Genomic DNA, 41,785 nt, shown 5'->3' with positions numbered 1-41,785 from the left:
GGCCGCGGGTGCGCCAGCGCTGGCGCGAACAGGGCGGCGCCGGCAGCGGCATCTGGTTCGATTTGGGGCCGCATCTGCTCGATCAGGCGCTGCAACTCTTCGGCAAACCCGAGCGGCTGTTCGTCGATCTGGGTGAGCTGCGGCCGGGGGCGCAGGCGGTGGACTATTTTCACGCGCTGCTGAGCTATGGCGATCGCCGCGTGGTGCTGCACGCCAGCATGCTGGCGGCGGCGGAGAGCCCGCGCTACGTCGTGCACGGCACCCGCGGCAGCTATGTCAAATACGGCCTCGATCCGCAGGAGGACCGGCTGAAGGCCGGCGAGCGTTTGCCGCAGGCCGATTGGGGCTATGACATGCGCGACGGCGTGGTGACGCTGTCACGTGACGATCTGCTGGCGGAGCAACCGCTGCTCAACATTCCCGGCAATTATCCGGCTTATTACGCGGCGGTGCGCGACGCGATCACCGGCATAGGCGAAAACCCGGTGCCGGCCGCCGACGCCATCGCGGTGATGGCATTGATTGAACTGGGGCTGGAATCGGCCCGGCTGCAGCAGGCGCTGCCGGTGGTTTGATACCGCCCATTTCTCTGTGCCCGGCGAAGCGTCGGGCCTTTTTACGACTTTACGTGCAAGGAAATTCGTTTCATGTCCTGGTTGCAGCGTTTGCGCATTGATAAATTTTTGCTGGTTCTGATTTTGGTGGTGATCGTCGCCTCGCTGTTCCCCTGCGAAGGCATCTGGAAAACCTTCTTTGAACACCTGACCACCGCCGCCATCGCGCTGCTGTTCTTTATGCACGGCGCCAAGCTGTCGCGCGAGGCGATCGTCGCCGGCATGAGCCACTGGAAGCTGCATCTGCTGGTGTTCCTCAGCACCTTTGCGCTGTTCCCGCTGCTCGGGCTGGCGATGAATCTGCTGGTGCCGGGCATCATGACGCCGACGGTCTATCTCGGCTTCCTCTATCTGTGCGCGCTGCCGGCCACGGTGCAGTCGGCCATCGCCTTTACCTCGGCGGCGGGCGGCAACGTGGCGGCGGCGATCTGCAGCGCCTCGGCGTCCAGCATTCTTGGCGTGTTCCTGTCGCCGCTGCTGGTGGGAGCGTTGATGCATACCCAGGGCGGCAATACCGACGTGCTGCACGCCATTGGCTCAATCATTCTGCAACTGATGGTGCCGTTCGTGATCGGCCATCTGGCGCGGCCGCTGATCGGCAAGTGGATCGACCGCCATCGCAAACTGATTAACCTGACCGACCGTTCGTCGATCCTGCTGGTGGTGTATACCGCGTTCAGTGCGGCGGTGGTGGAAGGGATTTGGCACCGTATCGACGGCTGGTCGCTGCTGACCATCCTGGTGATGTCGCTGGTGCTGCTGACGGTAGTGCTGGTGATCAACACCTACGCGGCGCGCTGGCTGGGCTTCAACACCGCCGATGAAATCACCATTGTGTTCTGCGGCTCGAAAAAGAGCCTGGCGAACGGCATCCCGATGGCCAACGTGCTGTTCCCGGCCGCGGCGGTGGGCGCCATGGTGCTGCCGCTGATGATTTTCCACCAGGTGCAACTGATGGTGTGCGCGGTGCTGGCGCAGCGCTATGCGCGTAAAACCGCCAAACAGCGGGCCGAGGCGGAGGCGCTGGCGGCCAAATAGGCCGCAGGCCGCTAACGGTGGCTCAGCGCGTCGAGCAGAAAGTCGGCGCGCTCATCGGGTGAGGCGCGCGGCAGCTCTTGCAGCCGATAGCCATAACGGCGATAGATGGCCACCATCGCCCGATAGGTTTGCTCGGCTTCGGCGAAAGACTGTTTTCTCTCGCTGTCCTGCGCATAAATCGCTCGCCACGGCGGGGCGATGAACACCGTATCGGCATAGCGAAAGGCGTCGATCGCCGCCGTTAAGGGGGCGGGGATCGATAATCCGCACAGCGTCAGGTAACCGGCGATATCCGGCAGGCCGCGATCGAAGAACCAGCATGTTGCGCCCGTCACTTCGCGCCATGAACGCAGTTCCCAATCGAGCATCCGCTCGGCGAAAGCCTGGCGATCGCCCCACGGCAGCGCATTGCCGCCAATACTCACCTGATCCTGAATAATCGCCCGGCCCGCCTCCTGCGAATGCGGGTAACCGCGGCGATGAAGAACGTCGATGAGCGTGCTTTTGCCCGAACCCGGGCCGCCGGTCAGCACGATACGGCGTAGTTTGTCAGACATACGGATCTCCTCTCTTGCAACAGAGTGATGGGGTGAAAACAGCGATAAAGACGAGCAGGCGGAAGAAAACGGGGGATGAGAAGAAGGCGCCGTTTGGCGCCTGGGGAGATTAGCCCTGAACTTTGGCGCGCAGCGCCTGTTTTTCCTGCTCGCTGAGGAAGGCCAGCTTCAGGCCGTTTTCCTGCGCGGTGCGGATTTCTGCCGGCGTCAGCCCGGCCTGCGGCGCGGCGACGCGGTATTCATGCTCGATCTCGATGCCCTGAACCGCCGGATCGTCGGTGTTGATCGACGCCAGCACGCCATGGCGCAGGAAGGTGGCCAGCGGATGCTGCGCCAGTGACGGCACGGTGCTGGTCTGGATGTTGGAGGTCAGGCAGGATTCGATGCCGATGCCGTGTTCCGCCAGGAAGTCCATCAGCGCCGGATCTTCAACCGCTTTTACCCCGTGGCCGATACGTTCGGCACCCAGCTCGCGGATCGCCTGCCAGATGCTTTCCGGGCCGGCGGCTTCGCCCGCGTGCACGGTGATGCGCAGGCCGGCGTCGCGCGCGCGGTTGAAGTGGTTGAGGAACAGGCTGCCGGGGAAGCCCAGCTCATCGCCCGCCAAATCCAATGCGGTAATGCCGTCGCGGTGCGCCAGCAATCCTTCCAGCTCCTGCAAACAGGCGGCCTCGCCAAAGGTGCGGCTCATGATGCCGATCAGGCGAATGTCGATGTCGCGATCGCGGCAGCCCGAGCGGATCCCGTCGATCACCGCTTCCACCACGCCGGCGACCGGCAGCTGATGCTTCATCGCCATGTAGTAAGGGGAAAAACGCAGCTCGGCGTAGTGCAGGCCGGCGTTGGCGGCGTCCTCGACGTTTTCGTAGGCCACCCGGCGGCAGGCGTCCAGATCGCCCAGCACCGCTACGCCCCAGTCCAGTTTCTGCAGGAAGCTGACCAGATCCGGTTCGGCGTGGGTGATCTGCACGTGCGGGCGCAGGCTCTCCAAATCGTTGGCCGGCAGGGTGAGGTTGAACTGGCGACCGAGGTCGAGAATGGTCTGCGCGCGGATGTTGCCGTCGAGATGGCGGTGAATGTCGGTAAGCGGTAGGCGGGGATCGATCATGCTGGGCACTCGCTAATTTATCGTAGGTAAAGTGCAGAACAGTATAAAAACAAATGAATGAAACTTGCCATCTCGTTGCATAAAAAAGTGATGTGAATCACAAATAATGCGCGATATATCGCATTATCGTCGCGAATCAGGCTTTCAACACGCTGACCCCCGCCTGCTGCAACGGCGCGATCAATGCGTCGTCGGTGGCGCGTTCAACGATGATGGTATGCGCCAGCGTAATGTCACCGATCGCATACTGCGAGGCGGCGTTAAGCTTGGCGGCGGAGGCCAGCACTACGGTTTCCGCCGCGCGGGCCGCCAGCGCGCGCTTGATGTAGGCCTCTTCCAGATCGCCGGTGCTCAGCCCCGCAGTGGGGTGCACGCCGGTCACGCCCATAAAATAGATATCGGCGCGAATATGCGACATCGCTTCCACCGCGGCGGCGCCGACGCTGACGATCGAATGCTTGTACAACCGGCCGCCGATCAGGATCACCTCCACCGTGGGATGATCGGCCAGGCCCACGGCGACGCTGGGGCTGTGGGTGACGATGGTGGCGTTCAGGCTGAGCGGCAGCTGCCTGACCAGCTCGGCGGAGGTGGTGCCGCCGTCGATGATCACCACCTGGCCGGGGGCGATCAGCGCCGCCGCCGCTTTGGCGATCGCGCGTTTGGCGCCGGATTCCAACTGATTGCGTTCGGCGAAGCTGGCGATGGCGGATGAAACCGGCAGGGCGCCGCCGTGCACCCGCTGCAGCAACCCCTCGGCGTCCAGTTCGCGCAGATCGCGCCGGACAGTGTCTTCCGACAGCCCGAACAGCTCGCTGAGCTGCTTGGCCAACACCTGGCCGTCCTGAGCCAGTTTCTCCAGGATGATTTTCTTGCGCTGGCTGGTCAACATGGCCATTTTTCCCTCAAATTTGCATTGCACGAAATATCTTGATCATACACGAAACTGCACGATAGTATCAATTTCCTTCCTCTGGCGGAGTAAACCGATGATAGCCACCAAAGACCGAGTTCGCATTGTCGAAACCCGGGTGTTGTCCGATGACTGGTACCTGCTGAAAAAAACCACCTTTGATTTTCTGCGGCGCGACGGCGTCTGGCAGCGGCAAAGCCGTGAGACTTACGATCGCGGTGACGGCGCGGTGATTTTGCTGTTCAACCGGCAGGCGCAGACGGTGATCCTGACGCGCCAGTTCCGCTTTCCGGTGTTCGTCAACGGTCATGACGGCATGCTGATTGAGGCCGCCGCCGGGCTGCTGGACAACGCGTCGCCGGAGGCGCGCATCAGAGCCGAAGCGGAAGAGGAAACCGGCTATTTCGTGCAGAACGTGGAGAAAGTGTTTGAAGCCTACATGAGCCCAGGTTCGGTCACCGAGAAGCTGCACTTTTTCGTCGGTGAATATCAGGCGGGCGATCGCGTCAACGAGGGCGGCGGGGTGGCGGCGGAGGGCGAGGATCTGGAGGTGATCGAGCTGCCGCTGGCGCAGGCCCTGCAGGCGATTCGTCAGGGCGCGATTGTTGACGCCAAGACCATCATGCTGCTGCAGTTTGTCGCCTTGAACCGGACGTTGGAGGAAGAACGATGAAAGCACAACAAATCCTGATCGCCGGCCCCTATCGCAGCGGCACCGATGGCGATCCGCAGCGTATCGCCGCCAATCTGGCGCGCCTGGAACAGGCGGCGCTGGCGGTCTACCTGCGTGGGCACGTGCCGGTGATCGGCGAGTGGCTGGCGCTGCCTTTGGCGGCGGCGGCAGGCTCCACTCAGGTTGGCGATGCGGTGAGCGAGGCGTTTCTTTACCCGGTGGCCCATCGGCTGATTGCGCAGTGTCAGGCGGTGTATCGCATCGAAGGGGCATCTGCGGGGGCCGATAACGACGTGCGGTTGGCTAACGAATGGGGATTGACGGTCTATCGTCATCTGGAGGAAATTCCGTCTGTTCAGGCGTAACCGAGGGGCGGGCAGAGGCTCGCCCCCTCGCGTTATTGCTCGTCCAGCACCACCCTCAACCCGGCGATCAGCTTGTCCATGCCGGCCTCCAGCTTGCCGCGCGGGCAGCCGACGTTAAGGCGCAGGAACCCGCGGCCTTCCTCGCCGTAGGTAAAGCCCGGCATGATCGCCACCTTTTCGCGCTCAATCAGCGCCTGCTGCAGCGCCCGATCGTCTACGGCCAGCGGCCGCAGATCGATCCAGGCCAGGTAGGTGGCCTGCGGCGGGCGCCAGCCCAGCGCGGGAAACGCCTGCTCCAGCCGTTCGGCGACGTAGCTCAGATTATCCTGCAGATAGTCGCGCAGGGCGTCCAGCCAGGGTTCGCCGTGGCGATAGGCAGCCACGTGCGCCGCCACCGCCAGCACAGCCGGCGAGGAGAGGCCGTCGCGGGCTTTGAGCTGCTGGAAATAGGCTTCGCGGCTGGCGTCATCGCTGATAAAGCCGTAGGCGCCGGTCAGTGCCGGAATGTTGAAACTCTTGGAGCCGGAGGTCAGCAAGGCCCAGGCGCCGGTCGCCACCTGGCTCCACGGCGTATGGCGGTGTTCACCCCATGCCATATCCATGTGGATTTCGTCGCTGATGACGCGCACGTCGTGGCGCTCGCACAGTTCGGCCATCTGCTGCAGCTCGTTGCGGCGCCACACTTTGCCGGTGGGATTATGCGGGCTGCACAGCAGCAGGATCTTGGTTTGCGGCCGCGCCAGCAACGCCTCAAGGTGCGCCATGTCGCAGCGCCAGTCGTCGCCGACCTTGTGCAGCGGGCAGGCCAACAGCTGGCGTTGGTTGGCGAGGATCACCTTGTAGAAGGCGTCGTAGGCCGGGGTATGGGTCACCACATAATCGCCCGGTACGGACCATTGGCGGATCAGCTGCGCTGCCATGTAGATAACGGAGGGGCCGTACACCGCCGTTGCGGTGTCGATGGCGACGTTGAAACGTTGCTGATACCAGTGGCGCAGCGCGCCGAGAAAATCCTCGTGCTGCCAGCGGCTGTAGCCCAGCACGCCGTGCTGCAGGCGTTGCTGCAACGCCTCGAGAATGCACGGCGCGGTGGCGAAATCCATATCGGAGATGGTGAACGGCAGCAGGTCGTCGCTGCCGAAACGATCGGCGATATAGTCCCACTGGGTGCACCAGGTGCCGTGGCGGTCGATCGGGGTGGAGAAATCAAACATGGGTGGCTCCCTGCAGCGCCGCGGCAGGTTGCGCCGTGGCTATCAGTGAGTCTAATTCATCTTTCACCGATTGCACCTGCGGGCCGATCACCACCTGCAGATTATGGTCGTTGAGATGCACTACGCCGATGGCGCGGTTGGCCTTCAGCGCCGCATCGTCCACCCGGCTCATGTCGTTGACCGACAGGCGCAGGCGGGTGATGCAGTTGTCCAGCGTGATAACGTTGCCCGGGCCGCCGAGGGCCGCCAGAATCGCCGGCACGTTGTAGCCGGATTTGCCCACCGCGCCGCTCGATGCGCTTTGGCTGACGGCGCTGTCGCTCTCACGGCCCGGCGTTTTGATGTTAAAGCGCTGGATGGCGAAGCGGAAAATGGCGTAATAGCCGACGAACCAGACGGCGGCCACCACCGGCACCAGATACCACTTGGTGGCGGTGCCGTGCAGAATGCCGAACACCACGAAGTCGATAATGTTGCCGTCGGTGTTGCCGATGGTCACGCCCAGCAGCGCCATCACGGTAAAGCCCAACCCGGTGAGCAGCGCGTGGATCAGATACAGGAACGGCGCGACGAACAGGAACAAAAATTCGATCGGTTCGGTGGTGCCGCCGACCACGCAGGCCACCACGCCAGAAATCAACAGCCCTTTGATTTTGTGACGATTCTCCGGTTTAGCGCAGTGGTACATCGCCAGCGCCGCGCCCGGCAGGCCGCCGAGGAACGCCGGCATTTTACCCTGTGACAAGAAGCGGGTGGCGCTCTCGGCGAAGCCGGTGGTGGTCGGGCAGGAGAGCTGCGCCTGGAAGATGGTCAGGGCGCCGCTGACGCTGTGGCCGCACACCTCCATCGTGCCGCCCGCCTCGGTAAAGCGGATCAGCGCCACCAGAATGTGCTGCAGGCCGAACGGCAGCAGCAAGCGTTCGCCGGTGCCGAACAGCATCGGGCCAAAGGCGCCGGCGCTGTTGATCACCCAGCCCAGCCCGGTGATGCCGGCGGCAAACCACGGCCAGATCAGCGGGATCACCAGGCCGCACAGGCCCAGCACTACGGTGGTGACGATTGGCACGAAGCGCGTGCCGCCGAAAAACGCCAGCGCGTCCGGCAAGCGGATGGTGTGGAAGCGTTCATGCAGGCGATAGACGATGATGCCGACGATCACCGCGCCGAGGATGCCGGTATCGATCGACTGAATGCCGAGGATGTTCTGGATATTGTTGGCTTTCAGCACCAGCGGATCGCTGGTGGGCAGCACGCCGGCGGCGGTCAGGTAGAAGTTGGTGCCCAGATTCAGCACGGCGAAGCCGACGAAACCGGAGAATGCGGCGACGCCTTTGTTTTCGCGCGCCATGCCCAGCGGAATGGCGATGGCGAACATCACCGGCAGGAAGCTGAAGGCGAAGGAGCCAACCTTGCTCATCCAGGTGAAGATCAGCTGGAAGATCGGGTGGCCGATAAACGGCATCAGGGTGATCACGTCGCGGCTGCTCAGCGAGCTGCCGATCCCCAGCATGATGCCGCAGAAAGAGAGCAAGGCGACGGGCAACATGAACGTTTTGCCCAGGCTCTGGAAGAACTCCCAGAGGGTGATTTTGGGTTTGTTGGCTGCTGACATAACCGACTTCTCCTGGCGAAAAGACGAGCAAAAAGGGGACTGTTGATTAGGTAAAAAGAAGATAAAACGTTTTACCTAGCAAAAATGCGCCACCAATCACAAATCTGCCGCCCGGTTTTTGGCGACAATGCGGCAGGCAGTAAAACGTTTTACTGAGCTAACGGATTCGGTATACCCTTGATCATTACGGCGCGGGTTGCCCAGGAACGGGTTCGCAGAGACTATGAGCATCAAAAAAATCACCATCACCGATGTGGCGCAGCAGGCGGGCGTGTCGGTCACCACGGTTTCCCTGGTGTTGAGCGGCAAGGGGCGGATTTCGCCGACCACCGTCGAGAAGGTCAATCAGGCGATAGAGCAGCTGGGCTACGTGCGCAATCGTCAGGCGGCGACGCTGCGCGGCGGTGAATCCGGGGTGATCGGCCTCGTTCTGCGCGACATTTGCGAACCCTTCTATGCCGAAATGACCGCCGGGCTGAGCGAAGCGCTGGAGGCGCACGACAAACTGCTGTTTTTAACCCAGAGCGGGCGCGACGGCCAGGGCTTGCAGCGGGCGTTTGACGCGCTGCTGGCGCAGGGCGTCGACGGTATCGTGCTGGCCGGCGGCATTCGCGCGGCGGCTGGGTTGAAGGAGAAGGCGGCCGAGCAGGGCGTACCGCTGGTGTGCGTGGCGCGCTCCAGCGGTCTCGATGGGGTGGACGTGGTGCGGCCGGACAACATGCAGGCCGCCAAACTGGCCACCGAATTTTTGATCAAACGCGGCCACAGCCAAATCGCCTACCTTGGCGGCCAGAGCGACTCATTGACGCGTGCCGAGCGGTTGGGCGGCTTTTGCGCCACGCTGGTGCAGTACGGCCTGCCGTTTCGCAGCGAATGGATCGTCGAGTGCGATTGCCGGCAGCGTGAGGCGGCGCAAGCGGCGGAACAGCTGCTGCGCCACTACCCGAACATTACCGCTGTCGTCTGCCACAAGGCTTCGGTGGCGCTTGGCGCCTATTTTGGCCTGACGCGCAGCGGCCGCAGCATCGGCTCGGACGGGGTCGACGCCTACTACGGCCGGCAGGTGGCGCTGATCGGCTTCGGCGACGTGCCGGAGGCCGAGCTGACCGAGCCGCCGCTGACCTTCGTCTCCAGCTCGGCGCGGGAAGTGGGGCGCAGCGCCGCCGCGCGCCTGCTGCAGCGCATCGGTGACGCCGACCTGCCGGCGCAGAACGTCATTCTGCCGCCGACGCTGATCCGGCGTGGCTCCGCCTAATCCCGCCGCTGTTCCTCTTCCGCCTCCCGGCGGATCCAGCCGATAAAGGTTTTCATCGCCGGCGTCAGGTCCCGCGACTTCAAATGGGTCAGCCAATAGGCGCCAAGCGCGGCCTCGGCGGCGAACGGCCGCTGCAGCACGCCGGCGGCCAGTTCGCGGCGGAACATGCTGACCGGCGCCAGCGCCACACCGTCGCACTGGATCGCGCCTTCCACCATCAGTCTTGACGAGTCGAACACCGGGCCGTTGATCCGCCACGGCGTCACCTGCGCAGCCGTGAACCAGCGCTCCCATTCATCTTTGCGGTAGGTGCGCATCAGCTGCTCGTGCTGCAGATCCTGCGGCGTGCGCAGGCGCGCGGCGACCGCCGGCGGGCAGAGCACCGTCAGCGGCGCGTCGAACAGCTTGATATTGCAGGTGGCGGGCCAGAGGCCTTCGCCGAAGCGGATGGCGAAATCCATGCCGTCGGCCGACAGATTGACCAGGTTGTTGTGGGTCAGCACCCGTAGATCGATAAACGGGTGCGCCGTGCGGAACGCCGCCAGCCTCGGCATCAGCCAGCCGACGGCGAAGGTGCCGACCACTGCCACCGTCAGCACCTCGTGGAAATGCCCGCCTTCGAACTGTTGCAGCACCGCCTCGATGCGGTCGAAGGCGTCGTTCAACACCGGCAGCAGCGCCTGGCCTTCTTCGGTCAGATCCAGCCCGCGCGGCAGGCGGCGGAACAGCTGAATGCCCAGCTGTTCTTCCAGCATGCGCACCTGCTGGCTGACGGCGGCCTGGGTGACGCGCAGCTCCAGGCCGGCGCGGGTGAAGTTCAGGTGGCGGGCGGAGGATTCGAACGCCCGCAGGGCGTTGAGGGGAAGTCGATTGCGCATTGTCGATAGCCATAAGTTTTTCTTTATGCTGGCTGAAATTATTATCGCTTGTCAACCCGGCGGCAAAATCCGATATTTGGCGCGGCTGCTGAGAGCGTCGCGGCAGCCGTAAAGGAATGACATCATCAACCAGGGAAAGCGCCGTGCATAACGCCAATAAAAACTTTTGGCCGCGGCCGATGCCCTGCAACCTGAGAGCTTCTATCATGACGAAAATGAACCGCCTGGCGGCCGCGTTGATCGCCGCGCTGATCCTGCCGACCGCACAGGCCGCGCAGCAGCAGGATATCGACGCCGTTATTCAGCCGCTGATGAAAAAATATGGCGTGCCGGGCATGGCGATCGCCGTGTCGGTCGACGGCAAACAGCAGATTTACCCGTATGGCGTGGCCTCGAAGCAGACCGGCAAACCGATCACCGAGCAGACGCTGTTCGAAGTGGGCTCACTGAGCAAAACCTTCACTGCGACGCTGGCGGTCTATGCGCAGCAGCAGGGCAAGCTGTCGTTCAACGATCCGGCCAGCCGCTACCTGCCCGAGCTGCGCGGCAGCGCCTTCGACGGCGTCAGCCTGCTGAATCTGGCGACGCATACCTCAGGCCTGCCGCTGTTCGTGCCGGACGACGTCACCGACAACGCGCAATTGATGGCCTACTACCGGGCCTGGCAGCCGAAACATCCGGCGGGCAGCTACCGGGTCTATTCCAATCTCGGTATCGGCATGCTGGGCATGATCGCCGCCAAAAGCCTCGACCAGCCGTTTATCCAGGCGATGGAACAGGGGATGTTGCCGGCGCTGGGCATGAGCCACACCTACGTTCAGGTGCCGGCGGCGCAGATGGCCAACTATGCGCAGGGTTACAACAAGGACGATAAGCCGGTGCGGGTCAATCCCGGCCCGCTGGACGCCGAGTCTTACGGCATCAAGTCCAACGCTCGCGATCTGATTCGCTATCTGGACGCCAACCTGCAGCAGGTGAAGGTCGCACAGCCGTGGCGCGACGCGCTGGCCGGGACGCACGTCGGCTATTATAAGGCGGGCGCGTTCACGCAGGATCTGATGTGGGAGAACTACCCGTATCCGGTGAAACTGTCGCGTTTGATCGAGGGCAACAACGCCGGGATGATCATGAACGGCACGCCGGCTACCGCCATCACGCCGCCGCAGCCGGAATTGCGCGCCGGCTGGTATAACAAAACCGGCTCTACCGGCGGTTTCTCCACCTACGCGGTGTTCATCCCGGCGAAGAATATCGCCGTGGTGATGCTGGCCAACAAATGGTTCCCGAACGACGATCGGGTCGAGGCGACTTATCGCATCATCCAGGCGCTGGAGAAGCGCTGACAATCAGGGGCGCCGGCGGGGCGCCCCTACCACCGATGCTGCCGTTCACGTTGCTCGCGCATGAAATCGATAAAGGCGCGCAGTTTGAGCGGCAGATGTCTGCCGGCGGGGAAGTAGATGAAAAATCCCGATGCTTCGCTGGCGTAACCCGGCAGCACTTCCACCAGTTGCCCCTGTGCCAGCTCCTGCAACACCGTGCCCTGAAAACGCTGTGCGATACCCAGCCCCGCCAACGCCGCATCCTTGATCAGCCTGTCTTCGTTAAAAATCAAACTGCCGCTGACGTCCAGCGCGCGTTCATCGTCGCCCAGGCTGAAATACCAGGGTTCCAGTTTGCCGCTGCCGGGAAAACGGTAGCGCAGGCAATGGTGCGCGAGCAGATCGTCCGGCGTGGCCGGTGCGCCGCAGCGCGCCAGATAGTCAGGCGAAGCGACCAGCACCCGGCGCTGGCCGTTATCGATCGGCACGGCGATCATGTCCTTTTGCAGCATGGCGTGCATGCGAATGCCGGCATCGAAACTGCCCAGCACCAGATCGGAAAAGCGGTCTTCGGTAAACAGCTCCAGCTGCACCTCGGGATAGCGCCGCTGAAACGCCGCCAGATGCGGCATCACCAGCAGCGAAGCGGCCAACTGCGGCAGCGTAATGCGCAGCAGGCCTGCCGGCTGTGCGCCCAGGGCGCGCACATCGTCCGCCGCCACATCGATCTGGCCCATGGCCGGCGATACCTTCTGATAGAACAACCGGCCTTCGTCGCTGAGGCGCACCGAGCGGCTGGTGCGGTGAAATAACCGCACTCCCAGCTGATTCTCCAGCGCCTGAATGTTTTGCGACACCGCCGGCGGCGTGACGCCCAGTTGGCTGGCCGCGCGGGTAAAGTTGCCCAGGCGTGCCACGGCTTCGAAATAGGGCAGCAGTTGCAGGAGTGAACTCATCTATCAATAACCTGTGCTTAATGATTCATTAAATTATGCCTTATTTTAATTTATGAAGAACGTTTTAGACTGATTTTTACTTTCCCTCAGAGAGATTAAAATCATGTCGGCAATACAACAGGCGTTAACAGAAAGGATCGCGGCGATCGATCAACAGGCGATGGCCGAAGGGCGCATCGTGGGCAGCGTGGTGCTGGTGGCGCGGCGGGGTGAAATTTGCTACGCCGGGGCGGCCGGTCATGCCGATCGCGAAGCGCGGCAACCGATGCGGCGGGAAACGCAGTTTCGGCTGTCGTCGGTTTCCAAACCCTATACCACGCTGGCGGCGTTGCGTTTGATTGAGCAAGGCAAGCTGAGCCTGGACGATGCGGTCAGCGACTGGCTGCCGTGGTTTACCCCGGCACTGGCGGACGGCCGGCGCCCGACGATCAAGATCCGTCATTTGCTGAGCCATACCGCCGGGCTGGACTATCGGCTGAACCAACCGCCGGCGGGCGTTTACCATCAGTTGGGGATCCAGGACGGCGTGGAGCTGTCGACGCTGACGCTGGAGCAAAACCTGCGGCTGTTGGCGCAGGCGCCGTTGCTGTCGGCGCCGGGGGAGCGCTTCAATTATTCGCTGGCGATCGATGTGCTTGGCGCGGTGCTGGAGCGGGTGACGGGCATGTCGCTGCCGCAACTGTTTGTCGAATGGGTGGCGCAGCCGCTGGGGCTTGGCAACACCGCATTCCATGCGACGGACGCCGCGAACCTGGCGACGCCGTATTACAACACCCCGCAAGGGCCACTGCGCATGTATGAAGACCTGCGGGTGGCGCTGCCGGAGGAGATGGCGGGGGGCGAGGTGCTGTTTTCACCCGCGCGGGCGCTTAACGCGGAGGCTTATCCTTCCGGCGGCGCGGGCATGGTCGGCGATGCCGACGACGTGCTGAAGCTGGTGGAAGCGATGCGCAGCGGCGGGCAGGGCATGTTGCAGCCGGACACGGTGGCGTTGCTGCGCAGCCCGCACGTGGGCGCGCAGGCGCAAACGCAAGGGCCGGGCTGGGGCTTCGGCTTTGGCGGCGCGCTGCTGGTGGATCCAGACGCCGCGCAGACGCCGCAGCATGCCGGCACGCTGACTTGGGGCGGCGTTTACGGCCACAGCTGGTTCTTTGATCCACAGGCGCAGCTGAGCGTGGTTGTCTTGACCAATACCGCATTTGAGGGCATGTGCGGCCGCTACCCGCAGCAGATCCGCGATGCGGTTTATGCGGCGTAAATAAAAAGGGCCCCGCAGGGGGCCCTTGTTAGGTTTTCAGGCGATTACTGCGCCGGTACCGGAGCGGGTTCCGCTTCCTGAGCCGGTTCAGCGTCTTCCGCCGGGGCGCCCAGCATGGCGAACTGGCCGATGAACTCCTGCAGCGACATCTTGTTGCCGTTCAGGTCAACCTGATTGTCAGCGTAGTGGAACTTGCTCGCGATCACGCCGTCTTTCTGGGTGGTCAGCTTGAACATCTGACCCATGGCCGCCAGGCCCTGCACTTGCTGCTGCGCCAGTTTCTGCGCGTCTTCCGCATTATAGCCCTGCAACAAGGCGGTCTTCGCGGTCACTTCGGTAGCCATCGCTTCCGGAATGGTCAGGTTGATATCCAGCTTTTTAACCGCCTGAGCGATCAGCTGATCCGGCGACTGTGCCGGGGAGGCGGCCTTGCTCGGATCGGTCATCGCCAGATCCAGCGTGAAGACGCTCTCACCCTTGCTGTTTTTCCAGCTCAGCGGGGCGATGCTGAGGCTCGGGTTGCCTTTCAGCAGCATCGGCAGGTTCTTTTGCAGCATCTCGGAGGTCTGCTGTTCGTAGACGTCCGGATCCAGGTTCTCGCCCTGCTGCAGCAGCGCCATGGTTTGGCGGTTGTAGCTGTCGGAGAAGTCTTTCAGCGCCTTGCCGTCGACGTTGTCGATTTTCAGCGTCAGTTTACCGGCACCGAAGTCGTTGCCCTGCACCTTGAGCGCGTCCATGGTGTAGTCGATCTGGCCGCCGATATTGCTGCTGCCTTGCTCGCCAAACTTGCTCACCAGATTGAAACCGTCCAACGCCACGGTATCTTTACCGTCGATCGTCAGTTTGAACTGCTTCAGCGTCATCGTCTGATCGCCGAGCTTCACGCCGAACTTGCTTTCGTTGCTGTTGCCTTTCAGGTTGAAGCCCTGGAAGGTGATCTGCTCGTTTTGGCCGAATTCGTTCGGGCTGGCGAACACGATAGTGTCGCTATTGGCGTCCAGCGCGAATTTTTTCAGATCGCGGGACACATCGGCGTCAATGGTGGCGCCGCTGAATTTCAGCGAAGATTTATCCTTCTGGTAGTCCAGTGGGATAAAGTCGATGGTGGACGCGGTATCGCCGCTGTACGAGATGCGCGAATCGGCGGTAAACAGCGATTTGCCTTTGGTGGTTTCAAACAGGCCTTTCACCGCCGGGGTGTTTTCCAGCTCGGTATGCACTGACGCCATGCTCGGCAGCAGGTTGAATTTTTTCAGCTGCGCGAACGGGAACGGACCGTGATCGATGGTTTCCAGGAACGCCACTTCTTCACCGGCTTTCAGCGCCGCGTTTTCGCTGGTATCCGTGCCGTCGGAACGCAGCACATAACGCACTTTACTGCTGAACAGGCCGCGCTGGTAATTTTCATAGCTCAGCTTGACGCCGGCTTTCGGCAGGTAGGCTTTCAGTTGGCCATTGGCGTTGTCGACGACTTCGCCCATGTGCTGCTCGATCTGTTTCCCGGTGTACCAGGATGCCCCGGTCCATGCTGCGCCAAGAACGACAATGACGCTGACAGCGACTAACGATTTTTTCATAGCTCTGTTTCATCCTTTTTTCTTATCACCCTCCGTTGCATGGGAGGGGCAAATAGGGGCCGATAAAAAACGCCCGCAGGCGTTTAATTGTGGGGGTAGCTCTCGCTTTCAGCAAGCAATTTGCTGAAATTTATCAACGGTTAGGCCAGCTGGTTATAAACACGGGCGATGCGGCCGCTGCCGCTGACGTTGACCGGGGATTCGAACGCCCCGATAAAGCAGGATTCGCCCGGTTTGAGCGTCAGGCGTTGCCCGGATTTCTCCAGCGTCGCTTCGCCGGCGACGCAGAACACGATGGCGGCGCTTCGCTGTGCCAGCGCCTGTGGTGCGGCGGTCAAATCGTGCAGTGAGAAGGCGAAATCCTCCACCGGGATCGGGAAGAACAGCTCGTTGCCGCGTTGCTCCGGTTGGGTCAGCAGGCCGGAAGCCGGTTGCGGGCGGAACTGCAGGTTGGCCAGCAGCTCGGGCACGTCGATGAATTTCGGCGTCAGGCCCGCGCGCAGCACGTTATCCGAGTTGGCCATCACCTCCAGCGCTACGCCTTTCAGGTAGGCGTGCGGCGTTTCGGCATACAGGAACATCGCCTCGCCCGGCGCGAGCTGCACCACGTTCAGCAGCAGCGGTGAGAACAGACCGCTGTCGTCCGGATAGAAGCCGGCGATAAAGCGCACGGTATCCCAGGGTTCCCCCTGCTGGTTGTTGAGCGCGGCTTTCAGCACGCCGAGCGCCAGCGCTTTTTGTTCGCCACTCATCGTCAACAGGCTGGCGAACAGGGTCGCGAGGTGCGCGGTGTCCGGCTGTTGCAGGAAGGCGGCGATGTCGTGGTGCGCGCCCGCGATCGGTTGCAACAGGGAAACGATATCGGCCAGTTCGCGGAAGCCGTTCATCGCCAGGAACGGCGTCAGGGCGAACACCAGCTCGGGTTTGTGGTTGGGATCTTTATAGTTGCGTTCGGCGGCGCTCAGCGGGATGCCGGCGGCATTCTCTTTCGCGAAGCCGACCTCGGCCGCCGCTTTACTTGGGTGAACCTGGATCGACAGCGGCTGATCGGCGCAGAGCACTTTAAACAGGAACGGCAGCTCGCCAAAACGGCTGGCGACGTTGGCGCCCAACTGCTTTGGCTGGTCTTCATCGATAAGAAAGCGCAGCGAACGCAGTTCGCCGTCGGCGCCCGGCACGCGGGAAGGGCTTTTGGGATGGGCGCCCATCCACAGTTCGGCCATCGGCTGATTATCCGGGTTGGCGATGCCGTAAAGACGGGTCAGCGCATCGTGGCTGCCCCAGGCGTAATTCTGTACCGCGTTGGTCATTTTTTGCATGTCGATAAACGTCCTTAACGTCATTGTCGCACTGGATGACAATAACTTACTAATTTTATACGGTTAACTAAATCTGTGCCGACAGCTATCCTACGCCCGCGTCGGCAGGAAAAATCATGGGCGCGATCAAAAAAACGCCGGATAACGTCGCGCCCGGCAATGGGGCCAAAGTATAACGTGATAACGATCGGGGTCTCAATTGGCGCGCAGGTCTCAAGGCGGCCCGGAAAACCCGCCGATCGATTATTATTTGGCCCAACGGGGATTATTGCCGTTAGCCTGGTCATTCTACGTCATTATTTATTTTTTCAGCATGTCAAACTATGTCGGCTGAATTTATTTTTTACCGTCTGAGCCATTCCCTTATTATTATTCTCGCGTTGCACCGGGCTATCACACGCTGAGCTTAAACCTGGGCGTCAGACCCATTTACCGTAACGGCTAACACGTCGATTTAACGAAACAAGAGGTCTGTTGCATGAAAACACTGTTGTTGCTGTTGGGGTTTTGCACCGGCGCAGCACAGGCGGCGGTGATTGTCGCCTATCCCTACGTGGCGCCGCGCGCCGTGGTGATCGCGCCGGCGCCGATCGTCGTCACACCCGCCCCGGTCGCGGTTCCCGCCGCGATCGCGCCTGTGGCGCATCCGCTGGCACTCACCGCCGGTGCGGCGGCGACCGGGGCATATCGGCATCATGAACGGCAGGACGCCTACAACGAGATCAATCATCTGCAGCAGCAACGGATCGATGAACTCAATCATTTACAGGCGCAGCGCATCAATAATTTTAATGCGCGTCATCCGCGTTAATGGTTATCCAGATTTTTATTCTCCAGGCTCATTCCCGGCCGTTTATTTCACCGCGGGTTAACCGGCGGAAAATAACCGCGTCGTTAATGGGTAAAAGAGATGAAACGTGCTGTGAGATAACTCTCTTAATGCGAATAGTTATTATGTCACTATACTGGGAGTGCATGCCGGCGGGGGGTAGCGCGTCGGCCTAACCCTACAATTTTAGGAATTATGCTAAGGAGATCGTGATGGCAGGCGTTCGTATCGAAAAAGACTCTATGGGCCCCATCGAAGTACCGGCCGACAAGCTGTGGGGCGCGCAAACCCAGCGTTCGTTGGCGCATTTCCGTATTTCCTCCGAAAAAATGCCGACCGCGCTGATCCACGCGCTGGCGTTGACCAAGCGCGCCGCCGCGCAGGTCAACGTGGATCTGGGGCTGCTGCCGGCCGAACGGGGCGCCGCCATCATCAACGCCGCCGACGAAGTGCTGGCGGACAGCCATGCCGACCAGTTCCCGTTGTCAATCTGGCAAACCGGCTCCGGCACCCAGACCAACATGAACATGAACGAAGTGTTGGCCAACCGCGCCAGCGAGCTGCTGGGCGGCGTGCGCGGTGAAGAGCGCAAGGTGCACCCGAACGACGACGTCAATAAAAGCCAGAGCTCCAACGATGTGTTTCCCACCGCGATGCACGTGGCGGCGGTGATTGCGCTGCGCGAACACCTGATCCCCGAGCTGAAAGTGTTGCACAAGACGCTGAGCGACAAGGCCGAAGCCTACCGCGACATCGTCAAAATCGGCCGCACCCATCTGCAGGACGCCACGCCGCTGACCCTGGGGCAGGAGATATCCGGTTGGGCGGCGATGCTGGCGCACAATCTGAAACACATCGAGGACAGTATTCCGCACATTGCCGAGCTGGCGCTGGGCGGCACGGCGGTCGGCACCGGCCTGAACACCCATCCGGAGTACGCGGTGCGCGTCGCTAAAGCGCTGGCGGAATTGACCCATCAGCCGTTCGTCACGGCGCCGAACAAGTTCGAAGCGCTGGCGACCTGCGATGCGCTGGTGCAAGGGCATGGCGCGCTGAAAGGGCTGGCGGCTTCGCTGATGAAGATCGCCAACGACGTGCGTTGGCTGGCGTCCGGCCCGCGCTGCGGCATTGGTGAGATTTCGATCCCGGAGAACGAGCCGGGCAGCTCCATCATGCCGGGCAAGGTCAACCCGACCCAGTGCGAAGCGATGACCATGCTGTGCGCTCAGGTGCTGGGTAACGACGTGGCGGTGAACATTGGCGGCGCTTCCGGCAACTTCGAGTTGAACGTGTTCCGCCCGATGGTGATCCACAACTACCTGCAGTCGATTCGCCTGCTGGCCGACGGCATGCAGGGCTTTAACGAGCACTGCGCGGTGGGAATTGAACCGAACCGCGATCGCATCTCCCAATTGCTGAACGAATCGCTGATGCTGGTGACGGCGCTCAATACCCATATCGGTTATGACAAGGCGGCGGAAATCGCCAAGAAAGCGCACAAGGAAGGGCTGACGCTGAAAGCCGCGGCGCTGAAGCTCGGCTACCTGACCGAAGCGCAGTTCGACGAGTGGGTGCGGCCGGAAGCGATGGTCGGCAGCATGCAGAAATAATGACGTCATGCCTAAATGGGGCGCGGTTGCGCCCCGTCTTTTCAAGCCAACATCTCTAGCACCGATAACAGCGCCTGCGGCTCCGGCCGCTGGGTGTAATCGGCGTGCGCTTCGGCGTAGACAATACGGCCATCGCGGGCGATGACGAATCGCGCCGGCAGCGGCAGCGTCCAGCTGTCATCCTGGTTGAACTGCGCCAGATCGAGGCCGAGCCGCTGTTGATACAGGGCGATCAGCGTGTCCGGCAGGCGGTAACGCAGGCCGAACTGGGCCGCCAGACGGTTGCCTGTATCGCTGAGCAACGGGAAGGTGAGATCGTGATCGCGCGCGGCCTTGCGGTTATGCACCGCGCTCTGCGGCGAAACGGCCAACAGCTGCGCGCCGTACTGCGTGATGGCGGGGAGTGCGGCCTGCAGCGCCTGCAGATCGAGCGTACAGTAAGGGCACCAGATCCCGCGATAGAAACTGACGACCAGCGGCCCTTTTGCCAACAGCGCCGTGGAAGAGCATGGTCGGTTTTCGCTGTCCGACAGAGTAAAGCCGGGCGCGGCGTCGCCGACCTTCAGGGCGCGTTCGGCCATGCCCGACGCGATCTGCGCCTGGATCGCCTCACGCATCAGCGCGTGATCTTGCGCCGCGAGTTTGAACGGCAGTTGGTCGGCTTCGAATGCCGCTTTGAAGGCATCGAGTTTGTCTTGCAGTGTCATGCGTTCTCCTGACAGGAATGAGGGGGAGCGCTCATCTTGCCCATTCCGAAATAGCGCGTGTAGACTGCAATAAATGCTAACCGTTATTCCAGTAAGGAATGTCATGGGTAAATTTGCCGATTACGAAACCTATGCCTGCGTTTACGAGAGCGGCTCCTTTACCGCGGCGGCGCGGCGGCTGCACGTGGGGCAGCCGGCGGTCTCAAAAGCGGTGGCGCGGCTGGAACAGCAGCTCGGCACGCGCCTGATGCTGCGCTCGACCCACGGCCTGCAGCCGACGGATGCGGGACAGCAGCTGTATCAACGCACCCGGCGCATCCTGAACGAGCTGGCGGAGACGGAAGCGCTGGTGCAGAGCGCTGGCGAGACCCTGAGCGGCCGGTTGCGGGTCGCTTCGGCGGCGGTGTTCGCCCGCATCGTTCCCTTGCCTGATTTGACGGCGTTTATGCGCGCCAATCCACGGTTGCATGTTGATCTGCTGCTGGATGACGGCAATCTGTCGCTGATTGAAGAAGGCATCGATATTGCCCTGTGTGTTGGCGAGTTGGAGGATTCCGGTTTTACCGCCCGCAAGCTGGGTGAGGTAAAGCAATGCGTGATCGGCACGCCCGGCTATTTTGCCGCTGCCGGTATGCCGCAGCGGCCGGAAGATCTGTTGCAGCACGAGATGGTGATTTACCATCGCCGTGGCGGCGGCTGTGAACTGTGGCGCTTCAGCCGCGAAGGGGAACAGCGCGCGCTGCGGCTGCCGGGGCGCATGCGGGTTAACGCGGCGGAGTGCGTACGCGAGCTGGTGCTGGCGGGCTTTGGCGCCACCGTCGCCAGCGAAGGCCTGTTTCGCAGCGAGCTGCAAAGCGGGGCGGCGATCGCGGTATTAGCGGACTGGCAACTGCCGCCGCTGGCGCTGTGGGCGGTGTTCCCCGGCGGCCATTTCGTTTCGGCCAAGGCGCGGGCCTTTGCCGATTTTGTCCAAACCGCGCTATGCAGGGAGCCGTGATATGTCGCGCGCACAACGTTTACTCGATTTGATGCAGCTGCTGCGCAACCACCGTTATCCGGTGGCGGGTCATGCGCTGGCGCAGACGCTGGGCATCAGCATGCGCACCCTGTACCGCGATATCGCCACGCTGCAGCAGCAGGGGGCGGAAATCGCCGGTGAGGCGGGCGTCGGCTATGTGCTGCGCCCCGGCTTTACGCTGCCGCCGCTGATGTTCTCGCCGGCGGAGACAGAAGCGCTGGTGCTGGGGATGCGCTGGGTCAGCCGCCGCGGCGACAGCCAACTGGCGAGCGCGGCGGGTCAGGCACTGGCCAAGATCGCCGCGGTGTTGCCGCCGGCGCTGCGGGAGGAGCTGGAGGCCAATACGCTGCTTATCGCGCCGGTTCAGGCGCCGCCGGTGGCGGATGAGATGCGGGTGCTGATCCGAGACACCATCCGCTGCGAGCGCAAACTGCATATCGACTACCTCGATCTGGCGGGGCAGCGCAGCGAACGCCTGCTGTGGCCCTTTGCGCTGGGTTTTTTCGATCAGTTTCAGATGTTGGTCGCCTGGTGCGAGCTGCGTCAGGCCTTTCGCCATTTTCGTCTCGATCGCATTCAGGCCGCTACGCCGTTTGAACAGCGCTATCCGCGTGGCCGGCGGCGGCTGCTGCAAGAGTGGCGCCTCAGCGAGGGCATTGCGGAGCAATAGCGGCACGCTGCTGCCATAAACTGTCAGTCGCGCGCCTTAGTCTGTGCCTATCGGGAACCGGCCGGTTCCCATCACCCAAAGGACAGACCAATGACTCTTCCCAGCATGACCCTGCTTTATGTCGACAACCCGCTCAACAGCGCCGCCTTTTATCAACGCCTGCTGGGGCAGGCGCCGGTGGAGCTTTCACCCGGCTTTGCCCTGTTCGTGCTCAACAACGGCTTCAAGCTGGGGATGTGGGCCAAACAGGGGGTAAAACCCGCCGCCACGCTGACCGGCGGCGGCGGTGAACTGGGCTTTTTATGCCAGGATCCGCAAGAGGTGGAGGCGCGCTATAACCAGTGGCGTGAGCTTGGGCTGACTATCGAGCAAACGCCGACCGAGATGGAGTTCGGTTACACCTTCGTGGCGCGAGATCCGGACGGCCATCGCCTGCGGGTGTATGCTCTCAGCGAGTAGCGTCGTCGGTGTACAGGTGCAGACGCGGCACCAGCAGCCGCAGCGGCCTGGCGTCGGGTTTGTAACGGTGTTTCACCGCCTCGGCGTCGTAGTTGAGCAGTTCGCCGATCTTCGGCACCGCGGCGCCGCTTTCAACCTGACACAGGGCGATCAGCGGCAGCGGGCAGGGGTGCTGCACCTGTTTTTGCTGCTGCTGATACCACACCCGGGCGATCGGCTGCACTTTTACCGGCCGTTTGATCTTCAGCGTCGCCTGCTGCGGCAGCCGGCTGACGTCGTCTATTTCGCGGCTGACCAGGGCGGCCCACTGTTCACGGCTGTGCGGCGGCACCGCGCGGCCGGCTTTCAGGCTTTTCTCCAGCTGCGCCAGAATGTCGTCCCGCTTGACGTTTTTGATGATGTGCTTGTTGGCCCAGCCGAAGCGCACCGAGTCGGGATTGGTCAGGGCGGTGAGGGTGCGATAGGCGCTGAGGGTAATCAGCCCGTGCAGATGGGTGTGCACGAACTCGAAACGCTGCTCCGGCGCCAGGCCGGAATCGACGGTGATAATCTGTTCCAGTTCACCCTTCAGGCGGTTGATCAGCGCCAGCTGCATTTGCAACGTCTGATATTCCGGTTGCTCCACTGCCAGACAGATGACGCCGGGCAGGCGCACGGCGGCCTTGCTGCTGACATTCTCCCGGTTATGGTGGATGAACAACCGTTGATAATGCTCCAGCGCCAGATCGCGCGCCGCTTGCCCCACATGCTGCTCGACCGCGATATGCGAAATGGCCTGATGTTCCTGGCCTTTTTCAACCTCCGGCAGGCTGAACACCCGCGCCGCCAGCAACCGCAGCGGGGCGATCTGCTGCTGCAATGCGCCGAGCGCCTGCTCCAGCTCGGCAAAGCAGGCGTTCATTCGGCCAATCACATCGTATCTGCTCATCGCACACTCCCATATTAGTTACAACATACTATAGAAGAGTGACCGACTGGGGGCAACATCGGCAAACGAAGAGGGAGCGGCTTCACTGGCCACCCGGCTTACCAGCAGGAAATACGCCATAACGGCTTTTGGCAGCAGGGCACACAATACACCCGCTATACATAGTGTTTTGATTCATTGATGGATTTTCTCCTGTTCGTTTGTCTTCTGTTTAATCCATTTTCCGTTTGCCGTTGTCCAATTGCTGGAACAAACAGAATGGCAGGACGCTATGAGCCCCTCGGGTTATCTTTTCTTCTGTCATTAACGGGTGCTTTAAACGGAGGTTTACTGTGGATATTAAACAGAAAGTCAAAAACATGACGCTGGAAGAGAAGATCGGGCAAAAAATCATGCTGGATTTTCGCTACTGGGATCAGAACGGTAGCAGCAATCAGGATATGACCGTTCCCGATGCAGCCATTGGCAAGCTGATCACCGATAACCACATCGGTGGGGTGATCCTGTTTGCCAATAATCTGAAAGACAAGCAGCAGATCAAAACGTTGACGGCCTGGTATGCCGCGCTGAAAACCCACGCGGGCGTTCGTTTGTTTATTGGTACGGATAACGAAGGCGGTAACGTTTTCCGGCTGCCGCGCGGCGACTACGCCTCATTCCCCGGCAATATGGCGCTGGCGGCGGCGATCGAGGGCGGTGCGGATAAACAGCTCGCCGTTGAACAGGGCAAACTGATGGCCCAGGATATGCGCGCGTTGCATATCAATACCAACTTTGCCCCGGTCGTGGACGTCAACACCAACCCGTTCAACCCGGTGATTAACGTTCGCGCCTTCAGCGATGATAAGAGCGCCGTTTCCCGCCTGGCCGAGAAAATGGTGGCGGGCATGAAACAGCAGGGGCTGATCACCGCGTACAAACACTTCCCCGGCCATGGCAGCACCTCCACCGACTCGCATACCGGTTTGCCGCGCGTCGATCGTACGCGGGAAGAAGCTTTTGCCATTGATATCGCCGCTTATAAACAGGCCATCGATCGCTGCGCGGCGCCGGACATGGTCATGACTGCGCATATTCAGTACCCTGCACTGGATAACAGCCAGATCGACACCCGCAACGGTGAAAAAATCACGGTGCCGGCCACCATGTCGCGCGAAATCCAGACCCAGATCCTGCGCAATGAGCTGGGTTATGCCGGCGTAACGATTTCAGATGCGCTGGATATGGGCGCGATTGCCGAGCATTTCAGCCAGCAAGCGGCGGCTGAAAACGTCTTTACCGCCGGGGTGGATATTGCTCTGATGCCTGTCAGCATCGCTTCGCCGGCGCAGGCGAGCCTGCTGCCCGAGCTTATCCGCTACATTGCGCAGCGGGTGAAAACCGGGCATCTCAGCGAGGCCGATATTGATGCCTCTGTCGAGCGCATTTTGCGCCTCAAATTGCGCCATCACCTGATGGGCCATAGCGATAAACCCTGTTCCCACGACGTATCGTCCTCCGCGCATCAGCTGGAGAAACGGATTGCCGATCGTTCCATTACCGTGGTTATCAACCGTCAATGCCTGCTGCCGTTAAAGGACAAAGCGCTGCGCTACTTTATTCTGACTCCGTGGGGCGAGCAGGCCAAAGGCATTGCGAACGTGATGGCGCAGGAGGGCTATCAGAACGTTGTGGCCGCGAAGGAAACGGAACTGAGCGACGCCCAGGTCAGGGAACATATTGCCGGCTGCGACGTGTTCTTGCTTGGAACCCTCTCAACCCGCTTTACGCCTGCCGAGCAGGATGGCGTCGTGACCGCCGCCACCGGATCGGGTAATGACAGCAGCCCTTACCCGGGCTGGCTGAAATACGCCGCCGAGCAGGGGAAAAAACGCGTTCACCTCTCATTGCGCGCGCCTTACGATATCGTGAACTATGCCGCAGACGTGGATGCGGCTGTCGCCACCTATTCTTACTACGGGTATGACAGCGGCGTATGGCGTGGCCCTTCGATGATATCGCTGGCGCAGGTGCTGACGGGGAAAATCAAACCGCACGGAAAACTGCCGGTTAATACCTGGCATGACTACGATGAGCAAACCAATACCGGCAAGGTGGCGTTCCCTCGCGGGACGGGGCTGAGCTGGTGATGGGATAAGGAGAGGCGTCGCCAGAAAGGGCGGCGCCGGTCGCTGGATGGCGTTGATAAAGCGGGCGGTTTCTTGCTCCGCACGCCGCGAGATGGGATAACCGTCACTCACGGAAGGAGAACATTTATGCCGACAGGCGCAACAAAACTAGGCGGATGGCTGTTGATGGCCGCCATGCTGGGCGTGAGCGGATGCGCCAAACCCCCTGAGCCGGAAAAGCCTCCGCAGCCTGTACCGCCGGCAACGCCGATGCGGGGCATCTGGCTGGCTACGGTCATTGGCTTGGACTGGCCGCCGGCGGCCTCGCTGAAAGCGGAATCCACGCAAGAGCGGGTGCGTCTGCAGCAGCAGGGGCTGACGGACGCGCTGGACGACATGGTGAAAACCGGGATTAACACGGTGTATTTTCAGGTTAAACCGGACGGCACGGCCCTGTGGCGTTCTGACATCTTGCCCTGGTCGGAGGTATTGACCGGCACCGTGGGCCAGGATCCGGGTTATGATCCGCTGGCCTTTATGCTGACAGAAGCGCACCGACGCGGCATCAAAGTGCATGCCTGGCTGAACCCTTATCGGGTTTCCATGAATACCCGACAGCAAACGATTGATGCACTCAATCATACGCTGCAGTCGCCGCCGGCCAGCGTCTATGCGCTGCATCCCGACTGGATACGCACCGCCAGCGATCGCTTCGTGCTCGACCCCGGCCTGCCCGAGGTGCGCAACTGGATCACCGGCGTGGTGGCTGAAGTCGTCAAAAACTACGATGTCGACGGCATTCAGTTTGACGATTATTTCTATTACGAAACGCCGCAATCGCCGCTGGATGATGAAAAGACGTATCGCGCATACGGCAAAGGGTTTGCAGACAAGGCCGACTGGCGAAGAGACAACACGCTGCAATTGATAAAACAGGTTTCCGCCACCGTCAAAGCACTGAAGCCCGCGGTCGCGTTTGGCGTCAGCCCGGCGGGCGTATGGCGAAACAAAGCGGACGATCCTGCCGGCTCGGCGACGCGAGCCGGCGCGCCGTCGTACGATACGGCCTATGCCGATACGCGCCAGTGGGTCAAACTGGGGCTGCTCGACTATATCGCGCCGCAGCTGTACTGGCCTTTCGATCGTGAAATTGTTCGCTACGACGTGCTGGCCAACTGGTGGGCCGAGGTGGTGAAAGACACGCCGGTTCGGCTCTATGCCGGGGTGGCGCTGTATAAAGTGGGCACGCCATCGGCCAGCGAGCCGGCCTGGACCGTCGACGGCGGCGTCCCCGAGCTGAAAAGGCAGTTGGATCTCAACGAGAGCCTGCCGGGGATGGGGGGAACCATCCTGTTCCGGCAACGTTATCTGACCGAGCCGCAAACGGACAAGGCGGTGGAGTACCTGCAAACTCGCTGGAAACCCGGTCAATAATCACGGGCTCTGGCATGACGAGCCGCGGCTAACCTCCGCGGCTTTTTCCATTCACAGGCGCGCCGCTTCCGGCAGCCGTTTCAGGTAATGCACCACCAGCAGCGCCAGCAATAGCATCAGGCTGATAAACGCCGCCACGCCATTCCAGCCGAAGCTGTGCCAGAACACGCCGCCCAGGGTGCCGGCCACGCTGGAGCCGACGTAATAGCAGAACAGATACAGCGACGACGCCTGGCCTTTGGCGCGGCGCGCACGGCGGCCGATCCAGCTGCTGGCCACCGAGTGGGCGGCGAAAAAACCGGCGGTGAACAGCATCATGCCGATAAAGATCGCCGGCACCTGCGGCAGCGCGGTAATCAGGATCCCGATCAGCATAATCACGATCGACGCCAGCAGCACCGGGCCGCGCCCGAAGCGTGAGGTGAGCGCACCGGCCTTGGGCGAACTGTAGGAGCCGGTGAGGTACACCACCGACAGCAGGCCGACGATCGCCTGGCTCAGGTGATAAGGATCCGCCAGCAGGCGATAACCGATGTAGTTGAACAGGGTGACGAAACTGCCCATCAGCAGGAAACCTTCCGCGAACAGCAGCGGCAACCCTTTATCGTGCCAATGCAGTTTAAAGTTGATCAGCAGGGTGCGCGGGCGCAGCGAGCTGGCGCGAAAATGCCGCGAAGCGGGCAGGATGCGCCAAAACATGCAGGCGGCGGCGAGGGCGAACAGGCCGATGACGCCAAGCGATACGCGCCAGGAGAAGAAGTCGGTCAACACCCCGGTCACCAGGCGGCCGCTCATGCCGCCGATCGAGTTGCCGCTGATATACAGCCCCATCGAGAAGGCGACGAAGCTTGGGTGGATCTCTTCGCTGAGGTAGGTCATGCCGACCGCTGCGACGCCGCTCAGCGACAGGCCGATCAATGCGCGCATCAGTAAAATGCCGTGCCAGCTGGTCATAAAGGCGCAAATCAGCGTGCAAACCGCCGCCAGCAGCAGCGCCACCACCATCACCGACTTGCGGCCGATGGCGTCGGACAACGGCCCGGTAAACATCAGGCCGATCGCCAGCAGGCCGGTAGAGACCGAAAGCGACAGGCTGCTTTCCGCCGGCGAGACGCCGAAGTCTTGCGACAGCACCGGCAGGATCGGCTGCACGCAGTAGAGCAGCGCGAAGGTCGCCAACCCGGCGGAAAACAGCGCCAGCGTAACGCGCATAAACTGCGGCGTGCCGCGTTCGATATAGGGGAGTTTGTTGTTGAGGGTGGAGCGTTTTACTTTAGGCGCAGCGGCCGCGTCATCGTTGGCGGCCAGCGTCGACGGCATCACGGCCGCAGAACGCACAGGGGTTGTCACAGCGTTTCCTTACCGAACTTCGGGGAGATAAACAGACATTTTGCAGATAACAAAATGATAGGGAGCGGCGAATTTTTTGTCTAATATATTAATAATTACAATTAAGACTTTTTAAATATGAATATCGAATTGAGACACCTGCGTTACTTTATCGCCGTGGCCGAAGAGCTGCATTTTGGCCGCGCCGCCGAGCGGTTGCGCATCTCCCAGCCGCCGCTCAGCCAGCAAATTCAGGCGCTGGAAGAGATGGTCGGCGCGCGGCTGCTGGCGCGCAACAACCGCAACGTCAGTTTGACCCAGGCCGGGGAGATGTTTCTTAAAGAAGCCTATCAGGTGCTCGATCAGGTCGGGCGCGCGGCGGAAAAGGCGGCGCGTCTGGATCGCGGTGAACTGGGGGAAATGACCATCGGGTTTACCTCCTCCGCGCCCTTTATCGGCGTGGTGGCGCGCAGCCTGCGCGCCTTTCGCCAGCAGTCCCCGCAGGTGCACATCAAGATGCGCGAAATCAACACCAAACAGCAGATCGAACCGCTGCTGAACGGTGAGCTGGATCTGGGGGTGATGCGCAATACGCGGCTGCCGGAGGCGCTGCACTATCAGCTGCTGCTGCGTGAACCGCTGGTGGCGGTGGTGCCGGAAGGGCATCCGCTGGCGGAAACGCCCGGCGGCGCGCTGCGGTTTCAACATTTGGCGCGGGAGCCGTTCGTGTTCTTCTCGCGCGAAGTGGGCACCGCGCTGTACGACGAAATTCTGCTGCTGCTCGGCAAGGCCGGCATCACCCCGTATATCACCCAGGAAGTGGGGGAAGCGATGACTATCATCGGGCTGGTCTCCGCCGGGTTGGGAGTCTCGATTCTGCCGGCGTCTTTCGCCCGGGTGCGGGTGGACGGCGTGCGCTATTTGCCGCTGGCGGAGCCGGACGCCACCACCGAAGTGTGGCTGGTGCACCACCGCCGGCGGCCGTTGACCGCGGCGGCGCAGTCGCTGATGGCGTTGATGCTGAAATGACGTTGAGCTTGGGCAAATAAAAATCAATTCACGCTGAAATTGCGAGGAATTTGTGCAGCAAATCACATAACGAATCAAATAGTTGACGCTGTATGACAAAAGCCCCACCATAACCCCTAGTCTTTATTTAGAAGCGCGAAAAATAGTAGGAGCCGGTTTGTGATTGCGGTTGGGCAGCCTGGGCATATCGATCAAATCAAACAGACCAATGCGGGGGCGGTTTATCGGCTAATCGATCAACTGGGTCCGATTTCGCGCATCGAACTGTCAAAACGCGCGCAGCTGGCGCCCGCCAGCATCACCAAGATCGTGCGCGAACTGCTGGAAGCCCATCTGGTCAAGGAAACCGAGTACCAGGAGATCGGCAGCCGGGGGCGCCCGGCGGTGGGGCTGGTGTTGGACACCGAAGCCTGGCACTACCTGTCCGCCCGCATCAGCCGCGGCAGCATCACGCTGGCGCTGCGCGATCTCAGCAGCAAGCTGGTGGTGGAGGAGCAGCTGCCGCTGGCGGCCGAACATCCCGAACCGTTGCTGAAGCGCATCCTGACCGAAGTCGATCAATTCTTTATCCGCCACCAAAGCAAGCTGGAACGGCTGACGGCGATCGCTATTACGCTGCCGGGCATGATCGACGTCCAGTCCGGCGTGGTGCACCGCATGCCGTTTTACGACGTGCTGGAGATGCCGCTCGGCCCGGCGCTGGAAACCCGCACCGGTCTGCCGGTTTACCTGCAGCACGACATCAGCGCCTGGACCATGGCCGAGGCGCTGTACGGCGCCTCGCGCGGCAGCCAGAACGTGATTCAGGTGGTGATCGACCACAACGTCGGCGCCGGGGTGATCACCGGCGGCCATGTGTTGCACGCCGGCAGCCACAGCGTGGTGGAGATCGGCCACACCCAGGTCGATCCCTACGGCAAACGCTGCTACTGCGGCAACCACGGCTGTCTCGAAACCGTGGCCAGCATTGAGAACATGCTGGAGATCGCCCAGCAGCGGCTGAGCGGCTCGATGAGTTCCAGCCTGCACGGTGCGCCGCTGACCGTCGAATCGCTGTGCGACGCCGCGCTGGCGGGCGATCAACTGGCGCGAGACATCATTCTCGGTGTCGGCCACAGCGTGGGGCGCATTCTGGCTATCATGGTCAACCTGTTCAATCCCGAGAAGATCCTGGTGGGCTCGCCGCTCAACCGCGCGGCGGAGATCTTGCACCCGGCCATCGCCTCCTGCATTCGCCAACAGGCGCTGCCGGCCTACAGCGAGCAGGTCAAGGTCGAATCCACGCAGTTCTTCAATCAGGGCACCATGCCCGGCGCGGCGCTGGTGAAAGAGGCGCTGTATAATGGTTCATTGTTGGTGCAGCTGCTGCAAGGCTAACATCAGAACCTCTTATTAATCCCGCAAAAGATTGAGCTACCTCAAGCCCCTACGCGGCAGCATCCCCTAGAATTTTTCCGAAAGACTTCTTCGCCGCCGGTGCGGCGATACATTGTTAACGGGGCATTCTGGGGCATTTTATTCATGTTGAAGCGTTTATTTGTGACAGGCACGGATACCGACGTCGGTAAAACCGTGGTTTCCCGCGGGTTGATGCAGGCGCTGGCCGCCGAAGGCCGTTCGGTGGCCGGCTACAAGCCGATCGCCGCGCGCTGCCAGGAAACCAGCGAGGGCATCCGCAATAAAGACGCTTTGGTATTGCAGGCATCTTCAACCCTGCCGCTGTCCTACGAGGAGATCAATCCCATCACCTGCCTGGATGAGGTGTTTCACGCGCATGCGACCGAGGACATCAACTATGGCGTGATGAGCACCGGTCTGCGGGATCTTTCGGCCAAAGCCGATACGGTGGTGGTGGAAGGCAGCGGCGGTTGGCGGGTGTTGATGAACGATCTGCGGCCTTACGCCGAGTGGGTGGTGCAGGAACAGCTGCCGGTGGTGTTGGTGGTGGGCATCAAGCTGGGCTGCGTCAGCCACGCGTTGCTGACGGCACAGTCGATTATCAACGACGGCCTGCCGTTGCTGGGCTGGGTCGCCAACCGCATCAACCCGGGGTTGGCGCACTATGCCGAAACCATCGCGGCGCTGCAGCAGCGCATTTCCGCGCCGCTGCTGGGTGAAATTCCGTATCTGCCGCGCGCGGAGCAGCGCGAACTGGCGCACTATCTCGACATCTCCACGCTGCTGCGCTAGCGCGCTCAGGCCAGCAAAGGGGCCAACAAACGGGCGGAGACAAACAGCCCCAGGCCGTACACCGTATGCACCAGCAGGCTGATGATGCGGCTACGCGTCGGATTGGGGGTGTTCGCCGCCGCCACGCCAAAGCCCAACGCCGGCTGCATCACGAAGAAGGGCGCCGCCAGGCTCAGCCAGCCGCTCAACAGCGCGACGAGCGGCGTCGGCGCGGCGTACCACGCGATGCCCGCCAGGCCGAGCGGGATAAAGGCGAAGGCGACGCCGATCGCGTAGTGCAGCAGCCATCCCATCGCTTTTTCTCCCCGCCGCACCGGCGCCGCCATGATCGGTGCGTGATAAAACCGGCCGTCGAAAAGGCCGATAAACCAGCGGCCGACCAGCGCGTAGTTAAGGGGCGGGATGCCCAGCACGCGCTTTTGCAGGATGGCCCACAGATCGGTGCACAGCGTGGCGCCCACCCCGGTCAGCATAATCATCAGTAAAATTTCTGTCGTCATTTTCGTGCCCTTAAAGTCACTCATGGTGTAATGTGCGCACAGTGTGCAACTTAAAGTCGACTTCAAGTCAATGGGAAAAGAACTGGATATTGGCGAGGTGGCGCGTTTGAGCGGCATCGCGCCCTCGGCGCTGCGGCATTACGAGAAAAAAGGGCTAATCGCCTCGATAGGCCGCAACGGTTTACGTCGCCAATACGCCGCCGGCGTGCTGGATCAACTGAAGCTGATCGCCCTCGGGCGGCTGGCGGGGTTTACGCTGGATGAGATCGCCTCGCTGTTTGACGAGCGGGGGCGCATCGCCCTCGATCGCAGGCTGCTGGCGGCGCGGATTGAAGAACTGGATCGCACCCTGCGGCGTCTGGGGCAGGTGCGCGCCGGTTTGCAGCACATGGTCGATTGCCCTGAACCGGAGCACCTGCAGTGCCCGCAGTTCAGGAAGTTGCTGCAGCAGGGCGAGTTTTAAGCCTCGCGTTTGGGCGGCGGCGCGGTGTGGTAGACCGATACCGGCCGCAGGCCGCGCGACACGGTGGTGGCGATCACGCAGGCCAGCAGAATGCCGGGCAGCAGCGCGTATTCGCCGGTCATTTCAAACACCATCAGCGCCGCCATGATCGGCGCATGGGTGGTGGCGGCCAGCAGGGTGGCCATGCCGGTCAGCGCCAGCAGCAGCGGCACCGCCGCATCCATGCCCGGCCACAGGCCAAACAGCTGGCCTATCATCGAACCGAGCGCGGCGCCGACGAACAGCGTCGGGGTGAAGACCCCGCCGGGCGCGCCCGACCCGCTGCTGGCGAGGATCGCCAGCAGCTTGCATACCAGGATCGCCCCCAGCAGCAATACCCCCGGCGGCGCGATCAGCAGCGCCTGCACCACGCTGTAGCCATTGCCCCATACCTGCGGGAACAACAGCGAAAGCAGCCCGACGATCAGGCCGCCCAGCGCCAGCTGCAGCGGCGGCTTCAGGCGCAGCGATCGGAACGCGCGGCCGGTGGCGGTCATCAACCATAAAAACAGCGGCCCGCCGGCGCCGGCCACCACGCCGACCAGCGCCATCAGCAGGTATTGCGTCGGCAAAGGGGCGGCGAGCGGCGTCACCAGGTAGAGCGGCGCCTGGCCGCCGTTGAGCAGGTTGGTCATCAGCAGGGCGCTGACCGCGGCGATCACCACCGGGCCGAGCGAGGCCAGCATCAGGGTGCCGAACAGGATCTCGGCGATAAACAGGCTGCCCGCCAGCGGCGCATGGTAGGCGCTGGCCATCCCGGCTGCGGCGGCGCAGGCCACCCACAGTTTCCATTCTTTCTCGTGCGTAAAGCGCTGGGCAAACAGCGAGCCCACCAGCGCCGCCAGCAGGATCATCGCGCCTTCACGGCCGATGGCGCTGCCGCTCGACACCACCAGCAGCGACGCCAGACACTTCACCAGGCTGGCGCCGGTATCCAGCTTGCCGTTGCCGGTCTCGATCGCTTCCATATAGTCGGTGGGCGCCGCCGGGCGCTGGTGGCGGTAGCGCTGGTGAACATACAGCAGCAGGCCCGCCGCCAGCCCGCCCAACGCAGGCGTCAGGGCGCGCCGCCAGCCGGGCAGCGCGGCGGCGGCGGCCACCAGACTGCCGTCGGCATTGCCGAGCAACAGCCACTCAAGGCCAATCATCGAACGGTGGAACAGCCACACCGCCAGGGCGGCGGCGACGCCGATGAACACGGCGATAAACAGGCTGCGCAGCAGGGCGCGATAGTGGTGCAGGTGGACCAATCTTTTCATGCGTGGGCGGCGTCGTGAGAAAAATCAAAGGGTCATCAGCGCATTGTGCTTGGCGCTCCGGCCGATGACCAGTGAATCTTTATCAAACTGCGGCATGGGCGGGGCGGTCGGCGCCCCGGCGGAGGTTATTGCGGCGTCAGCACCCGGCGCGTGCGGCCGGAGCTGAGGTAGTCGGCGATATAATCCTGCGAGATTTCGCCGCTGTAGCGGCCGTCTTCATCGACGATCGGCATCCAGGACGTATTGTGCTCATACAGCTTCGACAGCACCACGCGCAGGTTCTCTTCCGCGCGGGCGGTGACGCGAAAGCGGTGCAGGCTGTCGGCGCATACCCCCGGCGCACCGCGCGCCTCGCGGCGTTTGACGTAACCCAGCGGTTTGCCGTCGGCGTCCACTACCGTCACCGAACGGGCGTCGATATCGTCCATCAACCCGAATGCCTCTGTCAGCGGCGTTTCCCGGCGCACCGTCACCGTCTCTTGTTGGTCTGCCACGTCGCCGGCCTGCACCAGCAGCAGGCGCTTCAGCGTGCGATCCTGGCCGACAAAGGAGGCGACGAAGTCGTTCGCCGGGCGCGCCAGCAGCTCATCGGCGCTGGCGTTCTGCACGATCTTGCCCTGGCGGAACACCGCGATGCGATCGCCGAGCTTCAGCGCTTCGTCGATGTCGTGGCTGACCAGCATCACGGTCTTCTTCAGCTGACGCTGCATGTCGAGAAACTCGTTTTGGATGGTTTCGCGGTTGATCGGATCCACCGCGCCGAAGGGTTCATCCATCAGCAGCACCGGCGGATCGGCCGCCAGCGCGCGGATCACGCCGATGCGCTGCTGCTGCCCGCCGGACATCTCTTTCGGGTAGCGGTGCAAAAAGCGCTTGGGATCCAGCGCCACCATGCTCATCAGCTCCTCGGCGCGATCGTGGCAGCGTTTTTTGTCCCAGCCCAGCATGCGCGGCACCACGGTGATGTTCTCCTCGATGGTCATGTTGGGGAACAGACCGATCTGCTGGATGACGTAGCCGATTTTGCGGCGCAGGCTGACGGTATCCAGCGCGCTGGTGTCTTCGCCGTTGATCAGAATGGTGCCGCCGGTGGGTTCGATCAAGCGGTTGATCATCTTCAGCGTGGTGGTTTTGCCGCAGCCGGATGGGCCGAGCAGCACGCAAATTTCGCCTTCCGGCACGTCCAGATTGATGTTGTCGACGGCGTTGAACGGCGTGCCGTTCTTTTGCATGAACTGTTTGGTCAGATTTTCCAATTTAATCATGAGCGGATCCCCTTGGGCGTGAGCGCAATTTGCAAGCGGTGCAATAACCAATCGAGGACGATCGCCAGCAGGCTGATCATCACGGCGCCGGTAATCAACTGGCGGATGTCGCTGCTGCTGATGCCGTTGAGCAGCAGCAGGCCGAGGCCGCCGGCGCCGATCACCGCGGCGATCGCCATCACGCCGATATTCATCACCACGGCGGTGCGAATGCCGCCGAAAATGACCGGCAGCGCTACCGGGATCTCCACCCAGCGCAGGCGTTGCCAGAACGTCATGCCGATGCCGCGGCCGGCTTCGCGCAGCCCGCCGGGCAGGTTGTCGAGCGCGGTGTGGGTGTTGCGCACGATCGGCAGCAGCGAATAGAGGAACACCGCGGTGATCGCCGGCACGTAGCCGATGCCGTGGCCGATTAAGGAAAACAGCGGGATCATCAGCCCGAACAGGGCGATGGAGGGCACGGTCAGCACCAGCGTGGCCAGGCTCAGCACCGGCGTCGCCAGCCATTTGTGGCGGACGATCAGCACGCCGAGCGGCACGCCGATCAGGATCGCCAGGCCGACGGCGATGCCGACCAGCAGCAGGTGTTCCAGCGTCAATCCGGCGATATAGGCCCAGTTTTGCCAGGCGTAAAGTAAGGTATTCATCATGCCTCCTAAATCAGGCCGCGCTGCTTGAGGAACGCGTCGGCGACCTGTTGCGGCGTCTGGTAGTCGATATCCACCTTGGCGTTAAGCTCGGTGATCACCTGATTGTTGAACTGTTTCGACAGCGTGTTCAGCGCCGCTTCCAGCCCCGGCGTGTTTTGCAACACGTCGGCGCGCACCACCGGCGTGACCGCATAGCTCGGGAAATAGCCTTTGTCGTCTTCCAGCACATGCAGATCGAAGCCTTTCACCCGGCCGTCGGTGGTGTACACCAGCCCGGCGTCGACGAAGCCATCGCGGATGGCGTTGTAGACCAGGCCGGGATCCATCTGGCGGATTTGCGGGCGATCCAGCGGCATGTCGTACAGCGCCTGCATCGGCTTCAGGCCGTCCGAGCGGCCGGCGAACTCCAGATCCAGCCCCAGCAGCCAGTTGTGTTTCGGGTCGGTTTTACGCACCTGTTCCACTTTGGCCACCAGTTGCGACATCGTGCGGATCTGCTCTTTTTCCGCTCGCCGGCGCTGCATGGCGAAGGCGTAGGTGTTGTTCATGTCCGCCGGCTGCAGCCACACCAGGCCGAGTTTGGCATCGAGCTTTTTCACCGTTTCGTAGGTTTCCTGCGGCGACATGCGCTTATTGATGTGGTTAAAGATGATCAGCGAGGTGCCGGTGTATTCCCAGGTCATGTCGATCTGCTTGTTGATCATCGCGTTGCGGGTGATCACCGTAGCCAGATTGGTTTTGGGTTCGACCTGAAAACCTTTGGCCCGCAGGTATTGCACGGTGATCGCCGACAGAATGCGCTGTTCGGTAAAGTTCTTGCTCGCCAGCGTCAGCGGGGCGGCCCAGGCGGCCGCGCCGGTCATCAGCAAGGAGAACAGCAGCGCGTGGCGGAGTCGTTGTAACCATCGAGTCATCGCGTTTCTCCCATCAGGATGCGGTGTGCGGGCTGAGCCGGCGGCCGAGACCGGCCAGCGCCAGATCGAGCAGCAGGGCGATCAGCGCGGTGGCGGCGGCGCCGAGGATCAGCGTCGGGAAGTCGTTCAGGTAGATGCCGGGGAAGATCAGCTCGCCATAGCTGCTGGCGCCGATCAAAAACGCCAGCGGCGCGGTGCCGACGTTAATCGCCATCGCGATGCGCACCCCGGCGAAGATCACCGGCAGGGCGTTAGGCAGTTCGACCTGGCGCAGCCGCTGTCCGGCGGTCATGCCAATACCGTTGGCGGCCTCGACCAGCGCCGGCGGCACCGAACGCAGGCCGGCATAGGTATTGCGCACGATAGGCAGCAGCGAGGCGAGGAACAACGCCACCACCGCCGGCCGGTCGCCGATGCCGATGATCACCATCGCCAATGCCAACACTGCCAGCGGCGGCAGGGTGTTGCCGACGTTAAAGATCTGCATCACGTGCTCCGCCCAGCGGCGGGCGAAAGGGCGGCTCAGCAGGATACCGCTGGGAATGCCGACCAGCAGCGACAGCAGCATCGAACACACCACCAGGAACATGTGCTGCTGACCGAGGTAAATCAAATCTTCCCGGCGCGACTTGAGGGTTTCCCAACCGATGCCGTAAACCAGCAGCGCGATGACGGCGATAAACAGCAGGCTCCCGAGGAGCAGGCGCCGGTATGGCGCTGACTTGTGCATGATGTTGCGTCCTCCGTTGCGCGGAGCGGCCGACGAGACGGCGCATTCCGCTCTGATTGTTACCCACGGCCCGGCGGGCGTGGCGGTACAAAACGGGCGTTTCGCATGAGGTTAGCGACATTGAGCGAAGGGTGCGTTCGGCACAGCGTGCTGAACGTAGGCTCAATACGTGAGTAAATCAGCATAAGATACTGATATTTAAACCCAAGAAAGCACGAAGCCCAAAGGCGCCGGCTAGGGAAGGTATAGCACCCTGTCGTTGACCGTGCCAAGTTTTATGAACAAAATCAGCTGATTGAGTTTGCCCGTATTGGCGCCGCAGCCCGCGTCAGCGCTGGGATGCGGGTAAAATGAAAAAAATCCACGGCAAAACGTTACGCCGTAACAGTTAGTCCAAATGGTGCGATTCGCCGCCGGCAAAGGCAGGATGTGAGGGCGGATAGACTTGGCACAGGCGCTTGCTGATATACTCAGGGAAAATAAAAACGCCAGGAAACCTGCATAACGCCATGACAAATAACGTTTCACCCGCACCCATTGCCCACCGCCCGCTGATCCTGATCGCCTGCATGCTGGCGATGTTCATGTCGGCGATCGAAGCCACCATCGTCGCCACCGCCATGCCGACCATCATCGGCGATCTCGGCGGCTTCTCGCTGCTGGGCTGGGTGTTCGCGGTCTATTTGCTGGCGCAGGCGATCACCATTCCCATCTACGGCCGGCTGGCGGATCTCTACGGCCGCAAGCGGGTGTTTTTCTTCGGCGCGACGCTGTTCCTGCTGGGATCGGTGCTGTGCGGCTACGCCCCCGACATGTATTGGCTGATCGGCTTCCGCTTATTGCAGGGATTGGGCGCCGGCGCCATCATGCCGATCGCGTCCACCATCATCGGCGACATCTACAGCGCCACCGAGCGGCCGAAGGTGATGGGCTACCTGTCGAGCGTGTGGGGCGTATCGGCGATCATCGGCCCGCTGCTGGGCGCGTTTATCGTGCAACACCTGCCGTGGGCGCTGGTGTTCTGGGTCAACCTGCCGATCGGCCTGTTGGCGATGTTCTTCCTCTGGCGCTATCTGCCGGCGCATCAGCAACTGCGGCGGCACGCGCTGGATCTGGCGGGCACCGCCTGGCTGACGCTGTTCGTTTCGGCGCTGCTGCTGGCGCTGTTGCAGATGGAAAGTCTCGGATGGTGGGTGGCGCCGTTGCTGGCGCTGGCGGCGGCGTCGCTGGCGCTGCTGATCCGTCAGGAGCGGCGCGCGGTCGAGCCGCTGTTCCCGCTGGCGCTGTGGCAAAGCCGGGTGATCGTCGCCGGCAACATCGGCGGGCTGGTGATCGGCGCGGCGATGATGGGCATCAGCGCCTTTCTGCCCACCTTCATTCAGGGCGTGATGGGCGGCTCACCGCTGGAGGCGGGCACCACGCTGGCCTTGATGTCGATCGGCTGGCCGCTGGCCAGCACGCTGAGCGGCCGTTTGATGCTGATGACTTCGTATCGCGCCACGGCGTTGCTGGGCGCACTGCTGTTGGTGGCGGGCGGCCTGATCCTGCTGATGCTGCAGCCGAACGGCGGTCTGCTGTGGGGCCGGGTGGCGGCGTTTATGGTCGGCGCCGGCATGGGATTGTGCAACACGACGTTTTTAGTGTCGGTGCAGAACGCGGCGCATTACAGCATTCGCGGCATTGCCACCGCCTGTACGGTGTTTACCCGCATGGTGGGCTCGGCCATCGGCACCGCGATTTTGGGCGCCACGCTGAACCTCAACCTGCAGTGGCGTTTGCCGGAGATTGACGATCCGGTGCAGCGGCTGATGGAGCCGGCGGTGCGGCAGAGCATGGGGAGCGAAGCGCTGGCGCAGCTTATCCAGCAGGTGGCGGCTTCGCTGCATTGGGTGTTCCTGGTATCGGCGTTGGTGTCGTTGCTGGCGCTGGCGGCGGCGATGCTGATCCCGGCGCGTTGTCGGCCGCAAGGCGAAGAGGAAGAGGCGGAGCAGACGTAAAGGAAAAGGAAAGGGCGCGGCTGTTGCGCGCCCTGGGTAGCCGATGCGGCTTACTGCGCGTTGGAGGTGTCCTGGCTGGTGCCGGTCTGCGCCGCGTCACCACTATCGTCGCCGTTGTTCAGGCGGGTATAAACGATCTTCTGGGTGTCGTTTTCGCAGTGGCCGACCACCTGGCCGCCCGCTTGATCGGCCTGATCGTTAGGCACGATCTCCAGTTTGAAGCCGGACTCCGGAACGCCGTTATTGACGATTTTTTGCGAAATGTCCGCTTTCACGCTTTCACAGGAGGCCAGAGCCGCCAATGGGGCGCCGGCCAGCAATACAGCGGTTAATATCAGCGTTTTCTTCATCACGTCATCCTTTTAGACAATGAACTTCCTGTAACAGGATAGCAGCAACGGCGGCCGGGTTTCACGCTTGCCCGCCCGCCGCAGGCGGATTAAGGATTAATCCGACGCCCGGTCTGGCGATCCAGACATTTACGGGTGTCCGGTTCCCAGTACGCGTTGACGTTGTTGCTGTCGTTGCAGCGGTCTTCGTCATCCGCCGCGCGATCGGCCTTGTCGAACTCTTTCTCGACGCGAGTGTTGATCTTGTGGCGCAGGGATTTGGTATCATTCCACTGCTCTTTGCTTTGGCGCGCTTCTTCGGTGCTCATCGCGCCGCTGCCTTTGCCATCGACGGTGACGCAGGTGCTGCCCTGCGTGCAGGTGGCGGCCAGCGCCGGCGCCTGCCAGGCGCCCATAAAGGCCAGCATGGCGACCGGCAGCATCCCGCGCAGCAGTCGTTGGGTCGAAAATGTTTTCATCGTTTCATCCTTATGAGTGAGTGCGCCTGATGATGGCGACACTGGCGTTACCTCGCCCGCAGGCGTGGTGATAAATATACCACCGCGCTCCTGGAATTCACCAGCCAAGCGCCGATTCGTTTACTTTACCGAGAGAAAACTGCGACCGATGTTAAAAACCACGCTGTTGTTTTTCGCCACCGCCCTGGCTGAAATTATCGGCTGTTTCCTGCCTTACCTATGGCTGAAGAAGCAGGGCAGCGCCTGGCTGCTGCTGCCGGCGGCATTAAGCCTGATGCTGTTTGTCTGGCTGTTGACGCTGCATCCGGCGGCCAGCGGGAGGGTCTATGCGGCCTACGGCGGTGTGTATGTGGCGACGGCGCTGCTGTGGCTGCGGGTGGTGGACGGGGTGAAGCTGTCTGCGCTGGATTGGGTCGGCGCCGGCGTGGCGCTGGCGGGCATGCTGATTATCGTTTCCGGCTGGCGCGCGGCCTGAGGAAACGCGGCGGGAGTCGCCTCCCGCCGTCGCGGCTCAGGCGCCGCGGTGGATGTTCAGCCCGGCGAAGGACTGGCTGACCGGCATCATTTCCAGCGTGTTGATGTTGACGCGCGCCGGCAACGTCGCGACCCAGAACACCGACTCGGCGATGTCTTCCGGCGTCAGCGCATCGGCGCCTTCGTAGGTTTTGTTGACCTTGCCGTCATCACCCTTGAAGCGCACGTTGGAGAACTCGGTGCCGCCCACCAGGCCCGGCTCGATATCGGTCACGCGGATGCGCGTGCCGTGCAGATCGGCGCGCAGGCCCAGGCTGAACTGCTTGACGAACGCCTTGGTGGCGCCGTACACGTTGCCGCCGGCGTAAGGCCAGTTGGCGGCGGTGGAACCGATGTTGATCACGTGGCCGACGTTGCGCTCGACCATGGCCGGCAACAGCGCGCGCGTCATGTTCACCAGCCCCTTGGCGTTGGTGTCGATCATGGTTTCCCAGTCATCGGCGTTGGCCTTGTGCGCCGGCTCCAGCCCCAGCGCCAGCCCGGCGTTGTTCACCAGTACGTCGATCTGGCGCAGCTCGGCCGGCAGTGCTTCGATCGCCTGTTGAATGGCGGCGCGGTTGCGCACGTCGAGCCGAACGATGTGCAGCGCTTGGCCGAGTTCTTCCTGCAGCGCTTCAAGACGCTCAAGGCGGCGCCCGGCGGCGATCACCCGATGGCCTTCACGGATAAAACGGCGCGCGATCGCCTCGCCGAAACCGGAGGTGGCGCCGGTAACAAAAATAATCATGTTGCTGTTCCTCAACTGTTTTTACCCTACATGCCTCTATCATTAGCACAAACCCGCAGGCAGTGGCAGGGGTTATCACGGCGGAAAGCAAAAAAGATGACACCGGGCCGGCGGCCCGATGCTGACTAGCGCTGAGGCGGCAGGTGATACACCACGGCGTCATACTTGATGCGCTCGCAACGGCCGGCCAGCACGCCGCCCAGCGACTCGACGAGGCGGCGGCTGGCGGTATTCTGCTCGGCCACCGGGTAGAGAAAGTGCGGCGGCTGAAAGCGCTCGCTGGCCCAGCGCGCGATACCCTGTACGATTTCGCGGCCGTAGCCCTGGCCATGCAGGCTCTCTTTCACCCAGATGCCCAGCTCCGGGGTGGGGCTGCGTAGGTTGTGCGCGCCGCCGACGCCGACGAACTGCCGGTCTTCGCGCCGGCGGGCGACGAAGATCACTTCTTCGCCTTCGCGCATCAGCGGCAGCCAGCTTTGCCAGACGTTGGCGAAGTCTTCCGGCGACGCTTCCGGTTCAAAAGTCATAAAGCGCGTCAGAGTGGGGGTGATCGCCTGGTAAACATCGTCGGCGTCTGCTGCGGTAAAGGGGGCAATCAACAAACGGTCGGTGTCAACGCGGCACTGAGAAAGGTCATTGTGATTCATGTTATTTTCCCTCGCTTTTCAGGCCAGAACGGCAAAAAATCCGCGCAATAAATCGGGGCGGATCGTCGATACTACGCGCATTGGCGGCAGAAGCGACTTATTTTTCACCGCTGCGGCGGTGTGCAGGCGCGGCATTTCGTGACGTCGTCACGTTGGTGGGGAAAGCGGCGGGCGGCGCTCGATTTCTTCATCGCTGGAGCCGGTTTTGCCGTAACCGATGTTATAACGCAACGTATCGTTGAACAGCACCGTATCCTGCGGCACGATGCCGATCGCCTGCCG

42 protein-coding genes are annotated in these 41,785 nt (G+C 62.0%); 20 read left to right on the top strand and 22 right to left on the bottom strand.

Annotation, left to right across the window (positions count from 1 at the left end):
- The coding region (locus ACJ8OK_RS23520) for an oxidoreductase (RefSeq protein ID WP_442531135.1) at positions 1–575 on the top strand (575 nt) is incomplete at its 5' end.
- A gap of 72 nt (positions 576–647) precedes the next feature.
- Positions 648–1,652, top strand: coding sequence for a bile acid:sodium symporter family protein (locus ACJ8OK_RS23515; RefSeq protein ID WP_004938453.1), 1,005 nt, complete (start codon positions 648–650; stop codon positions 1,650–1,652).
- Positions 1,653–1,663: 11 nt separating this feature from the next.
- Here ACJ8OK_RS23515 and ACJ8OK_RS23510 read toward each other — a convergent pair whose 3' ends face one another.
- The 3 genes from ACJ8OK_RS23510 to ACJ8OK_RS23500 all read right to left on the bottom strand — a co-directional run bounded on the left by ACJ8OK_RS23510 (position 1,664) and on the right by ACJ8OK_RS23500 (position 4,209).
- A complete protein-coding gene (locus ACJ8OK_RS23510) occupies positions 1,664–2,209 on the bottom strand; it encodes an AAA family ATPase (RefSeq protein ID WP_442531134.1) in 546 nt (181 codons plus the stop codon).
- 109 nt (positions 2,210–2,318) lie between these two features.
- Entirely contained in the window at positions 2,319–3,317 is a 999-nt protein-coding gene (gene add, locus ACJ8OK_RS23505) for an adenosine deaminase (protein WP_004938457.1), read from the bottom strand.
- Positions 3,318–3,453: 136 nt separating this feature from the next.
- Positions 3,454–4,209 carry a DeoR/GlpR family DNA-binding transcription regulator gene (locus ACJ8OK_RS23500; RefSeq protein ID WP_049241210.1) on the bottom strand — a complete coding sequence of 252 codons (756 nt, stop codon included), beginning with the start codon at positions 4,207–4,209 and terminating at the stop codon, positions 3,454–3,456.
- Between the two features lie 97 nt (positions 4,210–4,306).
- On the opposite strand from ACJ8OK_RS23500, the gene ACJ8OK_RS23495 reads away from it, so the two are divergent.
- Together ACJ8OK_RS23495 and ACJ8OK_RS23490 are read left to right on the top strand one after the other, a co-directional pair.
- Positions 4,307–4,903, top strand: coding sequence for an NUDIX domain-containing protein (locus ACJ8OK_RS23495; protein ID WP_015377759.1), 597 nt, complete (start codon positions 4,307–4,309; stop codon positions 4,901–4,903).
- Entirely contained in the window at positions 4,900–5,268 is a 369-nt protein-coding gene (locus tag ACJ8OK_RS23490) for a hypothetical protein (RefSeq protein WP_015377760.1), read from the top strand. The genes ACJ8OK_RS23495 and ACJ8OK_RS23490 overlap by 4 nt, the downstream gene beginning before the upstream one ends.
- Before the next feature lie 32 nt (positions 5,269–5,300).
- Here the strand turns inward: ACJ8OK_RS23490 and ACJ8OK_RS23485 are convergent, their stop codons facing one another.
- Both ACJ8OK_RS23485 and malX read right to left on the bottom strand, forming a co-directional pair.
- Positions 5,301–6,482, bottom strand: coding sequence for a MalY/PatB family protein (locus tag ACJ8OK_RS23485; RefSeq protein ID WP_235363372.1), 1,182 nt, complete (start codon positions 6,480–6,482; stop codon positions 5,301–5,303).
- On the bottom strand, positions 6,475–8,094 hold the full coding sequence (gene malX / locus ACJ8OK_RS23480; protein WP_049188119.1) for a maltose/glucose-specific PTS transporter subunit IIBC: 1,620 nt from the start codon (positions 8,092–8,094) through the stop codon (positions 6,475–6,477). Before malX ends, ACJ8OK_RS23485 begins: the two co-directional genes overlap by 8 nt.
- A gap of 223 nt (positions 8,095–8,317) precedes the next feature.
- Here malX and ACJ8OK_RS23475 point away from each other — a divergent pair, with 223 nt between their 5' ends.
- Positions 8,318–9,349: a Mal regulon transcriptional regulator MalI gene (locus ACJ8OK_RS23475; protein WP_015377763.1), complete on the top strand. Its 1,032-nt coding sequence runs from the start codon at positions 8,318–8,320 to the stop codon at positions 9,347–9,349.
- Here ACJ8OK_RS23475 and ACJ8OK_RS23470 read toward each other — a convergent pair.
- Positions 9,346–10,227: a LysR family transcriptional regulator gene (locus ACJ8OK_RS23470; RefSeq protein ID WP_033633155.1), complete on the bottom strand. Its 882-nt coding sequence runs from the start codon at positions 10,225–10,227 to the stop codon at positions 9,346–9,348. The genes ACJ8OK_RS23475 and ACJ8OK_RS23470 overlap by 4 nt on opposite strands.
- Positions 10,228–10,433: 206 nt before the next feature.
- Between ACJ8OK_RS23470 and blaSRT the strand changes: the two genes are divergently transcribed.
- Positions 10,434–11,570, top strand: a complete 1,137-nt coding sequence (gene blaSRT / locus ACJ8OK_RS23465; RefSeq protein WP_031300463.1) for an SRT/SST family class C beta-lactamase — start codon at positions 10,434–10,436, stop codon at positions 11,568–11,570.
- A gap of 26 nt (positions 11,571–11,596) precedes the next feature.
- Here the strand turns inward: blaSRT and ACJ8OK_RS23460 are convergent, their stop codons facing one another.
- Positions 11,597–12,505: a LysR family transcriptional regulator gene (locus tag ACJ8OK_RS23460; protein ID WP_021505436.1), complete on the bottom strand. Its 909-nt coding sequence runs from the start codon at positions 12,503–12,505 to the stop codon at positions 11,597–11,599.
- A gap of 103 nt (positions 12,506–12,608) precedes the next feature.
- Here ACJ8OK_RS23460 and ACJ8OK_RS23455 point away from each other — a divergent pair, with 103 nt between their 5' ends.
- The gene (locus tag ACJ8OK_RS23455; protein ID WP_442531128.1) at positions 12,609–13,763 is read left to right on the top strand and encodes a serine hydrolase domain-containing protein; all 1,155 of its coding nucleotides are present in this window, start codon (positions 12,609–12,611) and stop codon (positions 13,761–13,763) included.
- 44 nt (positions 13,764–13,807) lie between these two features.
- Here ACJ8OK_RS23455 and ACJ8OK_RS23450 read toward each other — a convergent pair whose 3' ends face one another.
- Together ACJ8OK_RS23450 and manA are read right to left on the bottom strand one after the other, a co-directional pair.
- Positions 13,808–15,340, bottom strand: a complete 1,533-nt coding sequence (locus ACJ8OK_RS23450) for a YdgA family protein (RefSeq protein WP_033633153.1) — start codon at positions 15,338–15,340, stop codon at positions 13,808–13,810.
- A 140-nt stretch (positions 15,341–15,480) separates the two neighbouring features.
- Complete coding sequence (gene manA / locus ACJ8OK_RS23445) at positions 15,481–16,659, bottom strand: mannose-6-phosphate isomerase (RefSeq protein WP_049278376.1); 1,179 nt, start codon at positions 16,657–16,659, stop codon at positions 15,481–15,483.
- Positions 16,660–17,137: 478 nt separating this feature from the next.
- Between manA and ACJ8OK_RS23440 the strand changes: the two genes are divergently transcribed.
- Both ACJ8OK_RS23440 and fumC read left to right on the top strand, forming a co-directional pair.
- Positions 17,138–17,470, top strand: a complete 333-nt coding sequence (locus ACJ8OK_RS23440; protein ID WP_048323294.1) for a hypothetical protein — start codon at positions 17,138–17,140, stop codon at positions 17,468–17,470.
- Between the two features lie 230 nt (positions 17,471–17,700).
- Positions 17,701–19,098 carry a class II fumarate hydratase gene (gene fumC, locus ACJ8OK_RS23435; protein WP_004938497.1) on the top strand — a complete coding sequence of 466 codons (1,398 nt, stop codon included), beginning with the start codon at positions 17,701–17,703 and terminating at the stop codon, positions 19,096–19,098.
- A gap of 41 nt (positions 19,099–19,139) precedes the next feature.
- On the opposite strand, the gene ACJ8OK_RS23430 is transcribed toward fumC, so the two are convergent.
- Entirely contained in the window at positions 19,140–19,805 is a 666-nt protein-coding gene (locus ACJ8OK_RS23430) for a peroxiredoxin-like family protein (protein ID WP_048323296.1), read from the bottom strand.
- Between the two features lie 103 nt (positions 19,806–19,908).
- Here ACJ8OK_RS23430 and ACJ8OK_RS23425 point away from each other — a divergent pair, with 103 nt between their 5' ends.
- The 3 genes from ACJ8OK_RS23425 (at position 19,909) to ACJ8OK_RS23415 (ending at position 21,952) form a co-directional block, all read left to right on the top strand.
- Positions 19,909–20,802: a LysR family transcriptional regulator gene (locus ACJ8OK_RS23425; protein ID WP_033633149.1), complete on the top strand. Its 894-nt coding sequence runs from the start codon at positions 19,909–19,911 to the stop codon at positions 20,800–20,802.
- A gap of 1 nt (position 20,803) precedes the next feature.
- Positions 20,804–21,493, top strand: coding sequence for a helix-turn-helix transcriptional regulator (locus ACJ8OK_RS23420; protein ID WP_060559614.1), 690 nt, complete (start codon positions 20,804–20,806; stop codon positions 21,491–21,493).
- Positions 21,494–21,583: 90 nt separating this feature from the next.
- Positions 21,584–21,952 (top strand): VOC family protein, encoded by a 369-nt coding sequence (locus ACJ8OK_RS23415; RefSeq protein WP_004938508.1) that lies wholly within the window; start codon positions 21,584–21,586, stop codon positions 21,950–21,952.
- On the opposite strand, the gene tus is transcribed toward ACJ8OK_RS23415, so the two are convergent.
- Positions 21,942–22,880: a DNA replication terminus site-binding protein gene (gene tus / locus ACJ8OK_RS23410; RefSeq protein WP_033633145.1), complete on the bottom strand. Its 939-nt coding sequence runs from the start codon at positions 22,878–22,880 to the stop codon at positions 21,942–21,944. The genes ACJ8OK_RS23415 and tus overlap by 11 nt on opposite strands.
- 332 nt (positions 22,881–23,212) lie before the next feature.
- Between tus and ACJ8OK_RS23405 the strand changes: the two genes are divergently transcribed.
- Both ACJ8OK_RS23405 and ACJ8OK_RS23400 read left to right on the top strand, forming a co-directional pair.
- A complete protein-coding gene (locus tag ACJ8OK_RS23405) occupies positions 23,213–25,009 on the top strand; it encodes a glycoside hydrolase family 3 protein (RefSeq protein WP_260953794.1) in 1,797 nt (598 codons plus the stop codon).
- A 126-nt stretch (positions 25,010–25,135) separates the two neighbouring features.
- Positions 25,136–26,422, top strand: a complete 1,287-nt coding sequence (locus ACJ8OK_RS23400; RefSeq protein ID WP_033633141.1) for a glycoside hydrolase family 10 protein — start codon at positions 25,136–25,138, stop codon at positions 26,420–26,422.
- Between the two features lie 51 nt (positions 26,423–26,473).
- Here ACJ8OK_RS23400 and ACJ8OK_RS23395 read toward each other — a convergent pair whose 3' ends face one another.
- Positions 26,474–27,742 (bottom strand): MFS transporter, encoded by a 1,269-nt coding sequence (locus ACJ8OK_RS23395; RefSeq protein WP_031300458.1) that lies wholly within the window; start codon positions 27,740–27,742, stop codon positions 26,474–26,476.
- A gap of 147 nt (positions 27,743–27,889) precedes the next feature.
- On the opposite strand from ACJ8OK_RS23395, the gene ACJ8OK_RS23390 reads away from it, so the two are divergent.
- The 3 genes from ACJ8OK_RS23390 to bioD all read left to right on the top strand — a co-directional run bounded on the left by ACJ8OK_RS23390 (position 27,890) and on the right by bioD (position 30,970).
- Positions 27,890–28,780: a LysR family transcriptional regulator gene (locus ACJ8OK_RS23390; protein ID WP_004938523.1), complete on the top strand. Its 891-nt coding sequence runs from the start codon at positions 27,890–27,892 to the stop codon at positions 28,778–28,780.
- A 159-nt stretch (positions 28,781–28,939) separates the two neighbouring features.
- On the top strand, positions 28,940–30,157 hold the full coding sequence (mlc, locus tag ACJ8OK_RS23385; RefSeq protein ID WP_004938526.1) for a sugar metabolism global transcriptional regulator Mlc: 1,218 nt from the start codon (positions 28,940–28,942) through the stop codon (positions 30,155–30,157).
- 144 nt (positions 30,158–30,301) lie between these two features.
- Positions 30,302–30,970, top strand: coding sequence for a dethiobiotin synthase (gene bioD, locus ACJ8OK_RS23380; protein ID WP_082997567.1), 669 nt, complete (start codon positions 30,302–30,304; stop codon positions 30,968–30,970).
- A 5-nt stretch (positions 30,971–30,975) separates the two neighbouring features.
- On the opposite strand, the gene ACJ8OK_RS23375 is transcribed toward bioD, so the two are convergent.
- The gene (locus ACJ8OK_RS23375) at positions 30,976–31,470 is read right to left on the bottom strand and encodes a DUF2938 domain-containing protein (protein WP_442531122.1); all 495 of its coding nucleotides are present in this window, start codon (positions 31,468–31,470) and stop codon (positions 30,976–30,978) included.
- Between the two features lie 70 nt (positions 31,471–31,540).
- On the opposite strand from ACJ8OK_RS23375, the gene ACJ8OK_RS23370 reads away from it, so the two are divergent.
- Positions 31,541–31,933, top strand: coding sequence for a helix-turn-helix domain-containing protein (locus tag ACJ8OK_RS23370; protein ID WP_033633139.1), 393 nt, complete (start codon positions 31,541–31,543; stop codon positions 31,931–31,933).
- Here ACJ8OK_RS23370 and clcB read toward each other — a convergent pair.
- The 5 genes from clcB to ACJ8OK_RS23345 form a co-directional block, all read right to left on the bottom strand.
- Positions 31,930–33,231: a voltage-gated ClC-type chloride channel ClcB gene (gene clcB, locus ACJ8OK_RS23365; RefSeq protein WP_033633138.1), complete on the bottom strand. Its 1,302-nt coding sequence runs from the start codon at positions 33,229–33,231 to the stop codon at positions 31,930–31,932. The two genes, ACJ8OK_RS23370 and clcB, sit on opposite strands and share 4 nt — an antisense overlap.
- A gap of 125 nt (positions 33,232–33,356) precedes the next feature.
- Complete coding sequence (gene osmV, locus ACJ8OK_RS23360) at positions 33,357–34,496, bottom strand: osmoprotectant ABC transporter ATP-binding protein OsmV (protein WP_021505258.1); 1,140 nt, start codon at positions 34,494–34,496, stop codon at positions 33,357–33,359.
- Complete coding sequence (gene osmW, locus ACJ8OK_RS23355) at positions 34,493–35,143, bottom strand: osmoprotectant ABC transporter permease OsmW (RefSeq protein ID WP_004938544.1); 651 nt, start codon at positions 35,141–35,143, stop codon at positions 34,493–34,495. Before osmW ends, osmV begins: the two co-directional genes overlap by 4 nt.
- Positions 35,144–35,151: 8 nt before the next feature.
- The gene (locus tag ACJ8OK_RS23350; RefSeq protein WP_442531136.1) at positions 35,152–36,009 is read right to left on the bottom strand and encodes a glycine betaine ABC transporter substrate-binding protein; all 858 of its coding nucleotides are present in this window, start codon (positions 36,007–36,009) and stop codon (positions 35,152–35,154) included.
- A 64-nt stretch (positions 36,010–36,073) separates the two neighbouring features.
- On the bottom strand, positions 36,074–36,790 hold the full coding sequence (locus tag ACJ8OK_RS23345; RefSeq protein WP_004938551.1) for an ABC transporter permease: 717 nt from the start codon (positions 36,788–36,790) through the stop codon (positions 36,074–36,076).
- Between the two features lie 509 nt (positions 36,791–37,299).
- On the opposite strand from ACJ8OK_RS23345, the gene ACJ8OK_RS23340 reads away from it, so the two are divergent.
- Positions 37,300–38,787, top strand: coding sequence for an MDR family MFS transporter (locus ACJ8OK_RS23340; RefSeq protein ID WP_082997566.1), 1,488 nt, complete (start codon positions 37,300–37,302; stop codon positions 38,785–38,787).
- A 50-nt stretch (positions 38,788–38,837) separates the two neighbouring features.
- Here ACJ8OK_RS23340 and ACJ8OK_RS23335 read toward each other — a convergent pair whose 3' ends face one another.
- Together ACJ8OK_RS23335 and ACJ8OK_RS23330 are read right to left on the bottom strand one after the other, a co-directional pair.
- Entirely contained in the window at positions 38,838–39,137 is a 300-nt protein-coding gene (locus ACJ8OK_RS23335) for a DUF1161 domain-containing protein (protein WP_004938557.1), read from the bottom strand.
- 89 nt (positions 39,138–39,226) lie between these two features.
- The gene (locus ACJ8OK_RS23330) at positions 39,227–39,595 is read right to left on the bottom strand and encodes a DUF1283 family protein (protein WP_082997565.1); all 369 of its coding nucleotides are present in this window, start codon (positions 39,593–39,595) and stop codon (positions 39,227–39,229) included.
- A 148-nt stretch (positions 39,596–39,743) separates the two neighbouring features.
- Here ACJ8OK_RS23330 and ACJ8OK_RS23325 point away from each other — a divergent pair, with 148 nt between their 5' ends.
- On the top strand, positions 39,744–40,070 hold the full coding sequence (locus ACJ8OK_RS23325; protein ID WP_004938563.1) for a YnfA family protein: 327 nt from the start codon (positions 39,744–39,746) through the stop codon (positions 40,068–40,070).
- Positions 40,071–40,106: 36 nt separating this feature from the next.
- Here the strand turns inward: ACJ8OK_RS23325 and ydfG are convergent, their stop codons facing one another.
- Entirely contained in the window at positions 40,107–40,856 is a 750-nt protein-coding gene (ydfG, locus tag ACJ8OK_RS23320) for a bifunctional NADP-dependent 3-hydroxy acid dehydrogenase/3-hydroxypropionate dehydrogenase YdfG (RefSeq protein WP_085336951.1), read from the bottom strand.
- Positions 40,857–40,981: 125 nt separating this feature from the next.
- Positions 40,982–41,503 (bottom strand): GNAT family N-acetyltransferase, encoded by a 522-nt coding sequence (locus ACJ8OK_RS23315; protein WP_060660756.1) that lies wholly within the window; start codon positions 41,501–41,503, stop codon positions 40,982–40,984.
- Positions 41,504–41,785: the final 282 nt, after the last annotated feature.

This window comes from Serratia sp. CY71090 (assembly GCF_052166845.1).
GTDB classification, from domain to species: domain Bacteria; phylum Pseudomonadota; class Gammaproteobacteria; order Enterobacterales; family Enterobacteriaceae; genus Serratia; species Serratia nematodiphila.
The sequence above is the reverse complement of the archived record's forward strand: the minus strand, read 5'-3'. Positions and strand labels throughout refer to the sequence as shown.

What these genes read in the sequence shown, in the direction of transcription:
- ACJ8OK_RS23515 (WP_004938453.1), top strand. Translation starts at nt 648, where the DNA reads ATGTCCTGGTTGCAGCGTTTGCGCATTGATAAATTTTTGCTGGTTCTG.
- ACJ8OK_RS23510 (WP_442531134.1), bottom strand. Translation starts at nt 2,209, where the DNA reads ATGTCTGACAAACTACGCCGTATCGTGCTGACCGGCGGCCCGGGTTCG.
- add (WP_004938457.1), bottom strand. Translation starts at nt 3,317, where the DNA reads ATGATCGATCCCCGCCTACCGCTTACCGACATTCACCGCCATCTCGAC.
- ACJ8OK_RS23500 (WP_049241210.1), bottom strand. Translation starts at nt 4,209, where the DNA reads ATGTTGACCAGCCAGCGCAAGAAAATCATCCTGGAGAAACTGGCTCAG.
- ACJ8OK_RS23495 (WP_015377759.1), top strand. Translation starts at nt 4,307, where the DNA reads ATGATAGCCACCAAAGACCGAGTTCGCATTGTCGAAACCCGGGTGTTG.
- ACJ8OK_RS23490 (WP_015377760.1), top strand. Translation starts at nt 4,900, where the DNA reads ATGAAAGCACAACAAATCCTGATCGCCGGCCCCTATCGCAGCGGCACC.
- ACJ8OK_RS23485 (WP_235363372.1), bottom strand. Translation starts at nt 6,482, where the DNA reads ATGTTTGATTTCTCCACCCCGATCGACCGCCACGGCACCTGGTGCACC.
- malX (WP_049188119.1), bottom strand. Translation starts at nt 8,094, where the DNA reads ATGTCAGCAGCCAACAAACCCAAAATCACCCTCTGGGAGTTCTTCCAG.
- ACJ8OK_RS23475 (WP_015377763.1), top strand. Translation starts at nt 8,318, where the DNA reads ATGAGCATCAAAAAAATCACCATCACCGATGTGGCGCAGCAGGCGGGC.
- ACJ8OK_RS23470 (WP_033633155.1), bottom strand. Translation starts at nt 10,227, where the DNA reads ATGCGCAATCGACTTCCCCTCAACGCCCTGCGGGCGTTCGAATCCTCC.
- blaSRT (WP_031300463.1), top strand. Translation starts at nt 10,434, where the DNA reads ATGACGAAAATGAACCGCCTGGCGGCCGCGTTGATCGCCGCGCTGATC.
- ACJ8OK_RS23460 (WP_021505436.1), bottom strand. Translation starts at nt 12,505, where the DNA reads ATGAGTTCACTCCTGCAACTGCTGCCCTATTTCGAAGCCGTGGCACGC.
- ACJ8OK_RS23455 (WP_442531128.1), top strand. Translation starts at nt 12,609, where the DNA reads ATGTCGGCAATACAACAGGCGTTAACAGAAAGGATCGCGGCGATCGAT.
- ACJ8OK_RS23450 (WP_033633153.1), bottom strand. Translation starts at nt 15,340, where the DNA reads ATGAAAAAATCGTTAGTCGCTGTCAGCGTCATTGTCGTTCTTGGCGCA.
- manA (WP_049278376.1), bottom strand. Translation starts at nt 16,659, where the DNA reads ATGCAAAAAATGACCAACGCGGTACAGAATTACGCCTGGGGCAGCCAC.
- ACJ8OK_RS23440 (WP_048323294.1), top strand. Translation starts at nt 17,138, where the DNA reads ATGAAAACACTGTTGTTGCTGTTGGGGTTTTGCACCGGCGCAGCACAG.
- fumC (WP_004938497.1), top strand. Translation starts at nt 17,701, where the DNA reads ATGGCAGGCGTTCGTATCGAAAAAGACTCTATGGGCCCCATCGAAGTA.
- ACJ8OK_RS23430 (WP_048323296.1), bottom strand. Translation starts at nt 19,805, where the DNA reads ATGACACTGCAAGACAAACTCGATGCCTTCAAAGCGGCATTCGAAGCC.
- ACJ8OK_RS23425 (WP_033633149.1), top strand. Translation starts at nt 19,909, where the DNA reads ATGGGTAAATTTGCCGATTACGAAACCTATGCCTGCGTTTACGAGAGC.
- ACJ8OK_RS23420 (WP_060559614.1), top strand. Translation starts at nt 20,804, where the DNA reads ATGTCGCGCGCACAACGTTTACTCGATTTGATGCAGCTGCTGCGCAAC.
- ACJ8OK_RS23415 (WP_004938508.1), top strand. Translation starts at nt 21,584, where the DNA reads ATGACTCTTCCCAGCATGACCCTGCTTTATGTCGACAACCCGCTCAAC.
- tus (WP_033633145.1), bottom strand. Translation starts at nt 22,880, where the DNA reads ATGAGCAGATACGATGTGATTGGCCGAATGAACGCCTGCTTTGCCGAG.
- ACJ8OK_RS23400 (WP_033633141.1), top strand. Translation starts at nt 25,136, where the DNA reads ATGCCGACAGGCGCAACAAAACTAGGCGGATGGCTGTTGATGGCCGCC.
- ACJ8OK_RS23395 (WP_031300458.1), bottom strand. Translation starts at nt 27,742, where the DNA reads ATGCCGTCGACGCTGGCCGCCAACGATGACGCGGCCGCTGCGCCTAAA.
- ACJ8OK_RS23390 (WP_004938523.1), top strand. Translation starts at nt 27,890, where the DNA reads ATGAATATCGAATTGAGACACCTGCGTTACTTTATCGCCGTGGCCGAA.
- bioD (WP_082997567.1), top strand. Translation starts at nt 30,302, where the DNA reads ATGTTGAAGCGTTTATTTGTGACAGGCACGGATACCGACGTCGGTAAA.
- ACJ8OK_RS23375 (WP_442531122.1), bottom strand. Translation starts at nt 31,470, where the DNA reads ATGACGACAGAAATTTTACTGATGATTATGCTGACCGGGGTGGGCGCC.
- ACJ8OK_RS23370 (WP_033633139.1), top strand. Translation starts at nt 31,541, where the DNA reads ATGGGAAAAGAACTGGATATTGGCGAGGTGGCGCGTTTGAGCGGCATC.
- clcB (WP_033633138.1), bottom strand. Translation starts at nt 33,231, where the DNA reads ATGAAAAGATTGGTCCACCTGCACCACTATCGCGCCCTGCTGCGCAGC.
- osmV (WP_021505258.1), bottom strand. Translation starts at nt 34,496, where the DNA reads ATGATTAAATTGGAAAATCTGACCAAACAGTTCATGCAAAAGAACGGC.
- osmW (WP_004938544.1), bottom strand. Translation starts at nt 35,143, where the DNA reads ATGAATACCTTACTTTACGCCTGGCAAAACTGGGCCTATATCGCCGGA.
- ACJ8OK_RS23350 (WP_442531136.1), bottom strand. Translation starts at nt 36,009, where the DNA reads ATGACCGGCGCGGCCGCCTGGGCCGCCCCGCTGACGCTGGCGAGCAAG.
- ACJ8OK_RS23345 (WP_004938551.1), bottom strand. Translation starts at nt 36,790, where the DNA reads ATGCACAAGTCAGCGCCATACCGGCGCCTGCTCCTCGGGAGCCTGCTG.
- ACJ8OK_RS23340 (WP_082997566.1), top strand. Translation starts at nt 37,300, where the DNA reads ATGACAAATAACGTTTCACCCGCACCCATTGCCCACCGCCCGCTGATC.
- ACJ8OK_RS23335 (WP_004938557.1), bottom strand. Translation starts at nt 39,137, where the DNA reads ATGAAGAAAACGCTGATATTAACCGCTGTATTGCTGGCCGGCGCCCCA.
- ACJ8OK_RS23330 (WP_082997565.1), bottom strand. Translation starts at nt 39,595, where the DNA reads ATGAAAACATTTTCGACCCAACGACTGCTGCGCGGGATGCTGCCGGTC.
- ACJ8OK_RS23325 (WP_004938563.1), top strand. Translation starts at nt 39,744, where the DNA reads ATGTTAAAAACCACGCTGTTGTTTTTCGCCACCGCCCTGGCTGAAATT.
- ydfG (WP_085336951.1), bottom strand. Translation starts at nt 40,856, where the DNA reads ATGATTATTTTTGTTACCGGCGCCACCTCCGGTTTCGGCGAGGCGATC.
- ACJ8OK_RS23315 (WP_060660756.1), bottom strand. Translation starts at nt 41,503, where the DNA reads ATGAATCACAATGACCTTTCTCAGTGCCGCGTTGACACCGACCGTTTG.